The sequence below is a fragment of the Psittacicella hinzii genome, from assembly GCF_003585885.1.
Classification (GTDB): domain Bacteria; phylum Pseudomonadota; class Gammaproteobacteria; order Enterobacterales; family Psittacicellaceae; genus Psittacicella.
Genome location: NZ_NRHC01000015.1, coordinates 1 through 48918, shown reverse-complemented (window position 1 = coordinate 48918; position 48918 = coordinate 1). Strand labels below are relative to the sequence as shown.

General features: G+C 37.3%; 15 protein-coding genes. 10 read left to right on the top strand and 5 right to left on the bottom strand.

Going from position 1 to position 48918, the window contains the following annotated elements:
• Window positions 1–228: 228 nt before the first annotated feature.
• On the bottom strand, window positions 229–10938 hold the full coding sequence (locus CKF54_RS01220) for an ESPR-type extended signal peptide-containing protein (RefSeq protein ID WP_119524471.1): 10710 nt from the start codon (window positions 10936–10938) through the stop codon (window positions 229–231).
• Window positions 10939–12348: 1410 nt separating this feature from the next.
• Window positions 12349–13113: a transporter substrate-binding domain-containing protein gene (locus CKF54_RS01215; protein ID WP_119524470.1), complete on the bottom strand. Its 765-nt coding sequence runs from the start codon at window positions 13111–13113 to the stop codon at window positions 12349–12351.
• A 549-nt stretch (window positions 13114–13662) separates the two neighbouring features.
• Here CKF54_RS01215 and CKF54_RS01210 point away from each other — a divergent pair.
• The 3 genes from CKF54_RS01210 (at window position 13663) to glnA (ending at window position 18662) form a co-directional block, all read left to right on the top strand.
• Complete coding sequence (locus CKF54_RS01210; RefSeq protein ID WP_119524469.1) at window positions 13663–14934, top strand: glycosyltransferase; 1272 nt, start codon at window positions 13663–13665, stop codon at window positions 14932–14934.
• Between the two features lie 167 nt (window positions 14935–15101).
• Entirely contained in the window at window positions 15102–16331 is a 1230-nt protein-coding gene (locus CKF54_RS01205) for a restriction endonuclease subunit S (protein ID WP_119524468.1), read from the top strand.
• Window positions 16332–17237: 906 nt separating this feature from the next.
• Window positions 17238–18662: a type I glutamate--ammonia ligase gene (gene glnA, locus CKF54_RS01200; protein ID WP_119524467.1), complete on the top strand. Its 1425-nt coding sequence runs from the start codon at window positions 17238–17240 to the stop codon at window positions 18660–18662.
• 83 nt (window positions 18663–18745) lie between these two features.
• Here the strand turns inward: glnA and CKF54_RS01195 are convergent, their stop codons facing one another.
• A complete protein-coding gene (locus CKF54_RS01195) occupies window positions 18746–22024 on the bottom strand; it encodes a DNA polymerase (protein WP_119524466.1) in 3279 nt (1092 codons plus the stop codon).
• A 198-nt stretch (window positions 22025–22222) separates the two neighbouring features.
• Between CKF54_RS01195 and CKF54_RS01190 the strand changes: the two genes are divergently transcribed.
• Genes CKF54_RS01190 through CKF54_RS01175 form a run of 4 tightly spaced genes read left to right on the top strand, consistent with a single transcriptional unit; the run spans window position 22223 to window position 36677 of the window.
• The gene (locus CKF54_RS01190; protein ID WP_147396800.1) at window positions 22223–24637 is read left to right on the top strand and encodes a hypothetical protein; all 2415 of its coding nucleotides are present in this window, start codon (window positions 22223–22225) and stop codon (window positions 24635–24637) included.
• Between the two features lie 4 nt (window positions 24638–24641).
• Window positions 24642–28511 carry a glycosyltransferase family 25 protein gene (locus tag CKF54_RS01185; protein WP_119524464.1) on the top strand — a complete coding sequence of 1290 codons (3870 nt, stop codon included), beginning with the start codon at window positions 24642–24644 and terminating at the stop codon, window positions 28509–28511.
• Between the two features lie 11 nt (window positions 28512–28522).
• A complete protein-coding gene (locus CKF54_RS01180; RefSeq protein WP_119524463.1) occupies window positions 28523–32569 on the top strand; it encodes a glycosyltransferase family 25 protein in 4047 nt (1348 codons plus the stop codon).
• Window positions 32570–32579: 10 nt separating this feature from the next.
• Window positions 32580–36677: a glycosyltransferase family 25 protein gene (locus CKF54_RS01175; protein ID WP_119524462.1), complete on the top strand. Its 4098-nt coding sequence runs from the start codon at window positions 32580–32582 to the stop codon at window positions 36675–36677.
• A gap of 72 nt (window positions 36678–36749) precedes the next feature.
• Here CKF54_RS01175 and CKF54_RS01170 read toward each other — a convergent pair whose 3' ends face one another.
• Together CKF54_RS01170 and CKF54_RS01165 are read right to left on the bottom strand one after the other, a co-directional pair.
• A complete protein-coding gene (locus tag CKF54_RS01170) occupies window positions 36750–42590 on the bottom strand; it encodes a class I adenylate cyclase (protein ID WP_119524461.1) in 5841 nt (1946 codons plus the stop codon).
• A 398-nt stretch (window positions 42591–42988) separates the two neighbouring features.
• Window positions 42989–43897: a LysR family transcriptional regulator gene (locus tag CKF54_RS01165; protein ID WP_119524460.1), complete on the bottom strand. Its 909-nt coding sequence runs from the start codon at window positions 43895–43897 to the stop codon at window positions 42989–42991.
• 214 nt (window positions 43898–44111) lie between these two features.
• Between CKF54_RS01165 and hflK the strand changes: the two genes are divergently transcribed.
• The 3 genes from hflK (at window position 44112) to CKF54_RS01150 (ending at window position 48794) form a co-directional block, all read left to right on the top strand.
• On the top strand, window positions 44112–45425 hold the full coding sequence (gene hflK, locus CKF54_RS01160; protein ID WP_119524459.1) for an FtsH protease activity modulator HflK: 1314 nt from the start codon (window positions 44112–44114) through the stop codon (window positions 45423–45425).
• A complete protein-coding gene (gene hflC, locus CKF54_RS01155; RefSeq protein WP_119524458.1) occupies window positions 45425–46465 on the top strand; it encodes a protease modulator HflC in 1041 nt (346 codons plus the stop codon). The genes hflK and hflC overlap by 1 nt, the downstream gene beginning before the upstream one ends.
• 700 nt (window positions 46466–47165) lie before the next feature.
• The gene (locus CKF54_RS01150; RefSeq protein WP_119524457.1) at window positions 47166–48794 is read left to right on the top strand and encodes a peptide ABC transporter substrate-binding protein; all 1629 of its coding nucleotides are present in this window, start codon (window positions 47166–47168) and stop codon (window positions 48792–48794) included.
• Window positions 48795–48918 lie beyond the last annotated feature (124 nt).

The following is a 48918-nucleotide window of genomic DNA, read 5'->3' as shown; positions in this document are numbered from 1 at the left end:
AAAACGGGAAAATAGGTTCTGAAAGTAGTTCTGAAAGTAGTGCAAAAGAAGCACAAAAAAGAGGGGATCCTTTACAGCAAAGGATCCCCTCGATAGTTTTCTTAAACAATCAAACCATTTAAGAAAAACTTGAAGTTTGCAAAGTAGTTTTTACTTTAGAAAACGACTTCAAATTATTAGTAGTTTTAAAAGCAAGTAACTACTTTCAATCTGCTTAAAGTCAAAGTACTACTCTTTGTTTGCTACCGTAGATTTCGGTTTTACACTTTCAAGTAGTTTTGACTTGAGTAGATTTACATGATTAGCACATGAAGCTTGTAAGAAGATAGCTTCTCTATCAGTGAAGTTATATTTGCTAACAATAGCACCGATTGGTAAGTTACGACGATCTTCTTCAGTAACTTCGTACTTGTCAATTAGATTACCAAGTTCAACAGTACATTGTTGGTAAAGCACTTCAGCTAAGGTTACATCCATGCGGTTAGCTGCATGTAAACCATAAGCAGTTTGGTTAAGCGCTGCTAGATCTTTTTCATCATCTCCCTCTTGGTTGAGGTCATTTCCAGTTTCTAACCAGTCTGCGTAGTTAGGATCTAGAGTTACATCATCAGCAACAAATGGATTTACGATTACAAGGTTCGGGTTATTTCTCTTGATTGCATCGTAAGAGATGTACTTACCGTTATTAGTCGGTGAAGAATTTATTTGTCCAGAGTTGTCGGTGATGATCGGCTCACTCTCTGAGGTGATTAGAATCGTTGAACTTAAGTTAACGGTGTTATTAGTAACTTCAACAGGCTCTCCGCTTAAGATGAGGTTCTGGTAATTAGTGATAGTTGAGTTAGTCACAACTACAGAACCATTGGTACTTGTTGCGGTGAGATTACCATTGCCTGTACCAGTTGAGTTAATTGAGTCAATTACAACTCCAGTCGCTCCACTAACATTTAGATTATTAAAGTTAGTGATGGTTGAGTTTTGTAGAGTTGCGGTACCGTTTGAGCTTTCATTGATAAAGTCACCATTACCTGTACCTACAGCGGTAACGTTAGTAACGGTTGCTTCCTCTTTACCACTATTGGTTAAGTTGTTGTAGTTAGTGATAGTTGAGTTGCCAATAACAGCTTTACCGTTAGTACTGTTGTTATTAAAGTCACCGGTACCTGTACCATTGGTAGTGAGATTAGTTAAGGTAGCGTCTTTTTTCGCTTCATTTGTAAAGTTCACGTAGTTTTCTACTACAGAATCTTTTACAGTTGCTGAGCCATTGCTACTTGTGTTTCTAAATGAACCTTCGCCAGTACCGTAGGTAGTTAGGTTGCTAATGAGTGAATCTTCTTTAGCTTGTACTGTTAAGTTCTTGAATTGCGTAACCGTAGAGTTCTCTAGAGTTGAGCCACCATTTGCACTTGTTACCGTGAAGTTACCTTCATTGGTACCAACAGCGGTTAACTTATCAATAGTAACTCCAAGATTACCATTAACGGTTAGATTATGGTACTGACTTACGCTAGAGTTAACTAAAGTCGCTTTACCTTGAGTACTTTCAAGGTCAAAATCACCCGTACCAGTACCGGTTGTCGTTACATTAGTTACCGTAACATCTTGCTCTGCCTTAACTTTTAAGTTATTGAACTTAGTGATGTTAGCTTCTGTTAAGGTTGCGTTACCTGTAGAGCTTACAAGGTTAAAGTCACCTTTGTCTGTACCTGTAGCTGTTAGGTTTTGCGCAGTAACATCACCTTGAGCAGTAACGTTAAAGTTGTTGAACTCGGTTACGGTTGCGTTGGTTAGGCTTGCTGAACCATTCTCACTAGTTACTGTAAAGTCACCGCTACCTGTACCAGTTGCAGTTACATTCTCAAGAGTTACCCCTTGATCACCGGCAACAGTTGCATTATTAAATTGTGTAACTGTAGAGTTAGCTATGGTAGCAGTACCGTTTGTGCTTTCAACCATGAAATCACCATTACCTGTACCAGTAGCCGTTACGTTCTCTATCGTAACATCTTGTTCAGCAGTAACGCTTGCATTGTTAAATTGCGTCACTGTCGAGTTAGCTAGGCTAGCTGTACCGTTTGTACTTTCAACTGTGAAGTCACCGTTGTTTGTTCCGGTTGCTGTTACATTTTCAACCGTAACATCTTGTTCAGCTGTAACGCTTGCGTTGTTAAATTGCGTAACTGTCAAGTTAGTTAGGCTAGCTGTACCATTTGTACTTTCAACCGTGAAGTCACCGTTATCTGTACCAGTAGCTGTAACATTTTCTACCGTAACATCTTGTTCAGCTGAAACTGTTACATTGTTAAATTGCGTCACTGTAGAGTTGGCTAGGCTTGCCGTACCGTTTGTACTTTCAACTGTGAAGTCACCGTTGTTTGTACCTGTAGCTGTTACATTCTCTACCGTAACATCTTGTTCAGCTGTAACGCTTGCATTATTAAATTGCGTAACTGTAGAGTTAGCTAGGCTAGCTGTACCGTTTGTGCTCTCAACTGTGAAATCACCGTTACCTGTACCAGTAGCCGTTACATTTTCTACCGTAACATCTTGTTCAGCAGTAACGCTTGCATTGTTAAATTGGGTAACCGTAGAGTTAACTAGGCTAGCGGTGCCGTTTGTGCTCTCAACTGTGAAGTCACTGTTACCTGTACCGGTCGCAGTTACATTCTCTACCGTAACATCTTGCGCAGCCGTAACGCTTGCGTTGTTAAATCTAGTAACAGTTGAGTCTACTAAGGTAGCAGTGCCATTTGTACTTTCAACAGAGAAGTCACCTTTGTCAGTACCAGTTGCTGTTACGTTTTGTACTGTAACGTCAGCTTTGGCAGTAAGGTTAACGTTGTTAACTTCAGTAACTGTGGAGTTAGTAAGAGTTACTGTTCCGTTGTTACTGTTGACAGTTAAGTCTCCGCCACCAGAACCAGCTGCAGTTAGATTTGTAACTGCAACCTCTTGTTCACCATCAAGTTTTAGTCCCTTGAATCTAGTAACAGTTGCTTGAGTTACGCTTGTGCTGCCAGAAGAGCTTACAAGGTTAAAGTATCCTTCATCTGTTCCGGTTGCTGTTAAGTTTTGTACATTAATGTCAGCTTTGGCAGTAACGTTAAAGTTATTTACTTCAGTAACTGTTGAGTTAGTAAAGGTCGCGCTACCGTTGTTACTGTTTGCGGTGAAGTCACCTCTGGTTGTACTTGTTGCCGTTACATTTGTAACTCCAATTCCTTGCTCACCGTTTAAAGTTAAGTTATTAAAATTAGAAACAGTTGCGTTAGTTAAACTTGCACTTCCTGTTGAGCTGTTGAGAGTAAAGTCACCCTCTTCATTTCCAGAAGCAGTTAGGTTTGCTACAGTAACATCATCTTTAGCGGTAACGCTGAGGTTGTTAAATGAGGTAACTGTTGCGTTAGCTAAAGTTGCCGTACCATTATGGCTTCTTACCTTAAGATCACTTGGATGGGAGTAAGCTCCTCCAACTGCAGTAACATTAGTTGCGCTAACTTCTTGGTTCCCCTCAACCGTTAGATTAACAATTACATCAAAGGTTGAGTTAGTTAAACTTGCGTTACCTTCGGCACTGAGGAGGTTAAAGTCACCTAATCCAGCACCTGTAAAGTTTATACTTTGCGCACTTGCATCAGCTTTAGCGCTCACGTTGAGGTTATTAAATCTTGTAACCTCGAGGTCGGCAAGAGTTGCGCTACCGTTGTTGCTTGTTAGAGTGAGATCACCTTTATTTGTACCAGTTGCTGTTACATTAGTAAAGGTCATATCTAACTCACTAGTCAGAGTTACGTTACTAAAGTCTTTAATGAGTGAGTCCGTAACACTTGCATTACCTGCAGAGCTCACTAAGTTAAAGTCTTGAGAGCCAATACCTTTAACAGTTAAGTTCTGTACTTTAGCGTCTTCTTTTGCAGTAACGTTGAAATAGATGAACTCACTTACGGTAGAGTTGGAGATAGTGGCAGCGCCATTATTACTCTCTATAGTCACATCACCGTCATACATACCAGCAGCTGCTACATTTGCAAATGTCACCACTTGGTCACCAGCAACATTTAAACCTCTAAAACGAGAAACACTTGATTGAGTTAAACTTGTGTTCCCTGTTTCACTTGTCAGGCTAAAGTCACCTTGGTAAGCACCGGTCGCTGTAAGGTTATATGCCGTAAGATTTGTTTTTGCGGTAGCGGTAAAGTTACTGAACTCTGCAACTGTGGAGTTAGTAACAGTTGCTGCACCGTTATTACTGCTTAAAGTAAAGTTACCAGAGAAAGTACCTGTTGCAGTTGTATTAGTAACTGTTACTCCTTGATCACCAGAAATTTCTAGGTTGTTAAACGAGCTCACGCTAGTATTGCTGAGGTTAGTTTGACCAGCAGAGCTTGCAAATCTAGCATTACCGTTGTAAATACCCGAAGTAGTTAGGTTTTGTGCAGTAATATCAGCTTTAGCGCTTACGTTGAGGTTACTAAACTGGGTAGCTTTAGTGTTGGTAATGGTTGCGGAACCATTGTTACTACTGATGGTTAGATCTCCTTGGTAAATCCAAGTAGCGGCTGTAGTAACGTTTGTTACAGTAACCCCTTGATCACCTGCAAAGGTAAAGTTGTTAAACTCGGTTAGAGTTGAGTTGCCAATGCTGGTTTGACCTGCAGTACTATTAACAACAAAGTCACCATTGCCAGTACCAGTACCACTCGCGGTAAGGTTTTCTAAAGTAACTTGAGTTTTACCTTGAGCTTGGAAACCTTTGAACTTAGTAACCTGTGTATCAGTTAAAGAAATCGAACCATTGTTGCTTGTTGCATTGAAGTAACCTTTCTCGGTACCGGTAGCGACAACTTTACTTACAACAACTCCTTGATCTCCATCAAGCGTAGCATTTTCAACTTTACTCACTACCGAGTTAGTCAGACTAACACTACCTGCAGTACTCGTTGCTTTAAAATCACCCTCTTCAGTACCGGTAAAGTTAGAGTGGTTTATGTTAACATCTTTAGCAGCTACTACTGTTGCATTTTTAAAGCCTTGTACGGTTGCATTATAGATATCAGCGCCACCTAGACCTGCATTCACGCTAAACTCACCGCTGTTAGCTCCGCTCACCGTTGAGTTAGCAAGGTTTACCCCTGTAGCTCCTGCTAAAGAGACATTAGCAAATTGTTTAATGCTAACGTTTGCAAGGTTTAGATTAGCTACTGTCATGCTAGCGTTAGTTGCTTGAATGCTGAGATCACCATAAGCACCACTGTCATTAGCTACTCCTTGGAGTTGCGTTTGGCTAAGGGTAACATTACCGTCTTTAGCTTTTACGTTAATGTTGTGACCTTGGATTAGCGTATCAGCACTCGTAATTACTAAATCACCACTTTCTTTAGTGAGGTTAGCATCAGTAGCAGCAATAATTGAAGAGTTCGCAAACTCATCAGTTCCAGAAATAGTTACATCAACTTTTCCAGCATTTGACTGTAACACCGAACCATTAACAATCATTAACTGCCCAGTTACGGTATTTGAGTCAAACACTAAGTCTTGTTTAACACGAATTGCCGAGTTATCAACCGTAAGATCACCATTTACATGGTAAGAGGCGGTACCGTTTAAAGCAGATAACTCTGATTGACTAAGAATTAACTTAGTTGCTGATGAATTTACCACTACGTTGCCGTTATCAGAGATTAACTTAACTCTGTCTAAAGTTGTAGTTGGCATTGAAGTACCAGACTGATTTAGCGTCACGTCTTTTTCTGCTTTTAACGTTGCGTTGCTGACAACAAAAGAAGCAGTTGAGCAGGTTGAACAAACGGTTACGCCACCTTGAGTTGAAGTTACTTTTGAGGCATTAACGATAGTTAGGTTACCAGCATCGGTATTTAAGTTAATGTTACCGGTAGCAGTTACGGTAGTGTTATCTAGGGTTAAATCCTTAGCTGTTTTGATTACAGGGCTTGAGCTCTCACCAACTGCTTCTACTACAGAGTTAGTTAAGCTTACACTACCTGCGGTACTGGTTAGATTAACTTCTTTACCACGGAAAGTACTGTTTTGTGTTACTAGGTCACCCTTAGTTACAAGTGAAGCTGTGCCATTAGTAGCAATTAAACTTGAAGCGTTGAACTGGTATGAAGTTGCGGTTGTTAAGTCAACGGTTACATTACCGTTAATTGACTGTAGAACCGAACCATTAGTTACTTCAAGATCATTAATTGTGCCGGCAACTGAAGAGAGGTTAATGTCTTGTTTTGCAATTACGGTTGAAGCGTTAACAATTAATTTTTCTGTTGCACTTAAGACTAAACTATCTTTGTCAGTACCGGTTGAGTTAATGGTTGAGCTCTGTAAATCAATTGAACCTGCTTGAGCTGTTAAATTAACCTTACGACCAGCAAGAACTGTATCTTGTAAAGTACTAATACCAGTAGCTGCAACTAAGCTAATGTTAGACTTCTCTGGATCAGAGTTAACTTTGGTATTAGCTAGAGTTACATTCCCACCACCTGCGGTATTGCTCTTAGCTACAACTTCAAGATCACCAGAGTAGAGACCTGAAGATTGGGTATCGTTAGTGGTGATTGTGCTGTCAGTGAAAGTAACATTACCGGTATTAGCGGTAAATACTAGTTTTTGCCAACCAGTGATATTAGAGTTATCGATGTTGATATCTTTGTTAGCGGTAATATTTGGGTAACCACCAGATTTACCATCTGAATTAGTGTAGAAAGCACTGATGTTAGAGTCTTTGATGTGAATTGAACTATTCTCTGACTCTAGAGTTACCGAGTAACCTTCAACAATAGTGCCCTGCGTAATACTTAAGTTTTCTTTAGCTTTTAATGTAACAGTTGAAGAATCTTGGTTGTTACGTTTTAAAGTAAAGTTAGCAAAGGTTGCATTACCGTTAAGGGATTGTAGTGTAGCGTTTTTATTGTTACTTGTAGAGCTAACTTTAGTTAGATCTACAGTTGAATTAGAGATTACTAAACTACCTGTGGCGTTAACTGCACTTGCGGTATGTAAGATTAAGGTTGAGTTATTAGTAATTGCTAAAGTACCCGTAGTTGTAGCTGTATCAAGTACTGAAGCTACGGTAGTATTGTACGCTTCTAAAGTAGTGTTATCTAAAGTTACGTTATTTGTTGCACAAATATCGTAACGATTAGTAGAAATGTTACTGTTATTTAAGTTAATACTATTAGTTGCGCAAAGCTTAACTAAAGTTTTATCGGTATTTGCCGTAAAACTTACATTGTCAAAGTTAAGGTCAGTTGCGCTTAGAGAGTAGTTTGCTTCTCCATTTGACGCATTAAACTTAGTATTAGTCGCATTTAAAGTTTTAGCACTAGCAGTTACATCAGCGTAACCAACCACTGTTGAGTTCTCAAATGTAGCAGTGTTAGTTAGAGTAATACTTGGAGATTTACCACTACTTGCTCCAGTAGTAACAACTGAACCATTAGTTACGCTTAAATTGTTGCCTCGTAGGATTAGGACACTATTCCCAGTTAAGGTTGAGGCATTAACGCTCACTAATCCCTTATCTCTTGATTCTGCTGTTATGTAATTTGCGTTAACTGTTGCTTGCTCAAAGTTACTTGTGTCATTAGTTGAGTAAGCTAAGTTACCATTTTGATTAATGGTAATTGCTCCACTTGATTGTTGGGTACCATTAATAAATCTTACGCTCTTAGCATTATTAACGGTTAGATCTTTAGCGCGTAAAGTAACAGCACTTGACTCTTCATTAGTAGCATTGATGTTTAACTCGCTAGTCGTTCCACCATCCACAAAGTTAAAGGTTACATTCTCAACATTAATCCCTCCAGCAGTATTAGTTACATGCAGATTTGCTTTACTGCTTGTAGAACCAAATTTAACTTCAGAGTTTGAGAGGTTAAACTGCGCGTTTGCCGTAGTGTTAACCGTAACGTTTAAGTTGCCGTTAATTGTTAGGGCACTAGTGGTGTTGTTGAGAATAAACTGCGTCGCTTGTTGTTGCTGATTGGTGGTAGTTTGATCAATACCAAGGAAGAGGTTACCTTTAACTGTACCACTTAATTCATCTATGGTAATTGCTGAAGAAGCGCTGTAGTTAGTATCCGGAATGGTTTGAATTGCAACATCTTGCGCATCAAGCTTCAGCTTGTTGATGGTTACGCGTTGCGTTGAATTAGGTGCTTGGAAGTTAATTAATACACCATTGCTTGACTCTACTGTGGTGTTGTTGATTACACTATCAGCGTCGTAAGCGCTATATGCTTGTACCTCTGTGGTTAGTGAAGAAGCAGATAACTGCCCTAGATAAACCGGAGTTTGTAAAGTTGAAGAGTAAGCTTTTACTGTAGAGTCAGTTAAGTTTAAGCCTCCTGCAACTGAATAAACCGAAGTTGAAGCTGCGTTAGCGGTAGTGTTGAATAAGCTAACAGTATCTAAACCAAAGATACGTAGTACATCAGTTTCACTTCCGGTAGTACAACCTGCAAGGGTTGAGTTAGCAATACTTACTTGTGAGTTATTGGAAATAAACTGTTGGTTATTAGTAATTTGAGTTGTAACGTTTTGTACATCAATCCCATAGTAACCAATGATATCTGTTTCATTACCAATTACTTTAAAACCACCAGTACCTGATTTTACACTCCCCTCTCTCGAGAAGATGTTACCCGAGTTTACGGCATAGATAGTAGAGTTATTGGCATAGATATCACCAAATGCCCAGAGGTAAGTGTATTTCGAAGATACTTCTGAGTCATTGAGGTTAATAAACTGTCCACTTGAACTTTCGGTACTCCAACCGGTAATCCCGATAGATAGAGAGCTCGAGTTAGCATAGATTTTAGAGCTGTTTTCTATCTGAATAGAAGAGTTGTAATTCGAGTGGAAAGTAATGTTGATACCTTCAGAGTTGGTTAAAGAACCGGTCATATTAAGAGTAGCATTGTTGATCTTAATATAACGGTTAGCTGAATCAGTATCATTACCTAAGTTAACGGTAATGTTACGGTTTGAAGTAACTGATGTACCGTTAAAGATAGTAATGTTACCAGTTCTTAAACTATGGATGTCGACGCCATAACCACCGAAGAGAGTAGCGTTGTTAATCGAAATGTTACCGCTGTCAACCGTAAGGTTTAAATAACCAACGCTAATTTCTGCTCCAGCCCAGATATTTATGTCTTTACCAGCATAGAGTGAAACAACTCGACGGAAGTTATTATTATCTGAGTGATTAATTCTTGCTGAACCTAATACGGTAATATTACCATCGGTATAGAATGAAGCGTGGCTGGCTGTACCACAAGCAAGCAGGTAGTTAACTGTACCATCAGTCATGGCAAAAGATGTCCATGAAGTCTTGGTCAGGTTGTAACGTGTTACGCTAGTTGTATCTTGTACTTCATATAGTTCACCAAGAAGATGTGATACTTCATTCCATCTTTCTGTGTTTACATTACCATGGGTAATAATGAAATCAACAGGGTCAAGTAACCAAGTTCCGAGATATTCATCACCTCTTAAAGAGGTAGCGTCTACATAGAAAGCACCTGGCACAACATTGATGTATTTCCCTGAAGTTTCAACAAAACCACCATAGCCGTTAATTGAACGAGCAACAAAGGTACCTTCAACATGTGATTGGTTACCCCAAGTGTATACTTGTCCCGCATCACTTTCACCAGAAACGTTAATGGTTGAACCCGCAAGAATTAAACTTTGCTCTGCCAGTTTATGTTGGATACCACGACCTTTAGCGTCACCACCTACATATACGACCCCACCAGTTGTACCAGTAGCTTCAATGTAAGAGTTCTCTTCAATACCAATTACGTCACCAAGGAGGGAAACAGTTCCTCCTTTTGCTGTTTTTGAAGAAGAGTTTAAGGTACCGTTATTGATAACTAAGCTATTGCGAATCCCAACTACTTCAGTGTCCACTTGACGGTTAGTTTGTACTTGCTCACTTTCAGTTGCACCAAATAATTGGATTTCACCATTAGCGTCAATTACCGCTTTATCAGCGTTAGTTGGTGAAGCTACAAGATCAGCAAAAGTATTACCTACTGTTGAAGTTATACCATTTGCTACTTTGTTAGCTAGTAAGTAAGCTTTTTTAGCAACAATGCTACCTAAGTTAACTGCTTTGTTGTTTGCGGTAACTTTGTATGAAATTAATGGATTTTCTAAATCCTGAATAACAATGCTTTGACCAGCAAGGAGATATACTGTACCGTTTTTAGCTTCAAGTACACCTGTGTTAGATACTTGACCACCTACTAAGGCGATAGTACCGTCGTTTTGTACTTTAATCACACCTTGAGTTAGGATCGAAGCGATTGCTTGGTCTTTATCTTGGTTGAAGACATAGTTGCCATTTAGGAAATCTTCATTAGTAATATCAAGAGTTGAAGCTACTAAAGAAGCTACATCAACAACTGAATTTTGTCCAAAGACAATACCCGCAGGGTTAACGATAAATACTTGTCCGTTAGATTGTAATTGTCCAAGAATTTGCGAAGCTTGTCCTCCGAGCACACGGTTTAAAACAGCTGAATTGGTGCTCTCTTGAACAAAGCGAACAATCTCTTCACTACGGATATTAAATTTTTGCCAATCAATAATTGTGTTTGGCGCTGTTTGGTAAGTGGTTACTAATCCTTGAGTAAGCTGTTGGACATTACCATGCACAACTTGCATGCCTTGACGGCTAAGCTCTGCGCTTACTTTACTTGGCACAATAAGCGCACCCAAAGATAGTAAAGATGAGGTTGCAAGGATCGAACTATTTCTAAAAAATTTAGCTAGTCGATTAGTGGAAGTTGTTTGAGACTCAGTTGAATCCGAGCTCTGACCAGTTATAGCATTAGTTGCTAACTCTGACACTGCCATGAGAGTTTTGGTCTTTCTGTTAAACTTTAATTTATAAATTTTATTCATTTTGATATTCAGATTAATATGTAACCCTGTCCTCTTAGGTAGGGGTTAAATTTATTAATATTAGTATTTATCGTCCTTTTGTGGGTAGGTAAAACTGGTTAGTTTTTTGCCTATTAGCAGGGTGTGCTGGGAGCAAGGTTTTTACCTTGCTTAGTTACTTGATAGGCTTTGTCTTGTTGAGATAACCTAAGGTGGTAATCCTACGTAGGTAGTAATCCGCTTAAGTTGTAACCCCACGTAGGTTGTAACTCCTATAGGTAGTTACCTACGTAAGCCTTCGAATGTTCTAGCCTGCCAGAGAGTTTTAGTTTTTATTCTTTTGACGGTGTGTTTGAGGTGGCAAAGGCTAGAGAAAGTTTGGCATCATGGGGTTATGCTTGACTGCATGGAGGTACTGGTGCTAAAAGCACTCAAAGCACCACCAAGCAAATCAAAAACACGACAAATTTAGATTTAACCAGACAAAAAAACAGCTAGTTTTTTCGACCTAGCTGTAGACAAAAGGATATAAAGGTTTGTAGGCTACCTTTCTTTAGTACCTACAAATGTATAAATCTATAAATTTAGTCTTTTTAGTCGAAAAATGATGCAAAAGTAAAGAAGTAAAAATATTGGGATAATGCTTGGTTAAGCATGGCAGGTATGGTTTATTCTTTGATTTTGCTTTTTCTTTCAAAAGAAAAAATCAAGACTTATAAAAAATAAATACACCGTTAAAAATATTATAAAGTAAGCTTTGCAAGCATGACAACCCTGGCAATGGTGGGGATAAATTAGCAACTAGTCGGCTTTTATAAATAAGGTAGAAAAATCAACTAAATAGGTCGGGGGGGGGGGGTAATTATTTTTTATAAAAAACCATAAAAACGTAGTCGAGTATAGGGTTATTATGCTAATAATTAAGTATCTTAAATCGTGATTTTTGTGCAATTAAGAATTATTTGTTGTTAGATTAAGGAAAAATAAGTTATTTTTACTTTCGCAGTATCTGCAGGATTTAGATGTAAGCAATGCTTTCTTTGCAGTTTTATTTGAACATTGTGGTGGCTTTATTTGAACGTTAAGGTTGCATTATTGGACATTATGGTTGCAAGTTTAACTAAATTAAACTAGGAAGATGAGTTTGATTAGTTTAAATTAGGTAGTCTGATTAGTTGGTTTACTTGATTTAGTTGGCTTAGTTTAATTAGAGAGGGTAATGCTGTAATAATACAAGACACGAAAGACAAGAGAAGGCTGGATTGAAAAAATCTCCAAATGCTAGTTTTAGATTTGGTGACACATTTGGGGTGCAGCTCAGCTAAGGCTGTTAATTATTCACGGGACAAAATTTTAGGGAAGCAATAGCTTCCCTAAAATGATCATGGATATTTAATTACGATAAGTAATGTATCTCACGAGAAAGCTTTACTATTCTGCGTGAGTAACGCCGTATTTTGCTTTTAAGCTATCAAGGAAACCTGATTCTTGAGCTTTAACTAAAGCTTGGTTTAGTTTGTCAAGTAAGTCTTGGTTTTTCTTGTTTACAGCGATTGCTAAGCCTTGACCTAAGATTGGATCATTTACAGGTTCAGCAAATAAGGTGTAGTGCTCTGCATTGTCATCTGCGTATTTTTGGATTACTTGGCCATCTGCAAGTAAAGCATTGATACGTCCAGCTTTAAGGTCTAGGATTGCAGTGTCGTAGCTAGCATAGCCAACAGCTTTAGTTTTTGGAGTTTTATCCTGAAGGTATTTGCCTGCTAGAGTACCATTTTGGTAACCTACGCTTTTAAGATCAGCTACTGATTGGTAGTTGTGGTTTTTTACAGTTAGGTATCTGTATGGTGCAGCTGGTAAATACTCATTGGTAAATGCTACTTGGCGAGATCTTTCTGGAGTGATGTTCATTGCTGCAATGGCAATGTCGATTTTACGGTAAATTAGATCTGGAACTAAAGCATCAAAAGCTTGGTTTTTAATTTCACAAGTAATGCCTGCTTGTTCGCAAAGGTATTTAATTAGATCTACGTCAAAACCAACAATGTTACCTTTACTATCTAAGTATTCGTATGGAGCGTAACCAGCTTCTGTACCTACTACGTATGTTTTGCTATCAGCGTGTGCAAAAGATGATAAAGCGATAATAGTAGAAGCTAATGCTACCTTAGCGTATTTAGTTAAATTATGTAACATAAAAATCCTCAATTTGTGGTAGCTAGCTTCCTAGCTATTTGTTTAGGTTAGTAGTTAAAAATCGTAAATATTTTCTAAGTTTTTATTCTTGTAAATATATTACTCCAAAAAATTTTATTTGTAAATCTTGCAAAAAACGCGCTAAATTTTGTAAAAATTGCAACTTTTTCTGCAACTTTTTACCTTTGTTAAAAAGGTAAAAAGTACTTTTTGGCTAAAAATCGGGGATAATCTCTTGTTGCTCTTGCATGTTTTGCAAAAGAAAGTGGCAAAAGCCTAAGAAAATATTTCTTTATTTCTTTGATTTTTAAAGAATAAAAATTTTAGAAAAATTGCAAAGTCTTAGTAGAAGATTAGAGTAATTTGAATTGAGGTGAGGTGCTGCTCAAGGGTATTCTGGATCTAAGATATTCTGAATCGCAGATAAATGAAGTAGCTAGGTAAGAAGGAGTGATGTAACTTTTTGTCGTAAGTGGTAAGTAAATTAGAAAATGTTATCGATAACCGTTATAATAAAAAGTAAATTACTTCAGTACAAATAACTTCGCAATGACTAAGTACAACCAACAAATCCTTTTAACTACAGATGCGGGATTTATTAAAAGACTTCCTGCTTTTATCAAGAATTTAATTGCATTTAATCGAGAGCATTTAGATATTCATATTATTGCTTCGTTAGATGTTCCTAACTCAGAATATGCAAGTTTATTTTCTGAGTTTACCCAAGTAGAAAACTGTACATTACATTTTCATTACATTTCCCCAGAGCAACGCTTTGCTTATGAAAAAGTAGATTACAGTAAAGATGATCGTGCGAATGCTATGAGCTTACGCCTCTATGCAACTTTACTAAATCTAACAGGTCGTGTACTTTACCTTGATGTTGATATTATTTGTACCGCACCTTATGCAGAACTTTTTGATAGTGAAAAAGTAGATCTCCAAGGTAAAACCCTTGGGGTAGTTGCTGATCCTTATCTCATGTACAAAAATGTAGTAAGTGAGGGCAAAGCTTTCCGTACTAAACTGTCAGGTAAGGCTAAGGATTTACCATTTGATGCAGATAATCCTTACTTTAACTCTGGCTTCTTATTAATTGACATGGATAAGCTTAACCAAAGTAATCTTTGGTTAGAGCATATTGCCGAGTTAAAAGACTACACAGCTTTCCCTGATCAAGACTTACTAAACGTTCTACATTTTGGTGATACCGTTGAATTAAGTTCAAAGTATAACTACTTGGCGTATCATCTAATTAATACACGTTACTACTTCTATAAAGATAAGTGGGATAAAGTTACTCAAGTAAACAAACACAAAGTTCGTCACAAAACAAAAGAAGCTGTAAGTTTACCAGCTGATTATCAGTTCAAAGACTTTGATGTCTTTAAGAAAGTAGTTCCTACTTTCTTACACTTTGCTGGTCGTCAAAAGCAGTGGAATAATACAGCTACTGAATTTGTTGATGCTTATAACTTGTTTAATCAAAGTCTGGCTGAAATTGTAAGTAAATCTGTGAGTTACTATCAAGATTACTTTGCAACTTTATTTAAAGTGTATGGTTATCTACCAGTATTAAATGACTTCTATGATCCGGAAACCTTTGGTGATTTAAGTAGAGAAAAATGTAGTTTCTACTTCCACCAATGCAAACCTTGGACATACAATCCTTTACTACTAAATACTAAGATGTTCGCTTCTAAAGGTTTTAAAGTATTTTTACGTAATGCTTTAACGACTAAAGGGAGAGAGAAGTTTAATCTTAGTCAGTACCAAAAGGATAAGGTTGTTTTTACCAATGAGCTTAAGAAATTAGGTTAAGCAATAGAAAAGGTTAAATAAAAGGCTAAAGAGTGAAACTCTTTAGCCTTTAAATTTTGTTTAACTTACTTAAAATAAAGAAGTTAGTCGTTATATAATAATAGCGTTATTTAAGTTTATGAGAAGTAATATTGTAAAAACGAATTAGTAGGAGCACTTAGAAATATATGACGTTACCTGACTATACTGGTTTAACTTTAAAAGAAAAAGAAGAATTGAGACAAAGATCTGTGCTGAGACCGCCATTGAGATTTCCAGAGTTTACATTACCTTGGCGTACTGCGCGTGTAGAAGATGTGTTTGATAAAGTTACCGCTGGCAAACATATTCTTATTGCACAGACTAAGTCAAAGCAAGATGGTGAATATTGCTATCCTGTTTACTCATCTCAAACAAAAAATTACGGAATTGTTGGATATTACAATCAACATCTATTCGAAAAGGCTGTAGTATGGACTAATACAGGATATGCTGGTGTAACTAAGTTTATCCATGGTAAATTCTTCGCTCTTGGTACTTGTGGAGTGTTACTCTCAGAGAAAGGTTATTGCAATAATTGTATTGCTGAAGCTATCAATAAGATGACTCATCTTTATGTAACTGTAGGAGTTCAACCTAAGTTAATGGCTCATCGTATGGCTAAAGTGATGTTCTCATTTCCAGAGGAGTTTGAAGAACAAAATAAAATCAGCAAGCTAATGCAAGATATAGACGATATTATCTTTCAAGCTGATCAATATCTACAAAATAGTAAGCTACGTAAAGAAGCAATTTTAGAAAAAGTATTTCCTACGAATTTAGATAATCCGCAACCAGAGAAAAGATTTGAAGGTTTCACGGAAAAATGGTTAGTTGCTCCGTTAAGTGAGTTAGCAACTATAAATCCTAAAAGTGAAGTTCCTGAAGAATTTATTTATGTTGACCTAGGTTCTGTTAAGTCTGCAATGCTTCTGGAAGCAAATTTTGAAACAAAAGAAAGCGCTCCGGCTGCTGCTAGACGTAAAGCAGAGGCAAATGATATCTTTTTCCAAAAAGTACGTCCTAATCAAAAGAACAATTACTTTTTTAAGGAAGAGAAGTCGATCCCTCATGTTTTTGCGCAAGGATATGCACAGATAAGAGCTAGTGAAAAGCTTGATCCTTATTTTCTATTTGCTAATTTACACAGTGAGGCTTTTGTGAAAAAAGCAGTATTGCATGCGTATGGAACAGCTTACCCAATTATAAATGACGCTAATCTAGGTAAACAAAAAATAGCATACCCAGCTAGTTTAGAAGAACAAAAGAAGATAGCAACTCTTATCAGAACTATAGATACACAAATTGAAACTGCTTACAATAGATTACAAAATTTCCGCAAACTTAAAAAAGCTCTAATCCAGCAAATGTTTGTGTAATCTTTTTAGCTAGTTTTTTCATTTTTAATCTCCCTTAGAAGTTTTCTTCTAAGGGAGATTGTCATTTGATAAACAAATAGTAGGTATAGTTGTTATCTTTTAATCACTCGTGGGTGGAGTACCTCATAAAAAGCGATTTGAGCCCTTTTTAGAGTTTAGTCTAAAGGTTTTAGGGATTTGTTAGATCTGATTATAGTTTGTTTAATAAAAGAGGCTCTTCATTGTAGTTTTGTTTAATTAAATTAGGTTTTAATTTTTCCTTTTCTAATTTCAGCTTTTTGAAGAATATTGCAGAAGAGCTTGCCATTAATTTGCTTTAACTTACTGTTTATTCGAGCTTTTAATTTAATTCTCAATTTAAATTTATTTTTGGTTTCGTTACGGTTAAAAATGATCAACCTGATCATTTTCGTTTTGATTTTGTTAAAAAAGTAGCACTATCTTCTGCATTTATAAGATTGTAATCTTACTTTTGATCGTTTTTTATCAATTCTTTCAGTTATAAGATTTCTTAAAAATCAAACCTTTAAAGAAAAATTTTTAATTTTTTCTAAAAATAAAAATAAAACTAGTGACAAAAGAAAAATTTTCGAGTATCATAGTTTTATAGAATTATTAATAAATTAAAAGTAAACAATTAAGCCAAAAGGTTATAGTTGAATACAATTAAGACTTGTAGCACCTCCTCGCTACAATTTTTTGTTTTTACATACACATAAAACGAGAAATTAAAGTGCTTTTGTTGAGCTTGGCTTGGTTTAGCTAGTTTGACTTAGCTTAGTTTAAGTTTATCTTAACTTGATCTTAGCCTTGCTTTAGTTTTTCAGTTTTGTTTTAATTATTTACTTTAAATACATACATTTAACATACGTACATTTTAATTTAAAATTAACCAAGGAAAATTTTATGTCTTTAGATGCTAAAGCTTATGCTGAGAAGTTTAGAAGAGTAATCGAAGAAAACGGTGTTGTTTGGGCTGATTTACGCTTTACTGATATTATCGGTAAAGAGCAACATGTATCTATCCCTGCACGTTTAATCGACGAAGACTTCTTTGCGCATGGTAAAGTAATTGATGGTTCATCAATTGTAGGTTGGAAATCAATTGATTGTTCTGACATGGTGTTACTACCAGTTGAACAAGAACCTTTATTAGATGTTGCTGGTGATTTAGCATCTCCAACTTTAATTATTCGTACACAAGTATACGAAACTTCAGGTGAAGGTTACGATCGTTGTCCTCGTACTATTGCAAGTCGTGCTGAAAAATACTTACGTGAAGCTGGTTTTGCTGATGAAGTATTTGTAGGTCCAGAGTTAGAGTTCTTCTTATTTGACTCTGTACGTTACGAAAACAACATGAGAACTTCATTCTACGAAGTTAACGATGACGAATGTATTTGGAACTCTTCGAAAAAAGAAGTTGCTGACGGCGGTAACCACGCGCATCGTCCAAATGTAAAAGGTGGTTATTTCCCAGTTGCTCCAGTAGATCATTCACAAGCTTTACGTTCAGTAATGTGTGAAACTTTAGAAGCTATGGGCTTAGAAGTTGAAGCACACCACCATGAAGTGGCAATGGCGCAAAACGAAATTGCAACTCGTTTTAATACGCTAGTAGCAAAAGCTGACGAAGTGCAAATCTATAAATATGTAGTGCACAACGTTGCGCACAACCATGGTAAAACTGCAACATTCATGCCAAAACCATTAGTTGGTGACAATGGTTCAGGTATGCACGTACACTTCTCACTAACTAAAGATGGTAAAAACCTATTTGTAGGTGATGAGTATGCTGGTTTATCAGAAACTGCTCTATACTTCATTGGAGGGGTATTAAAACACGGTCGTGCGTTAAACGCATTTACAAACCCTTCAACTAACTCATACAAACGTTTAGTTCCAGGTTATGAAGCACCGGTAATGTTAGCTTATTCAGCATCTAACCGTTCTGCATCAATTCGTATCCCTGCGGTTTCAACGCCAAAAGCTAAACGTATTGAAGTGCGTTTCCCAGACTGTACAGCAAACCCATATTTAGCATTTACAGCATTACTAATGGCTGGTTTAGATGGTATCAAAAACAAAATTCACCCAGGTGAAGCTTCTGATATCAACTTATATAAATTACCAGAAGGTACAGTACCACAAGTAGCATTCTCATTAGAAGAAGCTTTAAATGCGTTAAAAGAAGATCACGCGTTCCTCTTAGAAGGTGGTGTGTTCTCTAAAGAATTTATCGATACTTTTGTTGGTGTTAAAATGCGTGAAGTACAAAAATTACGTATGTTACCTCACCCAATTGAATTCGAATTATACTATTCTTGTTAATAAAAAAAGATCCCAAACGTTTGTTTGGGATCTTTTTGGTTTGTGCTTTTTGCCTTTTGGCTTTTTTGATTTTGTTACTGTAATTACTTAGTCCAATGATCTGCAATAGAAGCTTCAACTTTTAAAATAACTTGAGGTAGTTGTACTGAAGTTTCCATTACCTCTTTGATTTTAGCGACATAAGTATCTACGAGGTGTTCTGGAATTGAGAACACTAACTCATCGTGTACTTGCAGATGTGGAATTACTTCTGGCATTGAACTAGTTAGTTCTTTTTGGATAGCGATCATTGCTGTTTTAATAACTTCAGCTGCCGAACTTTGGATAGGATAGTTAGTAGCGTTACGTTTTTCACTATCAACTACCGCACGAATTGGTGAGTTGAAATTATTTAACGGAATGATTCTTCCTTTAACCGTTTGCACAAAACCACGAGCTTTTGCTTGTTCAATAGTTTGATCAATAAAGTCTTTGATTTTTGGATAAGTAGCAAAGTACTCTTTGATATAGCTACTTGCTTCTTGACGGCTAATGCCAAGCTCAGTTGCTAAACTGAATGAAGTTTTACCATAGTTAAGACCGAAGTTAATTGCTTTGGCAATTTGACGTTGGCTCTTTTGTACTTGATCTACTGGAACATCAAAGAGTTTACTTGCAGTACGAGCGTGGATATCTTCACCATGGTTAAAGCCTTCGATCATGTGTTCATCTTGTGATAAAGATGCTGATACACGTAATTCGATTTGGCTATAGTCCAGACTTACCATTTTGTAACCAGCTGGAGCGATAAAGCTTGCACGAATACGCTTAGCAATATCTGCTACTGCAGGTACGTTTTGTAAGTTAGGCTCTTGTGAAGATAAACGTCCGGTAACTGTTGAAGTTTGTAAGAAAGTAGTATGTACTTTACTATCTGCACTTGCTCTCGCAATCTCTAACAGTGGCACTACGTGCGATCCTAAAATCGTCGTTAATGAACGGTAGTTGAGAATGTGCTCAATTACTGGGTGCTTCAGCTGCATTAACACTTCAGCAGCGGTTGAGCCTTTACCTGATGGATCTTCAAGTAATAACTCACCATAAAGAATTTCTGCTGTTTGTTTTGGACTATTTGGATTAAATACCGCTCCAGAAGTTTGGAAGATCTGCTCTTGAGCTTGTTCGATTTGCTCCTCAAGATCAACTTTAATCTCTTCTAAAATTTGGCTATTTACGAGAATACCATTTACTTCCATCGCATAGAGGTACTTCCATAGAGGTTGCTCCATCTCTTTATAAAGAGTACTTGCTTGCGTGTCTTTGGTGAGGCGAGCAAATAGTGGCATAAAGAGAGTTTCTTGACGTGTACTCGAGTAAACCGCTTCAAGATCAAGTTTAGTTTTTAAATACTTGATCGGAGCAATATAAAGATTACAGAAGTGATCTGCTAGGCTGATTAGGGTGCTATTTTTAATTGCAGAGTTACGGGTGTAACCAACTACACGTAAATCATGTACATTACTACCAACTTGGTTAACTTCATCTAAAGTTAGGTTAAACTCATGCGCAAGATCTTTTAAATCTGAAGTAAAGATTGGCATTTCTTTATTGCTTAACAACGGTCTTAAAATCTCATTAGCAAAAGCTTTAGTAAAAGCAGTATAAGCTGGAGTAATAAACTCGTCGTGTTTTACTTTCGTTAAAAAGATTTCAGCTTGAGCAAAAGGTAAACTAAAGAGTTTACGTTCAGTGTACTCAGGTTTACCATTGTCAGAAGTAACTTCTTGTGGTTCGCCACTTTCAACTAGTAAGTGAAGTACTACTGGAGTATTGTGCAGAGGATTTTTCTCAAGTAGTAAACTTACTTGTTTAGCTTCTTCTAAGGCTTGCTTAGCAGGGCTAGTTGCAAGGTAATTAGTGAACTGCTCTAAGTAGATTTCTTCAGTTGAGAAATCTTGCGGTGGTAAATCAAGTTTGTGAGTTTCAAGAAGAGCGTACTCTTTAACTAGATCTTGGTATTGACTAAATCTACCAGGGAAAGCTTGCGTAGTTGCTAGTAAAGCGATATCTTCTTCAGTAACTACAACTGTAGCTTTATTTTTACTTTCGCTGTCTTTTTTCGCTTTGCTTGCTTTGCTGGTTGACTTACTCGTTGTTTCTTTACTAGAAGTGCTTGCACTGTCATTGTCTTGATCATCGCTAGCAATTTCTTTACTTGCGTTTTCAAGTGCTTCTTTGGCTGCTTGGGCAGCTAGAGCTACTTGCTCTGCTTTAGCAGCTTTTCTTGCTTTGGCTTTGGCAGCGCCCGAGCCTAGAGGACTACCGTCAGGAAGTAAGCCTGTAGCTTCAATTTCTTTAGCTTGCTCACGAGTAAGATTTTTTACATCAAATTTAGAGATGCGTAGAGTAGATTTATTTTCTTTTAGCTCATGTTCTTGTTTATAAGCCTCAACTAACTCATCATGTTCGGGGGTATAAATTAAACCGTTTAAGGTTTGTTTCATGAAAGAGTTACGTAAGGAGAATAGTTCTATTTCTTCAAACAGATCAAGAACTTTATTTACGTTCGCTGGAGCAAGAGTAAGGTGTTCCAACTCCATGTTTTTCACTGGAGCTTGCGTGTTGATGGTTGCTAAGGTGTAGGATAAGAAAGCGTTTTCACGATTAGCAATTAACTTCTTAGCTAAGGTTGCTGGTTTAAAAGAGCCGATTGGACCATCGAATTTCTTTTCGTCGATTGCACGATAAATATCAGCAATACCACCAAAGGTGTTAATTAATGCTACTGACGATTTTTCACCAACCCCTGCAACTCCTGGAATATTATCAACACTATCTCCACACAGAGCTAAATAGTCAATGGTGTACTCAATTGGTACGCCGAACTTTAAATGACCGTTTTTAAAATCATATAGAGATTCGTTTTTACTGTCAGCTAGAGAGATGTTTTTGTCGATAAGTTGAACGAAGTCTTTATCTTTAGATTCAATTAGGACTTCAACCCCTTGTTGGCTGTGATACTTAGCTAGCGTACCGATTACATCATCGGCTTCATAACCAGGTAGAGTGTATACTGGGAACCCAAGAGCTTTAAATACTTCTGGTGCTTTGTCTAATTGCCAGAGTAGAAGTTCGTCTGGTCGTGAACGATTCTGTTTGTACTCTTTGTAAATCTCATTACGGAATGAACCACCTTTAACATCAAAAACTATAACAACATTGGTTGGATAAGCACGTAACATGTATGAAAGTGCACTTTTTACAGATCCAGCTAATGCCGAAGTATCATAGTATTTAGAGTTCAAAAAGTAGTTAGCTGTTGCGTGGTAAGAACGGAAGAGCAACGCAGTGCCATCAATGATGTAGAGAAACTTGTTATTCATATTTTAATTTGTGGAATTAAGCGCGGAGAGATTAGGTTAACTTAAGATTAAATTGTAACATATAAATGAAGATAAACTAAGTTAAACTTTGCGTAGATTTGCCTGTCTAATACGAAAAGAAAACAGTTAAAAACACAAAAATAAGATAAAATATTAGCAGATTTTACTTCAATCTTAAACGTTTAATACTATTAATTTATGCATAAATTTTTGCACACCCCAATGAGTTTAGCTTTACCAAAATTCCTCCTAGGTAAAGCCTCTAATTTTAGTTTACAGCCTTATAGTGAGGTATTTACTCACTTTGCGGGGGTAGAACTAGAATTACTTGCAAAAGATTGGTACTTTTTTGAACTTCTCGTAAACTTTGGTTTTGTCAAAGAATTAGCACCAAATGTTGCAAGAGTTGCTCCAAGTATTAGTGCGCTAAGTAAGCCAAGTAAAACTCAATTAACACCAGAGCAAATTCAGATTATTGACTACTGGGATTGTCAAGCTTTAACTTTGATACAAAGTAAAGCTAGTGACAAGCTCGCAGTCAAAGTAGACGCACTTAATCGTACACAAATAGCTGGTTTTAATGACAAGGTTAGTTTAAAGGCTGAACAACTACCGGACGAACTTAGTGATCTGGTTAAACAACGCGCGTTTCTTTTCTTAGCAACAGCTTATCCATCCAAGAAAAAACTTACACTTGCTCAACTAGAGCAAGCTCTTAGCATGCGCTTATTACAGCGTCAGCTATATCAACAACAAGCTAGTTTAGCTCTAGCTACAGAAACATCACAAACAGCAGAAGAAGGACAAACAGCGCAAACAGAGCAAGCAACAGAAACAGCGCAAACTACGCAAGGAGAGAAAGCGATTGTTGCTCATGCAGAGCAAGACCTCCCTGATAACAATAACTGGGTGCTCGTAGTAAGTGATCAAGCTAAGCTGTCGCCAGACTGGTTAGTGCGTCTTGAAAGTATTTTAAAATTGCTTGAATTACGTAGTTTTGCGTTAAATAACGCCAAACTGGCGAATGCTTGGCAAGATTTACTAGCAGTTTATGAGCAATATCAAACAGCAACGCATACTACAGAGCTATTAAGCCAACTGTGGACAAAACAATATTTTTATCAACAACAATATCGTTTTGCCTTAAAACCTCTAGTTGAAGAGTTAGCTAAACTTGAACAATATGCGAGTTCAGAGGATAAATTCTTATATGCCCTTGCTGACCGTTTAGTACGTACGCAGTATATTGCCCTCGATAATAACTTTACCCACAACAATAGTTACATCGCTAGTCAAAACTTGCAGTTAGACTTACCTAGCTTTAATCAAGCAAGTAATCAGCAAGAATTAAACTTTTTACATGGTTTAACTGACGCTTGCGCAGGTATGGCGTTAATTAATCTTAGCGCTTTAGCTAACTATAAAATTAGTGGCGCAGATCTAGAGCAAGCTTATGGTTGTTATGCAACAAGTGAAGTTAAGTTACCTAAACTAACGCAGTATCAAATTACTTATCCGCAAGCAACGCCAAGTTTAGAAGCCTTTACTCCTTGGCAAATGACTTTAAGTGAAAGTGTGGTTGTTGCCCAAGCTAGCCCTGCTTTAGCGCAAGTTATTACGGCAGAGCATGATCTTGTTTTCCGTAGAGAGTTAGCGCAAACTTACCAAAATCGCCCTGGGTTTAACTATTCAGGTAGTTATGTAGGTAAAGGTTATGATCACCTTGCTACTTTCAAGCAGTTTGTAGTTGGTTGCTACCCTGCAAGTAAAAGTAGTTTAAATGCGCTGAATCAACTAGCTCCGGCTGATGTAAACAGTTTCCTAGTTGGCAACCGAGAGGACGCTCAACTTGTATGGCTGGGTGAGAAGTCTCAAGCAGAAGTCTCACAAACAGAAGGCTCACAAACAGAGCAGTCTAAAGTAGTAAATGTTGAACAATCACAAGCGCAAGCACAAGTAGTCGCTAATGCACAGGCTTCAAGAGTAATTCGCTTGCCTAACTTAGGTGATTTCTACCGCCAAACGCATACGCTCAACTTTGTCCCTCTAAACTTACCGGCAAGTTTATTAGCTGATCCTGAAGTAGCAAGAGGAGACTTCTTTGCGCCTGCGGGCTTTAAACAAGTTTGTCAGCAGTTAAGCCAAGAAGGTGATCTGCTAGAAGATGATTATATTTTTATCGCCCAAGTAGGTACGCGTTTTGTAGCCAACTGGTACAACTTACTAAATCAACAGCTAACTAAAGTCTTTTTAGAGCAAGATCAAGCTCCTGGGATAATTAAGTTAGGCAGTGCGTATCTAGTACGCCAAAAAGATTTAGTGCAGTTAGATTTAGCCCAAGCTTATGAGCTTGAAACTGCTATTACTTTACCGTTAGAACTAGCAGAGCCTATAAAAGAGGCAACGCCTCTTAATTTAGCTACTGCTAATTTAGCTACTGATAATTTAACAACAGACAATTGGGTGCAAACCAAGAGTGTTGAGCTAACTGCCCCGCAGTTTGCGCAACTTGAACAAGACCTACACCTAACAAAACTACAAGAGTTTGTAAGTAAAGAACAAGATAACTCTTATCAGTTTAATTTTACCCAACTTATAGAGAAGCTTAGTTAAACCTATGTCAAAGTTACCCTTATTTGATTCGATTCCAAAATTTGCTTTGGTAATGCCTACTGGAAGCAAAACGCAAGAATCGTTTTTCGCTCAACCATTTAGCCAGCTTTTTACTAAAGTCTCTGGTTTTGACATGACAAACTACTTGCTTGAGCATGGCTTAATCAGTGAGGAAGTAGCCAAAGAATATCCGGTTGAAACTACTTTTGATTTAATTGACAACTTTTTATACTCACCAGAGTGTATGCACGTACCATTTATGGAGGCGTTAGCGCCTTATTTTGACATACGTGCAGTTAAGGATAAATACGATAGACAAGTACCACGCCGTTTTCTTGGCATGTCAGATATCAATGCAACGGTAAGTTTAATTAACTTACTAGCACATATTGCTTTAGACGAGAAAATTGCTGATGACCAATGGATACTAATCTGTCAAGATCATGTAATTTTAAATCCGGAATGGCCACAAAGGATTGAAGCACTTTTAACCAATCTTTTACCTTACAACCGTAACCTTGCTTCGCAGGTCTCTCCTGAGCAGGTTAAGCGCCAAAGAAGTAAAATGAGCGAGAAAGAGATTGAATACATCTCTAAATTAAAATTTATTTCCCTCTCTGCACAAGGAAATAAAACTTTTGCTCCTCTAACTAAAGAACAACAAGAAGAGTTAAAAGTTTACCCTCATCATACTTTAGAGCAGTCGGTAAGTAAGTACACTGACGGCATAGTTTCTCCTTTTGGGGAACAAGAGTTAGGGATTAGTAACGTTATTAACTACCACCGTAATGGCTTTTTCCTCATTAACAAATTTGCAGTTTTAGCAACTGTAAAAAAATGGGCAAAAAAACGTATTCTTGAGATGAATTACGGTAAGGTGCGTAATCTGGAAATAGGTGAGTTCACGCTTAAAGCGATGTACGACAAACGCCTAGATATTCCAGAAGTGTTTGACCTTGAACTCAAAGATGAGTTTATGCAACGCGATAAGTACAGCGCTTTAGAGCTTGAAGGTGCGGATGCAGCTGGGAAAGACTATACTAAGTTAATTCCTTTAAATAAATCTCTAGATTTCTTTTCCGATTCTTTATGGTTTATCTTTAACTTTACCCATAACTCTATGGGCTATGCTAATCCTTTCCTAGGAATTAATAGTTTTCTTCAGACTAAACACGACCTCAATGACGCAGACTATGCTCACCTTGCAGCCGAGCAAAGTAGTGCTGTAGTGTATAACTCTCGCTTAAATCGCTTTGCTGCTCAAGGTTATGATTTACTGCAACCTCTACCTAAATATGTAATTCAAGGGAAAAGTCACTTAAATAATTTCCCAGGCTTTTTTGCTCAAGCAAATACTTATGACTTTAAACCAGTTTATAGTCCAAAACTAGAAGAGTGGTCTTTAACTCAAGTTGAAAAAGCTTACTTTAAGAAGATAAAACTTACGGGAACTTCAGTAAAGAACTCGCCAAGTTTAACTTCAGTTGAGGCAAGTTTAACGCAACGTCGTTTAATTAGCTCATTAATTGCAGATAAAACTATTGATGATGAGCAGTGGATTGTTCTCGCTAAGGACGCAAGTTTATTACGTCCGGATTGGTATGCGAAGTTAAACCACTATTTACGTTGGGTAAACATTCGCCATCCTTTTGCCAAGATCATCGTTGCCGGTTATGAAGATAAACAAGCAGGCTTTAACTTTATTACTGATCAAGATAAAGATAAACGCTTTAAACTGCTTAATAACGCAGGGATTTATACTGCTAATGAAGATTGGATTAGTAGTCTAGGTAACCAATTCGAAGGAATTATTGCTACTTCGTATCACTACCATAACTTCCCGCTAATCTTAGTGAAGAAAAAAATCTTTACAGAGCGTAAAACCGCAGAGTTCTTTAAACAAGCTGATGGTTTCTTCCATGATCGTTTTGCTGACTTAATTGCTTTTGAAGCTACTAATGTCCTCTTTATTAATCCAGGTTTAGCAGTTTTGCGTGATACTGAAAAAGCAGTTAGCGAACAAGTGAAAGTAGCAGACCCTAAAGAGTTAGAAGCTTTAATTGACACGAGTGATTTAACTGCACACCATGCGAACTTACCATGGCAAAGCCAAGAGTTATATCGTCAAGCAGTAACGGCAGCAGACGCTACTATTCAGAGCGAAGTTTATGAAAGCGATAATTTGCCAATCGACCCTCTAGAGAATGTTAATACTATTGGTGAGATTGGAGACTATAGCTTAGAGCCAGTTAGCTCTCCGCTGTTCTTTGGTAAAGAAAAACCATTGTTTGCTCCTTTAAGTAAAGAACAAAGTGAGCACGATAAACTAGAAGAACAAGGTAACCAAGGAGAGCAAGAAGACCAAAGCAAACTGTTCAGTTCTAGATTTGGTGTTCTTGGGCAAGAAGATCTAGTTGCCAAAGTTAAAAAATACGTAATTAACTTACCTAGCTCTGTAGATCGTTTAGAAGCTTTCAAAAAACTCAATAATGTTGAAGACTTTATTGTTCAGGAAGCGGTATTAGGTAAAGAGTTAAGTGAAGCTGATATAGCAGAGCAATTTGACGTTGAACTCTTTAACAAACGCTATCGTCGTACCTTACATGCTGGTGAATATGGTTGTGCTTTAAGTCATACGCAAATTCTGCGTAAAGCTTTATATGATCAAGAAATTGGTTTAGATGATTGGGTACTAATTGCTGAAGACGATACTCGCTTTAATCCAGATTGGTATCGTTTACTCAATCAAGTATTACATTATGTGGAAAGTAATCTCAATCAACGTGTTGAAATTATTAATGGCGCGCAAAACCAAATTCCACACTTTGATTATGTAAACCCACGTAAGTTTGTCCGTTTCCATAGTATCCACTCTGAACTAAACAACTATCATCAGGTTGCTCCAGAGTTAGGTCTAGCATTAATCAACCGTGATTTCCCTGCAGGGGCTGGTTTTTACTTAGTGCGTAAGAGCTTACTAGTACGTAATCGTGCGCGTATTTGTGGCAAGATTGACTGGGTAGCTGATGATTTAGCGCAAATCTATACTTTTAGACCGGAGATCTTTGCTTACACTAACCCACAGTTAGGTTTTGATGATCGTGATCTTGAATCATTACTTGATGCTGAGCGTGTACAAAGTATTAACAATGAAAAAATCAAGTTAAGAAGTATTCCACTTGATAATCCATCTCCATATGTACAACCTGGGCGTCTACACGTAATCCAAAAAACTCTAAGCCTTGAGGAGATTAATAAAAAATTCCCAGGCTTCCAAGTGGTGAAAAAAGTAGACTATGCAAGTTTACCTCGTAGTGAACAAGAGCAATTATTTGACTTTGATAAGTTTAAAGAACGCTATGATCGTGAGATTACTGCAGACGAGTTAAACTTAACGCTGGCGCATCACCAAGCTTGGTGTAACATTCGTGATCTGCCTATGTCTGACTTTACTTTCCACTTTGTAGTCGAAGATGATCAGACCTTAGCGCCAAACTTTTTACATCAAGTAAACTGTATTTGTGATTACGTTGATACGCGTTTAGATCTAGATACCTTGTTAATTGTTACCCACAATGATCGTCAACCGCAAGACTTTAACAAGCTAGATCCTGCAGAGTATGGGCAACATGCAATTCTTGCGCAACCTGAGCATATCTACCATATTAATAGCCAACAAGATATTTGTTTAGCTGGTAGTAAAAATCCAAATGGCTCGGGTTCGTACGTAATGCTGAAGTTTGTGCCATCAAACATGCACAACTTCTTAGCCAATGGTAAGCGCTACTTCCTAGCGCATGACTTTGTGTTAGGCATGCCATTTACATTAAAATCTCTGGCATTTGCTCAACCTCAAATTTCCATTAAACCTTAATTTAAATTTTTATGTTTAAACTTTCTCGTAGTTATCTGTTAACTAACATTCATCAAGGTAACGCTCGTATTTTAAGTTTAAAACAACCTTATGCTCAGTTATTTACTGAGCATAAGGCTACTACTTATGAGCCTAGCCAACTAGAGCAACGTTTTGATCGTCAAGCTTATTGTCAAGAGTTTGGTGAACTCCCAACTGATGACCACGAGCTTAATCGTCTGTTAGCTCACTTAGATCTGCAACAGCTTATTGCCCAAGATCAAAGTTTAGCAGATGATGACTTTGTGCTTATTGTTGAAGAGGGGACTTTACTCGCAAGTAACTGGCAAGAGCAAGTTTCTGATATTCTTGAAGCCTCTTACTACAATACTACCTTAAATCAACGCTTAAAAGCGGTGAGTTTAGGGGACTATAACGAACATACTTTTAGAATATATCCAACTGAAGACTTAGAGAAACGTCGTGGTTTTGTCGCGCGTAGCGAAAACATTCTTAGTCTAGAAAATGCAACTTATACTCGTCAAAGACAACAACTAGTTCCGCAGTTTAAGCAAGCCTTAGCTGGTGGTGAGCTTGAGGGTATTAACAAAGCTGGACAAACTTTTTCTCCAGAGAACCTTGATCTTTTTTCGAGCTTAGTGAGCTTAAACCGTCCACTTGAGTTAGTTTGTGTTGGTAGTTTACCTTTACACCAACCTTGTGCTTATTTAATTAAAGTTGAAGCTCTGCGTGCGTATATTGCGCAACTTAGCTTAGCTTCAAGTGCTGCGGTTGCAGATAACTCCTCCCCTGCAACATGGCACAAGCCGTTAGCTTGGAACATGGCAATGTGGCATAAGCTGTTTGACTTTAACATCGGCTCAATTGTCTACACTAATCCAAGTATTGCCGTGCCTAACTATATTCATGGCAAGGCACAGTTAAACTTATTCTCCCACAGCTTAATTAGCTGGATGCAAACGCACCAAATTCAAGCATCGAGCGAAACCTTAGGGTATGACTATGTTGAGAAGATGCCAAAATATGTCTTCTATCAACGTGACCAAAGTTTTACCTTACAACAGTTTTACAATAACCAAAACGCAGTTGACTTTGCTCCAGTGGAGTTAGTCTCTGCAAGTAAAGAACGTTTTGCCTTAGGTTGGAGCCATATTCTTACCGATACTACGGGGAATAACTCGCTGAACTACTCTGGCAAAAACATGAGCCAGACTTTTGCCCTCTTCCGTATTTTCCAAGCATTATTGCTCGATGAGCAAATGCGAGACAGCGATTACTTTATTCTAACTAACAGTAATGTAAAACTTGCTGATAGTTGGTATAGTCGTTTAAATCAAAGTTTAGCGTTACTAGCAAATGCAACCCCAGAGAACAAAGTGGTTCTTGGTGATGTTGCTGGGGCAAATAGTTTTACCTATTTAGGACAAGGGCACTTTAGCCAAACAGGGCAACAGTACTTAAATGATTACAATGTGTTTGTCTTGCCAAATTCAGATCGTTTATATCTGCAAGGTGACTACTTTAATGAGTCATTACAATCATTAACGCAATTAACGGCACGCAATTACTCTTTTATCGTCTTAAGTAAAGCAGTAATTCGTAACTATGTACAGTTATTACGTCAGCGTTTAGCTAAGTTAACGTTAAAAGAACTTGCTTTTAACTGGGAAGTGCAAGTTGGGTTAGATACCTTTAACGAGGCAGAGTTTAATCAAGAGATTGAAAAGTATCGTGGCAACGACTACTACAACATTCTCTTTGAGGCGGATAAGTATGCTAAGGCAGAACAGGCTAATACTGATCATACTAGCCAAGGTAGTCAGTCTATGCAAGCAGACAAAGACTTACCTGCACAAGCAAAACAATTCCAAGAGAAAATCCTTGCTCTTCTTGCGTTAGATCAGCAAAACTCTCCTGCTTTACAGCATAAAGATAACAGCAAGCAAAGCCACAAGCAGAGCAATAAGCTAAACAAAAAGCACGCTAAGGACAAAAATAAAATCTTTGCTAAAAGCAAAGATCAAGGGGTTAACCTGGAAGTTAACCAAGATGACCAAGCAGCTCAGCAAGCTAAGCTTAAACGTCAAAGTGCTTGGTTAGAGGCTTTATTTGCCGTAATTGATAATCTAGCAAGCCAAGGTAAAAATAATCTCTTTACTTACCAAAAGCAATTATGTGATTTAATTGACCTAGATGGTTTAAATGACTGGCAGGTTCTGACGCTAGCGGCGCCATTATTTGAAGTAAATATTGCGCGTGTTACCATGTTCATGAATTTTACGACGCATAGTATTATGCAAACTAACCCGCCAATTGCCGTTACGCAAGAGATTAGTACGGAAGGTCGTATCTTTAATAATGAGCAATTTGGCATTGGGGATTACCAAACTTTACGTAGTAATCGTCAGCATGAGCGTGTCAAACAGTTCTACTTAAGTAATCCGCAAGCTTATCCAGATTATTTAGCTAAGGTACGTAAGTTTGTGATTAACTTACCGAGTTCAAGTGAACGTTTACAAGGCTTTTTAAGTCAAAACAATTGTCAAGACTTTGAAGTGCAAGAAGCGGTATATGGTAAAGAGTTAACCCCAGAGCAAGTACATGCGCGTTTTGACGTTAAACGTTTTTATCATTACTATGAACGTTTAATGACTCCTGGAGAAATCGGTTGTACTCTCTCACACTGGGAGATTTACCAAAAAGTTCTACAAGATGATACTATTGCCGATGATGATTGGGTACTAGTATGTGAAGACGATACTAAGTTCTTCCCTGACTGGTATGAACGTACTAATCAGATCTTACATTACCTTGAAAATGATGCACGTCGTCGTCCGCATTTTTTACAATGTAATAACAACTCTTTAAACGCTAATGAGCGTTTAAACGTTGATCAGATTCGTAATGTAACTTACTTTAGTACCACTCAAGAGAATATTGTTTCCCTGAATAATAAACAAAGTCTTCTCTTCCCACATGCGGTAGTATCTTATGGTTCTTCGCATTATCTCTTTAGAAAGTCAGCTTTACGTTCAAAACTATTTGCGAGCATTGAGCGCCCTTACTGGGTAGCAGATGACTTCCCGCGCTTTTTTGCTTTTGTCCCTGATAGTTATGCTTACGCTATCCCTATGCTAAGTTATCAAGATGTCGATAACTTTGAATCACTTATTGATGAAGAGCGTAAAACGACTATTGCGGAAAAACGTAAAAATCTGCTAGAAACTGAACTTTATATTCCACTTAACTTTACTAAAGACCGTTGTATAGTTATTCAACGTGAATTAAGTGAAGCTGAGATTAAAGAGAAGTTTAGTGAAAACCTACGTCACATTATTAAACGCGCGGAGTTTGACGCTTTAACTGACGAGCAGCTAAAAGAGCGTTATGATCTTGAATCTTTCCAAAATAACTACAAACGTTTACCAACGCGTGAGGAAATGATTCGCGCAATTATGCACCAAGAGGCGTATAAGTTTATTGACAACCTTGTAACGCAAGTGCATAACTATTACCTTGTAGTTGAAGATGATGTTACGCCAAGCTCTGCAAGTGCTAAAATATTTGTTGATCAAGTAGTAAACTATATTGCTACTCGTCTAGATACTCGTACCGAAGTAATTGAATTAAGTAATACTTACTGGTCACGAGCTTTAGCTGCGCATGATAATGATCCACGAGCTCTTGCAGGTCACCGTGACCTAGAGGCAGAACTCGAAGCTCAAGGACGCAAGCTTAGCGAGCTTGAATATGTTGATCTAACTAAGAATAAATTTGGTTATGCTTTCTCGGACTATCCAATTAAACATGAGAATTTTAAAGATTACTATGTAATTGGGAATGAAGAGCAAAACTACCATGTGAACCCTTATTTAGATATTCTCATTACATCAAATCATGCTAATACAGGGGCTAAGGCTTACTTAATCTTCTCTTATTTAATTAAGAGTCAAACTCTAGCGCATAAACCTATCGCTTGGTTACATGATGATTTCCCTAAATTTATCTTCTACCATAACCTTGCTTTAGCTTATGTAATGCCTCCTATTTACTTATAGGATAATTTGTATGAAAAAACCTTTAGCACGCGCTTACCTTATCACCGATTTACACGGTGATAAGGCAAACGCTTTAAGTGCTCAACAAACTGATAGCGACTACTTAATTAAGTTTGCCGCTGTAGATACTCTCAAGTTCTCTTCTAAGCAACGTGAACATTTAATTGATCTGGAAGCTTACAACAACTTCTATCATGTCAAAGTTGACTATGCCTTGGAAAAGCTCAACGCTGCTGTAAACCACCTTCGTCTTTGGCAAGCCATAGTACAAGACCAAGCAATTGCCGATGATGAGTGGGTAGTAGTGGTTGAAAGTGGAACTATCTTGGCGCATGACTGGGTACGTCGTGTGCAGCTCATGGCTGCGCAACTGCAAGACACTGGCGTGCAAGTCGTTAGTTTAACTAACAATCACATTCAAGATTTTGCTCCTCATGCTCCTGAAGAGTTAAGTGATTTACTCGTTTACTTCCGCGATCATGTGGTTTATGAGATTAACGACCCAGTTAAACAACTAGTAAGTTCGTATAATCTCCTTGTTAATCACGAGCAAGCGCAACAAAAAGTTTACGGTACCTATAATTTTAAAATGACAGGTTCAGGTGCTTACCTTATCCGTAAACAAGCTTTACGTAAAATTTGTCAAGAGAGCGTTGATGTTGAACAAGTATTAGCGCAGTTAATGGCAGGGCAAACACCAACTGTTCCAGCTGATAAACGCAAAGTATGTTGGAATGTGGAAAGTTGGCATGAGTACTTTGAGTACCTTGTAGGTAGTCATGCCTATGCTATTCCTATGCTTGGAGTAGAGGGCTATAACGCTGAACAAAAATTTGTTTATCGCCCTCACTTAAACGCAAAAACTATTGCGGAAAATATTTGTCGCTACTCGAGCACGCAAATTCGTGCTCAAGATGTAGCCCAAGTTAAAGAAGAGTTACAAACTCTGCAAAAACATCAGCAAGAGTTAAATCCTGAACAAGCTAACTTACTTAAAGAAACTACAGTACTAACTGGTGATACATTATTGCCATCTATGGGGTATGACTATCTCTCTAAAGTACGTAAGTATGTGATCGCTGAACCAGGTATGTTTGCGTGGCAAAACCTTGCGAGCTTAAATGAGTTCTTTAGTCAAGCAAAAACTGATGATTTTCGTATTCATTACTACCCACAAAATAATGATGCCGAGTACTTAAAGTTTTTACAATTCCATCGTTTGACGTTTAAACCTAATTCAGTACCACATCATTTACCGCTAGATGAGTATCGTCAAAATTATGTTTGGGGACAGTTAATTGCGCAAATTATTGCTGATCCAACCCTTGGCGAGCAAGACTGGGTAATGATTACTAAAGATAATCAACTCTTTACTCTTGACTGGTACAACAAGTTAAATCAATATCTTGAAGTAACTTTAAACACTTACCCAAATGCAAGTGTCATGCTTTTAGCTGATGGTCGTGGTGAAGACTTTAGTCATCTAAGCCAAGAGCAGCTAGAAAAAGCTGGTGTTTTACCTCAAGGTGATATTCTCTCTTGGGAAGGTAAACGTTTAGAGCCTTTACACTTGTTAAATAGTATTGAAGCTAAGGCGCAAGCTGATTACCAAATTAAGCATAACTTGTCTTTAAGTTATAACTTAAATATGCGCGTGGATAATGAGCTAGCTGACTTTAGTCAAGCACCAGAGGGGACAATTTACCTAGGTAGTAATGAGCAGCTAGGTGGCAGTTTAAATATTCCACCAGAGTTATATCCAGCTTTAGGTAAAGAGCGTGAGAGCTTAGAGCCGGAGTTAGCGCAATTAGTAAACCTATATTGGCAAATTACCGATATTGATGTTTGTCAACTAATCCCTACGCAAGTAGAAGTAGGTGGACAAATGGTTACGCGCTACTTACTGCCTGAAGAGAAAAAAGTGCGTCTAGGGCAAAATGGTTTAGAGCACTTTAAACGTCAAGCAACGCAAGCTGATCAAGAGGCAATTAAACAACATTATGCTAACTTTAGTGAAAGTAGCACTGATAAGCTAACGCCTCTTTATAATGACTTACGTCAAAGCTTTGCCCAAGTTTTTAACTGGGAAAGAAGAGAGAACAACCAAGCTCATCTGAATCGTGAAAACTTAGAGCTTTATGCCAAAGCTTTAACTGCGCAACATAGTTACCTCTTTGCCGGTAACAAGCTAAGTCAAACTAATCTTAACTTTAGTAAGCTTTGGCCAACTAGTCAAAGTATGGATCACGGCTATAAGTTAGCGCTTGATTGGCACGAGATTGAATCTTACGCTATTGTCTTACGTTACTTCTTACATCGTCGCTACAATACTTTAATGCTCAAAGTTGGCGCTTTACGTAAAAAAGCTAAGGAAACAGCATTTAATCCATACCGCTTTAATAGTAAAGACTTAACGAGTTTAGTTGAGTTTAACGTAGGTAGTATGATTTACGCTAATCCGGCGTTTAGTATTGTTAATCAGCGAGTAGAAGAGCGTCGTGCGGCAGCTAGTGAACAAGTATTTGATCCAGTACAACCTGGACAAGGTACAAGTCGTCTGCTGTTAAAAGAGAATGCGGAAGATCATGTAAGTAAGGTTCCTGCTTATCTCATTAACCTAGATAAAGATGTTGAGCGTTTACGCCACATTGAGCAACAAGTTGGCAAAGGCTTTTTCAAACGTATTCCTGCAGTTTACGCCAAAGAGTTTAGCGAAGAAAAACGTAAAGAACTATTTGATGTTGATCGCTACTTTGCCGAAACTCAAAAAATTGTGGCTCCAAGTGAAATTGGCTGTACTTTATCTCACTGTCAAATTTACCTTGAAGTAATTAATGATCCAAACATTGCGGACGATGATTGGGTATTTATTACTGAAGATGACTGTAAATATCCCGCTGATTGGCGTGAGCGTTTAAATACTCTACTCAACTATTTAAAAACTCCATATGCTGATGGCTTAAATTTAGTTCTGCTTAGCCAAGTTTATATAAAAACTTTAGAAGAACAAACTCACGAGGGAGTAATCAACACTACTAACTTATTTGTTGATCGTCAAATCCAAGTGAAGATTGCCGAGCATATGACGCTCCATCCAATCAATGGTTTTATCCCAGCAGGTTCTTGTTGTTACTTAGTACGTAAACGTGCTTTAAAAGACAAGGTTGAAATCTTTAAACGTCCTTTCTGGGTAGCAGATCACTTTACTTATATAGTTGATTTCTTACCTGGTTCTTACGCAATTGCTAATCCAATTCTGGCAATCCACAATACCGAAGATTTTGAATCAAATATCTCGGCAGAGCGTGTGATTTCAGAACGTAAAATGCGTAATAACCTGAAAAAAGTACCACTTGAATGGTCAGAGATCTTTAATTTTATTGGGAGAAATAAATACGTGCTACAACGTACTTTATCACTCGATGAAATTAAAGAAAAATTCCCAGACTATGAAGTTGTACCTAAGTTCGATTATCGTACTTTAAGTGCTGAAGAGTTCGCGCGTCGTTATAATCGTGAGGGCTTTATTGCCAACTATGGTAGAGAGCCAACTGATGATGACATTAACCGTGCTTTACAGCACCAAGAAGCTTATCGTCGTATTGTTGAGAAGTCACTTAACCTTTACTTCTTTAATTTAATTATTGAAGATGATGCGGTATTCTATCCTGGTGAAGATTTTAATAAGCTAATAAATCTCTATGTTAAATACGTAGATACGCGTTTAAATCTTTTACACCGTTTAGTTTGCTTAAGTAATAACCGCAATAAAACGCCATTTATTCCACTTAAGGAAGAAGATTATCGTGAAGCTTCAATTCATCTTAAAGACAAAGGTACTTTACGTGAAGATTATGAATTACTGGAAATCAATGCCAAAGCTCCAACTGGAGCTACCGCTTACTTAGTGCTAAATCTTAATCTCCTAAGTGATAAAGCGCATACTAAACCAGTTTCATGGATGTACGATGACTTCCCGAAATTCTTCCAATTTAATGTAAATAGCTTTAGTTATTCTAACCCTTGTTTAGTGGCAACGCCTAACCAAAATCTCGCAACGCTTGAGAAAGAAGAGGATGAGCAAGACGAGGGTAAAGTAGAAGAATAAAGTAATTTTGCCCGATAAAAATCGAAAAATAAAAAAGGAGCACCCGTTTTGGGTGCTCTTTTTTTATTTTTGCTAGGACAGAGGAATGACTTTACTCCATTCTGGTACTTTTATTAAAGTATATTGCTTATCTTGATCTTGCTCGACAAAATACACCTCAAGTAAAAGCAAGCTTTTACTAATTTGTGGGCAAACTGTCCACAAGCAAGCAGGAAGCATACGTTTCAAGTTTCCTTTTGCTCCTAAGTAAATATGTAACTCTTGTTCAGCCGAGCTAAGATAGAGATCATAGCTATTAGTAGCTAAATTTGAGTTAATAAAGATTTGCATGACTCCAGCTTTGGACTTAGCTTGGATAAAAGCTAAGATAGGGTCAGTAACTTGGTAATTTCGTAAACTATATGGAGCAATATAGCTAGTTACTTTATAGCTTTGTTTAAACTCAGCACGTAGACTAGTAAAGTCTGGGCTGTTGCTTTGTTTAAGATTATTTAAATGATATTTAATCGTTTTGGTAAACAAAGCATTAATGTAACTAACATTGCTGGCATTTAGTTTTCTTACCCTAAAACTAGGGATCTTTTTCCCTAAATGGCTTTGCATATACTGTAAGAGGTTAGCAAATGCTTTTACCCCTTTAAAACGAATATTACGGTAAGTACCAACTTTTGTGACGTATACCAAACTAAAGTACTCTACCAGATCTTGCGCGACGGCACTAATGTTTATGTCAAGCTCGAGCAAGGTAGATTTTAATGAGGTAAAGTCCTCTGGAGAAATGTGGTTGTAATATTTGACAAAGATGTAAGCGCGAACGATTTTCTCTTCGTCTTTTAAACTAGCATGGGAGAAGATACGCGATAAATGAGTAATGGTTGAAACTACTGGTGCAAGGTTTTCCGTGCTAGTTTCTTTACTCGGTGTACGAGTTTTTAAGTAACCGAGTAAATGGTTAGCAACTTCTAAACGACGGTTACGACTTAAACTATTGTTTAACTCGGTGCGATAGTAGTTATGTAATTGCTCTGCGTAAGCTAGCTCACTAGTTAAAACAGTGGTAAAACCACCTTTAAGTAACTCTTTTTCTGGTAATGGGGGCGAGATAAACACTCGGTGTTCGCCATTAGCATTTAATTCAACCACTTTACGTTCATGGTTAGCAAGATGTTTAAATCTAACTAAAGGTTGAGTATAACTATAGTTAGTCTCCTCTTTAAAGTTGAAATTATCATCAACAATTAGAGGGCGCGAATCATTGTTAAACATGTTGAGGTAAAGATCAGAATTAGCGGTGTTTGGCGCCTCTTGAGGTTTTCTTGCCTCTGCATTTTGCCAGAGATTTTTAAAGATAGCATCTTGATTTAGTTCAAGGCTTTGGCTTGGGGTAAGTTTAACACTAACTTCTTGCAAGTTATAACCACTACCAGCAAAGTTTGGTAGTACTTGCGGGATAGCATTAGCTTTACGCATAAAGTCCAAAGTGAGTTTGTTGTTTAAATCAAGATTTAATTTGTCTCCAAGTTCAAGTAAGAGATTATCTTCGCTTAAGTAGCGCAGATTTTGATGATAAACGCGACTTTGGGTTTTATTACTTACTCTTAGTTTTACCCAAGCATAGTAAAGATTACCGAGGTAGTTAATGTAAGAGCGGTAAAGTAAAGGTTGACGTCTAAAATTATCTAGTACTTGATGTAAGAGACTAGGTGGATAGTTAAACCATTTTAAGCTTTTAACGGCTGGTAAGGTGTAAGCTATTTTAGCTTGCACTTTAGTCGTACTTGCTTGCCAAGTTGGACTAAAGTGGTAGCTTAGCGCAACCTGCGGTAAGCTAAAAGTAGTTGTCAGCCATATAGCAGTTTGCGTATTTTCTAACTGCTTTTGTTCCTGCTCTTCTTGGTTTTTGTTTTGCTTTTGTTTTTGCTTTTGGTTTTGCTCTGTCAGAGCTTGTGGCACTGTCAGAGCTTGCGGAATAGCATGAACAAAAACTTGCGGTTCCTCAAGTAAAGCTAAGAGATAGTTATAAATGCCTTCAAGGTTGAGGTTATAACGATATCCCTGACTAAGATTTTGTATTTTACTTGTTGGTTGTCTTCCCCAAATTTTTAAGCGACGGACAGCTAATAAAGCATCAATTTGCTTTTTAACTCTAATCTCTAAGTAACCTTGTTCGTTTTTTACTTGTTGATAGATATAGCTACCCCAATCAGCTTTACCAGGTTGCTCAAGCAGAAGCTGCGTAGCTGGAGCTACTCCAGCTTCTGCTAGTTTAGGTTTACTTGGAGTTTTTACATGTGCCTCCATTAAACTTGGTAAAGTTTGCGCAGGTACAGTTAACATTTCCCCAAGAACGCGATCTAAGTGTTTAGCTCCATGTCTTGCTTTTACAAGTAAGAGCGAGAAGAAGTTCTCGTAGATATTATGAGGAACAAAATCACTTAGAGGATCGCTATCTAAAATAGCTTCCTTAGTACTAATTGGTTGCTTGTATGCTTGTCCAAGATTTACCACACTAAAACTATCATCTGCTGGTTGAGCATTTGTAGCTTTTGTCTGCTTAGTTTGTTGGTTATTACGGACTAGGTTAGCCATTTTAAAAATACGCAGTTCTTGTGCGTCTAGTAGAGCTAACAGCTGCGGGTGAACTTTTGCCTTTTGCGGTAAAGTTAGTTGCAATCTTTTGACTGTAAAACCATTTTGCGCTAAGTCAGGTAAATAGTTTTTGAGCTGAAAATCTTGACTTAAAAGCGTAGCAGAGAAGTCTCGTAAAACCGCGTATTCGATGCTCAAGAAGTTAGTACTTTGATAGCGAGAGTTAACTCTGGCTTCAGGCACGAAGTGACCATGCTGGAAGATAACTTTTTGCGCGAGATCTTCCGGAGAAGCTGGGTTATTTTTTGCTGAGGCAATTAAGAGTTTACCAACTACATTTATGCGATGACGCATGTATTGGAATTGCGGTTTACTTCCTTTAACTTCATAAGCAGTCGTTACTTGGTTACTTACTTTGCTATTAAAGCTAGTACCTAAAGTTTTCGGAGATAAAGCGTGATTTATACGATCAAGCAGTTTACGCGTTGGGCGACTTACTTTTTGTTTAAGCTCTTGGCTTAGTTTGGTATTTTGCCCTTTGTTTCCTTGGCGCTCGCTATGTAGTTTTGGTGCTAACTCTTGAATTTCTTTATTATTACCGTGGGTTGGCTTACTATTTGTTAGATTACCAGAAGTTAGATTAGCGTTGCTTTTATTACCAGAGGTTCGATAACTGCTACTTTGTGAATCTTGAGTTTGCTCCCCTTGGACTTGACGATTTTGCGCTGGCGTATTTGCCTCTTGCAAACTACTTTCTGGAGTACAAACTAAGTGGGTTTGATAACCTGCTGTAAAATAAATTTTCTCTTTGCTATTAAAGTTAGCAGCTTGGTTAAACTTATCGATTTCTTCGACTTTAGTACGACTTAATGATTGGTTTAAGTCTGAGCCTAGTTTTTTCTGATTGCGCTTTATATCAAGCGGTGGAGTTTTGAGTTCATTTGGAGCATACTTAGCTAAAATTGTTGCGTAGGTTAAGAAAATCTTTTCTACCGGCTCCATGTAGTTTTGCCAACTCACACTGCTTAACTGTTCAGCAAGTGGTTCTTTTTCCTCGTTTTCTACAGGTTGAATAAAGATATAGTCAGATACGCTCTTAGTTAAAAGACGTAAGTAATCTTTACGTTTACGTAAACCTTTGAGGAGGTTAAGAAGAAAATCTTGGCTGTAGTAAGGATTTTGTTTTAATTGTAATTGGGTTTTGTTAGTTATTAAGCCGTTAAAGTAACACCAACATACCAGACTAATAAAGTCGTATTTTACTTCAATGTGTTTATGTTCTGGATTTAAGTTAGGGTTACTTTTATTGATATTAACTACATACCAAGCAAGGTTTTCTTCTTTTACACTTTTGGCGCTGTTTACCCTAGAGGTTGCTACTTGGTTAGCTAGAGGATTTTGTTCCTCTCGAGCTAGTTGTTTTAAACCTGTTTTTGTTTGTCCGAGTTTTTGTCCTAGTTCAGCTTGCTCAAATTGGTTTAATTCAGTTGCTTGCGCTAATTCTAGCTGCGCTTGCTCTGCTTGGGCGAGGCTACGCGAGGTTTTCTTGTCTTTTATTATCTCTTGTCGGGTATCTTCTTCTGTAGAAGATGTTTTTGCTTGTGCATTTAAGTAACTTTCTTCGTTGTTAACGGGAGAGTTCTCGCTTGGCACAAAAACATTAAAGTCACTTGTCTCTTGATTTTTTTGTTCAAAGTAACCAAAGTACAAATATTGCTCTTCGAGATTTAACTCTGGGAAGATATTGTAAATTTTGATTTGGTTACGATGGTTAATAAAGAGAGAAGAAACCGTACGTTCGATCTCTGCTAACTCTTGGTGATCAGCAAAGCTAATTTGCATGCTTTTGTCTTCTTCAACCACTTGCATCATGCAACTGTATAGTTGCAAGTAAGTTCTTACTAAAGCATGTTTATAGTTATCACTGAATTTAACTAGATCACCAATACGCCAGAAAGTAAAGCGTAAAGCTAGTTTAACGTCAACTATACTGATGTATTTAGCATACTTGCTACGCAGACGAATGGTCATAACGCGCAAGTCAGGCGGAACATTGATAAAGCTATCAGCCACGTCTAAGTGCATAAGTAAGTATTCAACAGCTTGCGCTTCATTGAGCTTTAAGCTGTGCATAATGCGATTTAGACTTGGGGTAAAGTGTTTGTTTACTTTGAGTAAGAAACTGGTAAACACTAAGTAAGCGCGTTCAGTATCACCTTGTCCTACTAAGTATTGCATTACCTTATCAACCACGAGTTCGTAAGGATCAAAGTAGAGACGGGAGACAATTGGAATGATCCCCCCGCTACTGCCGTCACTATGATAGATTTGGTGCCAGATACGAGAGTAGTCGCTATAGTTTAAACCAGCAATATCATACAGATTTTCATCATATTTAATCGTTGATCTATAACTTGAGTTACTCATACTAAGTATCTGTTTTTTCATAGTAACTGATACTAGTTCAGTATTTGGGTACTCACTAAAGTAAGCTTCAAGTAAGCAAATCTTGATAAAGGACTTAAACGGGTTTTGTAAGCTTTTATAGATTAACCAGAGAGAGGTCGCATAGAATGCTTGGCGACTTAAGTTAGTAACTTCAACTCCACCAAAGTCTATCCAATCTTCAGGGTTAATTAGTTGATAATCGAGATAGATTTGTTTTACTTCTTCGTAAGTTAAACCCTCGATTTCTGGAAGAAAGTACCATAGTACCCACTGCCCTGCTAGTTTAGTTGCTGAGCGGTAAAACTCATCAAGCAAAAAGATCTTTTCACGAATTCCACCTTCAGCTAACCTTTGGTTAGTGTGGCGGTTATACAGTAAATGTTGACTATCAACAATATAAAAACTTGCGTCAATAGCGTAGGCTTCTTTGAGCCACTCGCTAATGAGGTTTAATTTGCGATAAAGTCTTTTACGCTCAATATTGCTAAGACTTGGGTCAACAACTACCCAAAGATCTATGTCAGAATCAGCGGTAAAGGTTACTGAAGTTACCGAACCCATGACATAGATGCCAAGGATTTTATTTTGTTTGCTTTGGCGAAAGAATTTAGCAGTGGTGTTAACGTAATCCGCAAAATTTGCGAGTAAATCGAGATCAGGGATAAAGTTTTTAATGCCAGCAGGAGCATGTGGCACGTAAAACTTCATGCCATATTGATTGTAATGAAGAGTGTAAGGGATATAAGTAAGGAAGTCACGAACCGCAGGTGACTTAGAAGCAAGCGTAAAATCGTAGCGATGACGATGAAATTCGGTCATGGCTTGGCTACTACGCTTAAGCTCTGCTTTTGCTTGAGTATAAGTTAGGCCTTGCATATGAACTTCCTTAGCTAAACAAAGTTGAAGAAAGGGATAACAAGGAAGTCCTTGCTAAATTTAGGAGAGAAGACTATGGAGATAGTCTATATATTTTACTCTTTTTAGTGAAGAAAAAGGAGATTTTTTTATCATTCGGTTATTAATTGGGAGGATAACTTAGTTGCTTTTCTGCATAACTTAGTTATCTTTCTGCAGAATAACCTAGTTATCGTTCTGAGTAACTTAGCTATTCTTTATGAATAATTTTATTGTACTTAAGTTTGCTGATTGTAAAGATAAAAAGCTCAATTAATGAGAAAACTGTTAGTGGCTACTAACAGTTTTCTCTAAAAACCAGAGAAATTGCCACAATTTTAACTAAGGAATTACGCAAGTTTAAGCAAGTGGATAAATGCTTACCATTGATATTTGGTACATTCTTCCGCAAGAAAATCGATTAATTTACGAATGCGTATCGGCATGTTACGACGAGAAGTATAAACAACATAGGCAGCAAATTCTTGCGACTGCCATTCAGGAAGAATTTCTACTAAACGTTGTTCAGCAATAAATTTGTCGGCTAAATAGCGAGGTAAGAGAGCTACTCCTTGATTTGCTAGAACTGCGGAACAGATTGTAGTTGCTTCATTAGAGGTAAAGTTGCTACGAACTTTGAAAGAGCGTTTTTGATTTCTTTCGTCTTCATCTTGCTGAAAGAGTTCAATTACTCCATCTGTAAAGTTGCTATATTGAATAAAGTTATACTTTTCTAGCTCTTCAGGAGAGTTTATTTCTCCCTGTTCAGCAAGGTATTCAGGACTTGCTACTAAAACTGATCTTATACTACCTAGTTTACGGGCAATTAGTGACGAGTCTAAGGATTGACTAGTAAAACGAATGGCTAAATCGATACGATGACTTACTAAATCAAGACTTGCATCTGAACTAAGTAAATGTATATTTACTTTAGGGTGAATTTTAGTAAATTCTCCTAAAATTCTTGCAAGCTGGGCAATACCAAAAGATACACTTGTAGTTAAGCGGATTTCTCCAGAAAGGTCTTGTTGTTGACTTTCTTTGTAATTGGTAATATCTTCAATGTGATTTAAAATCTTTTGGAATTTTGGAATTGACATTTCTCCCGCGTAAGTTAGAGTAACTTTACGAGTAGTACGGTTAAATAAACGCGCTCCAGTCCAGTCTTCAAGAAAACTAATATAACGAGATACTTTGGCAGTGGAAATATTGTGGCGTTCAGCGGCTTCACTAAAGCTACTTAAGTCAGCAACATCGAGAAAAATTTCCATGGCTTTAAGACGATCCACCTGAAATCTCCTGTGAAATTATGTGAAATAAATAAGATTAAATTTTTAATTTTCTTCCTTATCTATTATAGCTAAAGGCGGAGATTTCTGACAAAAGATAAGTTATTCTTGTTATAATTAAATAAAAAGAAGTTAATTAGTGCACTTTGAGAAAAAATTAACAATTAGGTGTTCTAACTGACATTTTTCTCAAATTATTTTACGAGGATTATTCATGAGTGACGAAAAAGATAAAAAGTCTGGTGATGATCTTAGTCGTGAGTTAGAGGAACGTTTAAAGAAGTTTCGTGATCTAACTGGATCAAACTCTGAGACCGAGCAAGACAAAGAAAAAGAAACTCAAGGAAGTAAACGAACTTTTAATCAAACAAATCGTGATGATCGCAATGATCGTGATGATCGTAGCAACGAAAGTTCACAACAAAAAGAAAGAAGATCATTTAACATGCCGAAATTCTCTGGATTTAGCTTTGGTAAGAATGTCAAAAACATCTCTTTAGGAGGTGTAGCTCTAGCTTTAATAGGTTTTGTTGTAAGTGGTTTTTACACTGTAAACGAATCTGAGCGAGGCGTAATTAAGCGCTTTGGAGCTTATAAAGAAACAACTATGCCAGGTTTAAACTGGAAAGTACCTGTAATTGATAAAGTTAGTTTAGTAAACGTACAACGCGTAAGTGAATTACGTATTGACGGTACTATGTTAACTCGTGATGAAAACGTAGTAAACGTAACTTTAACAGTACAGTATCGTATCGATAACCCTGTAAGCTATCTTTACAATGTAGATGAGCCAGTAACAACTTTACAAGAAGCAACTGAAGCTTCTTTACGTTATGTTGTTGGTCATATGGACATGGATAGCGTAATTACCACAGGTCGTTCAGAAGTGCGTGAAAGCACTCGTCAAATGTTATTAAAAACTTTAGATTCTTACAACGTAGGGATTGGGATTGTTGACGTAAACTTCCAGTCAGCTCGCCCACCTGAAGAAGTAAAAGAAGCATTTGATGATGCAATTAAAGCACAAGAAGACGAACAACGTTTTATTCGTGAAGCTGAAGCGTACCAACGTTCACGTGAGCCAATTGCTCGTGGTCAAGCACAACGTATTGTTGAGCAAGCACGTGGTTATGCTGCCCAAGTAGTAGCGCAAGCAAATGCTGATGCAGCTGCATTTAATAATTTATTACCACAGTTTTTAGCAAATCCTCAAGTATTTAAGCAAAGATACTATTTAGAGACTTTAGCTGGTTTATATGCTGAAACTCCAAAAGTTATTATGCAAGATACTAATGGTATTACTTTCTTACCTCTAGATAAACTGCTAGAAAACATGGGTAAAGCAAAAGTTCAAACTACAGAACCAACACCAGCAAGCACTAGTTCATCAAGTTCTAGCTCAAGCTCTAGCTCAACAGTGAATAACAGTAGTACAACAACCACAAGCAGAGCAACGCCAAGTAGTTCAACAAACAATACAAGTGGACGTCAAGCACCTAGTCGCTTTGTAAATAGAGGAGGTAACTAATGCAAAGAGAACATAAACTAGTTGCTTTAGCAGTTCTGTTTGTAGCGGTAGTTTTCTTACTAGCTAATTCAATTTTTATCGTTAATGAAGGTACACGTGCAATTAAATTACGTTTTAATAAAGTAGTACGTGATGGAGACGGACAAGTAGTTGTATACAAACCGGGTATTCACTTCAAGCCTCCATTTATTGAAAACGTAATTAGATTAGACGCACGTTTACAAACTTTAGATGACACAACAGATCGTTTCTTAACGGTTGAGAAAAAAGACGTATTAATTGAGTCTTATGTTAAATGGAAAGTAGCTGACTTCGGTCGTTTCTATACAACAACTGGTGGTAACTACTCACGTGCTAATGACTTATTACGTCGTAAAATCAACGACCGTTTACGTTCTGAAGTAGGTAGCCAAACTATTTCTGATATAGTTTCTGGTCAACGTTCAGAATTAATGTCACAAGCAAAAGAAAGTTTAAATGCTGGTGAAGACGGTGCTTCAACTTTTGGTATTGAAGTTATTGACGTACGTGTAGTAAAAATTGAATTACCAACAGAAGTTGCAGATTCAATTTATCAACGTATGCGTGCTGAGCGTATGGCTGTAGCAGGTGAACACCGTGCACAAGGTCAAGAGCAAGCACAAGTAATTATGTCGCAAACTGACCGTAATGTAACGGTAATTCTTTCTGAAGCTAACTTAGAAGCTGCAAAAATTCGTGCTCAAGCTGATGCGCAAGCAAACGAAATTTACAATGCAACTTATGGTCAAAACTTAGAGTTATTTAACTTCTTACAAAACATGGAAGCTTACAAAACTTCTTTAGCTAATAACAATAGCGTGTTATTAATTAACCCTGAAAAAGATAGTTTCTTCCAATACTTATTTAATAACTCAATTGCGAACACTAATACTCGCCCTAATCTAAACGTAACTGTACCACCTTCTGCTTTACCTTCAACTCCGGTTGAACCAGTAACGCCAACAACTCCAGCAGCGCCTGCAACACCTGCACCTGCTACAACTCCAGCAAATAACTAATTGCTAGGTAAAATTAGTTGTTAGGTTTTAACTAATATTTAGGTAAACTAAGTTGATTAGTCAGACTGGTCTAACTAGTTAAGCTAAATTAGTCAAACAGTACAAACAAATTTTAGGCGAAATAAAAGTTAACTAGGCTAAAAACTTACTTCAAATAAAGTAGGGAATGTTGGTTTGTCTCGTTAACAAATATACCGTAATTTGTAGAAAAACTTGATATATTTATCAAGAAAAAGCCCCGTAAGATCTTCTTACGGGGCTTTTCATGTGGTCAAAAATTTTTTCATAAATTACTAGAAGCTTGTTTTTTATGGAGATTTATAAAAAGTAGACTGTTCCGCTAATTTTTGAAAAAATTGCGATTAATTACATTTTGCTATTTAAATTTGTATTTAACTTATGGTAAACTAAAATTAAATCTACTTAATTAATAAATAATTATTAGGTTTTGTAGGTGTTGTTTTAGCTGATCAACCTGTGCTTTTTTACGAGAGTTTCGGATTTTTTTATCTGTAAAAGGAAGTTGAATTTACCTTTGTAATTTCAATTAAATTAACTTGATTAATTTAAATTTACATTTAAATTTACCTTTCAATGTCTTCAAAAGAACGGAGAAGGTAAAAAGCTTAATTTAAGGTTAATTAGCTCTAAAGCAATAACTCATTAAATGATTTTGATTAAATAATTTAAAGGTTACTATATGAAAAAATTAGCATTAGCTTCTTTAGCAGCGGCTTGTCTAGCTGCTCTGCCAGCATATGCTGCAGAAATCCCAGCAGGAACAAAATTAGCAGCCGTACAAGAGTATCGTTACAACCAACAATCAAGTCCGGACACAATTGACCCGAACTTAGCGGCTTATGAAGATTCATTTACCGTAATCCGTTTGCTATTTGATACATTAGTACGTCAAGATTCAACTGGTAAATATGTTCCTTGGGCTGCTTCAGAGTGGAATGTATCAGAAGATGGCTTAACTTGGACATTTAAATTACGTCCAGAAGCAACTTGGTCAAATGGTAAACCTGTAACGGCAAAAGACTTTGTTTACTCTTGGCAACGTTTAACAAATCCACAAACGGGTGCTCCTTATGGTGACTACTTAGTAACGGCTAACGTAGTTAATGCTAAAGAGGTACATGAAGGTAAATTAGATTCAAGTGAATTAGGGGTAAAAGCAGTTGACGATTACACTCTAGAAGTAAAATTAAGTCAACCAACTCCTTGGTTTGCGCAAATGGTTTCTTTAGGAGTACTTGCTCCATTACCACAAGAGACCATTGAAAAGTATAAAGATTCTTGGACAAATCCTGATAATATTGTAACTTCAGGTCCATTCTTATTAAAAACTTATCGTTTAAACGATGTGATGGAGTTTGTGAAAAATGAAAAACACTATGATGCTGCTAAGACAGTAATTACCAAAGTACATTTTGACTTCATCAATAGCCCGAATACTAACTACTTTAAATACTTAACTGGGGAATATGCGTTGAGTAATATCCCAGTACAGTACAGAAAAACAGTTTTAGAAGAACGTCCGGAAGAGGTTTACACTTCAAGCCGTTTAGGTACTTATTGGTTAAAATTTAACAACCAAAAAGTAACTGACGTACGTGTACGTCGTGCTTTAACTTTATTAGTAAACCGTGAAGTGTTTACTAAACAAATCATCGGTGGTAACGTACCAACAGCGCAAATTACTCCACCAAACATCACTGATGGGGAATTAGTTAAACAAGCTGACTGGTTAACAAGATCGCAGGCTTTAAATAACAAAGAGGCAGAAGAGTTATTAAGAGCTGCAGGTTACACTAAAGAAAAACCTTTAGTATTAACTTTATTACAACCATCTGGTGGTAACTCTGGTAAATACTTTGTTGCTTTACAAGGTTGGTTCAAACAAGGAAGTAACGGTTTAGTTGATTTAAAACAAGAAGCTGTTGAATCACGTACAGTAATTTCTAGAGTTGCAAATGGTGAGTATGATTTTACAATCTCTGGTTGGATTGCTGACTATGATCAAGTAACAACTTTCTTCAACAACTTTACATGTAACTCACCAATCAATGAAATGAAATATTGTAACCCTGAGTATGATAAAGTTCTAGCACAAGCAAGTCTAGAAAAAGATGACCAAGCACGTCGTCAACTTTACGCTCAAGCGAACGATATCTTATTAAAAGATATGGCAGTTGGTCCTTTATTTAACATTGAGAATATATTCTTAAAATCTCCTGTATTAGGTGGTTTTAATCCTAAAGCACAGCAACGTTATATCAACGATTACTACTTCGTTGATGGTCCTAAAGCTAAAGGGGTGAAATAGTTAAGTAAAACTCCAATAATGATCAAACAAGCTGTAAGATAGATACGAACTAGGCTCTTTGCAATGCAAAGAGCCTAGTTTTTATTTTGTTTACTAATTTATTAATCCGTAATTCCGTATAATT

Bases quoted from the DNA above. Each gene is read 5' to 3' on its own strand.
- hflC (WP_119524458.1), top strand. From the start codon at position 45,425: ATGCAAAGAGAACATAAACTAGTTGCTTTAGCAGTTCTGTTTGTAGCG.
- CKF54_RS01180 (WP_119524463.1), top strand. From the start codon at position 28,523: ATGTTTAAACTTTCTCGTAGTTATCTGTTAACTAACATTCATCAAGGT.
- CKF54_RS01190 (WP_147396800.1), top strand. From the start codon at position 22,223: ATGCATAAATTTTTGCACACCCCAATGAGTTTAGCTTTACCAAAATTC.
- CKF54_RS01220 (WP_119524471.1), bottom strand. From the start codon at position 10,938: ATGAATAAAATTTATAAATTAAAGTTTAACAGAAAGACCAAAACTCTC.
- CKF54_RS01215 (WP_119524470.1), bottom strand. From the start codon at position 13,113: ATGTTACATAATTTAACTAAATACGCTAAGGTAGCATTAGCTTCTACT.
- CKF54_RS01210 (WP_119524469.1), top strand. From the start codon at position 13,663: ATGACTAAGTACAACCAACAAATCCTTTTAACTACAGATGCGGGATTT.
- CKF54_RS01205 (WP_119524468.1), top strand. From the start codon at position 15,102: ATGACGTTACCTGACTATACTGGTTTAACTTTAAAAGAAAAAGAAGAA.
- CKF54_RS01170 (WP_119524461.1), bottom strand. From the start codon at position 42,590: ATGCAAGGCCTAACTTATACTCAAGCAAAAGCAGAGCTTAAGCGTAGT.
- CKF54_RS01150 (WP_119524457.1), top strand. From the start codon at position 47,166: ATGAAAAAATTAGCATTAGCTTCTTTAGCAGCGGCTTGTCTAGCTGCT.
- hflK (WP_119524459.1), top strand. From the start codon at position 44,112: ATGAGTGACGAAAAAGATAAAAAGTCTGGTGATGATCTTAGTCGTGAG.
- CKF54_RS01175 (WP_119524462.1), top strand. From the start codon at position 32,580: ATGAAAAAACCTTTAGCACGCGCTTACCTTATCACCGATTTACACGGT.
- CKF54_RS01195 (WP_119524466.1), bottom strand. From the start codon at position 22,024: ATGAATAACAAGTTTCTCTACATCATTGATGGCACTGCGTTGCTCTTC.
- glnA (WP_119524467.1), top strand. From the start codon at position 17,238: ATGTCTTTAGATGCTAAAGCTTATGCTGAGAAGTTTAGAAGAGTAATC.
- CKF54_RS01185 (WP_119524464.1), top strand. From the start codon at position 24,642: ATGTCAAAGTTACCCTTATTTGATTCGATTCCAAAATTTGCTTTGGTA.